This is a genomic window from Parvibaculum indicum, assembly GCF_011762095.1.
Classification (GTDB): domain Bacteria; phylum Pseudomonadota; class Alphaproteobacteria; order Parvibaculales; family Parvibaculaceae; genus Parvibaculum; species Parvibaculum indicum.
In genome coordinates this window covers 114,512-172,182 of the sequence record NZ_JAASQO010000009.1, presented here as the reverse complement: position 1 = coordinate 172,182, position 57,671 = coordinate 114,512, and the positions used below count along the sequence as shown (strand labels likewise).

Sequence of the window (57,671 nt, the reverse complement as noted above, 5' to 3'; positions counted from 1 at the left end):
GACGTCTCAACATCACGCTGCGCCGCGTGACGAAACCCTGACAATGCATCTTTCCGGTCCTTCCGGGCAGGTTTTCATGCGCGTTCGGACCGGCAAAAAAACCGACATTGTGGCTTGATAGTCTAACGGTCATGTCGTGGCGCGTGATCGGCAGTTTCATGTCCGGGGGTTTTCAGTATGAGTTGGGATCGCTTTACCAGAAGACAGACGCTTTTGGGCCTGACCGCCGTCGGCGGGCTCGGTCTCGCCGGGTGCGATGAAAACAAGGAGGCGACGGAAAGTTTTGACGCATCCTTCGGCCATGGCGTGGCAAGCGGCGATCCGAAAGGCGATGCGGTCATCATCTGGACGCGCGTGACCACGAGCGAAACCTCGCCCGTGCCCGTTCAGTGGATGGTGGCGGAAGACGCCGATTTCACGAAACCGGTCGCCGAGGGCGAAGCGCAGGCGAGCGCCGCCCGCGACCATACGGTGAAGGTGGACGTGACGGGCCTCGCGCCCGGCAGCGCCTATTACTACCGCTTCGCGGTAGGCGACACGCTTTCGCCCGTGGGGCTTACCAAGACGCTGCCCGCCGACACCGCGCAGGCGCGCTTCGCGGTGATCTCCTGCTCGCATTATTCTTTCGGCTACTACCACGTCTACCGGGAGGTCGCCGCATTAGACAACCTGGATGCTGTCGTGCATCTGGGCGACTATATCTACGAATATGGTGTGGATGGATATGGCGGCGATGTGGGCAAGCAACTGGGCCGCATGCATGAGCCGCCGCATGAATTGCTGACGCTCGCCGATTATCGCACCCGATTTGCGCAATACCGCGCCGATCCCGATCTGCAGGCCGCCCATGCCGCGGCCCCTTTCATCACCGTCTGGGACGATCACGAGACGGCGAATAACAGCTGGATCGGCGGCGCGGGCAATCACGATCCCGCAACCGAGGGCGATTGGGAAACGCGCCGCGATGCCGCGCTGAAGGCCTATTTCGAGTGGATGCCCATGCGCGACCCCACGCCCGGCAAGGCCTTCTACGCGCTCAACCGCTCCTATGAATATGGCAAGCTGGCGTCGATCCATGTCGTCGAAACGCGGCTCACGGGGCGCGATGACGCGCTGAGCTATGGGACCGACATGGTCTATGAGGAAACCGTCTTCGACGCCTCGGACCCGGACAATCCGGTTGTCGTGATGGAAGAGCCCGCCCCCGGCGCGGACATCCGGCGCGTGAAAACGCCCTATGACGCGGCAGGCCAGCCGGTCCTCGACTATGCGCGGATGGTGGAATGGCAGGAAAAGGGCCTGCCTGAAGGCTACGGCTACAAGCCGGACACCAAACGCTTCCGGGAGGAGAAGCTGAAGGATCCCGCCCGGCACATGATGGGCGAGAAGCAACAGGCCTGGCTCGCCGGCGAGTTGAAGAAGGCTCGCGCGAAGGATGTCAAATGGCAGGTTCTGGCCAACCAGATCGTCATGGCCCGAATGGATGCGCCCGACTTCACCACGGCCTTCCCCGCCGACATCGTGGAAAAGGCGCGCGCCTCGAGCCCCTACACGAAGCGCTGGCTCGACAACACGAAGCTCGGCCTGCCCATCAATCTCGATTCATGGGACGGCTATCCGGTCGCGCGCGAAAAGCTCTATGAAGGCGCGAAGGCGGCGGAAGCGAACCTGCTCGTGCTGGCCGGCGACAGCCATAATTTCTGGGCGAACGACCTGCATGACGACGCAGGCGATCTGGTCGCCGTCGAATTCGGCACGACCAGCGTTACCTCGCAATCGGGCTATCGCTATCTGGGCGACGATCCGCGTATCCCGGAAATCGCGGAAAAGGTCATGGTCTCGCATTGTCCGGAAGTCAAATACGCCAATGTTGCCCATCACGGCTTCGTGCTGCTCGAACTGACGGCGGAAAAGGCCGACGCGACCTATATGGCCGTGACCACCGTTCGCGAGAAAGAGTACGAACCTATCTCCCTCGCCCGCTTCACCGTGACGGCCGACAGGCCCGGCAAGCTCTCCGGCCTCAGGCGCGAGGCCTGACAGCCCTAGTACGGATACCAGCCCGGTACCGGGGTGACGCCGAAGGCCCAGAGATGGCCGTAGAAAACCGCGCCGAAAGCGACCAGCGCGGCGAGGATTCGCCACCAGCCAAGTTCGCCGATGGCCAGTTTGTTGCGCCCGGCGAAGATCGCTCCGAAAGGCAGGTTGGAAGTGGTTGCGGTGAAGCTCTTCCAGCTTTCGCCATAAAGCCGCTTGCGCTTGGCATCGATCGATAGCGTCCCCAGCGCGGCGAGCAGCGTGAAGGTGCCGAAGAAAATGAGCGAGGCCTTGTCGCCGTTCATCGCCATATGGGTGAGCCCCCAGATGATGACGGACCAGAGAAACGGGTGCCGCGTGATGCGCAAAATGCCCTTCACCGTACCCGGGTTTTCCATCAGCCCTTCCGCGCCGACCGAGGTCGGGTTGGGTGTGGTCAGGCCGACAATGCCGATCAGGAAGGCAAGCAGCATCAGAAGCGGGGCGGCATGTTTCAGCCCGTCCGGCGTCACCCAGTGAAGCTCGTTCGGGCCCTCCAGCGCCAGATTATAGGACCAGCAAAGCCAGACGATGCCCGCCAGAGAGGCGAGCGAGAAGAGCCCGCGATAAGGCCCCTCGCCAATTGCACCGACGATACGGTCGCGCAGGCGGGTGCCTGCGATGATGAGATGGATACCCAGAAAAAACGCCGCCGCCGCCCAGAGCATAAGCATGATCGCCTCCCCGATTTTGGTTCCGAAATCGACCTATAACAGTGTTATAAATTAGGCCGAACGCTGAACTCGTCAAGTAGTAGGGACCAAAAAACGGAAGGATACCAGTCCGCGGGCAGGCGGAAGTCAGGCAGAGGTGTCCACATTGGCGCCGGGGCCGCCCGATCCGCCGCCTTCATCCGCCTTGGCGACGCCCACACGGGCCGCGCGCAGCAGCCGGTCGCCGATCATGTAGCCCGCCGACATGACCTGTACCACCGTGCCCGCGGGCTGGCCGGTGCCGGGCACCTCGAACATGGCTTCATGCAGATTGGGGTCGAATTTCTCGCCCTCCGCGGGCGTCACTTCCCGCACCCCGTGGCGTTCGAAGGTGGTGAGGAGCTGACGGTCGGTCATTTCCACACCTTCGATCAGCGCTTTCACGCTGTCGGGCACCTGCGAGCGGTCGTCCTCGTTGAGCGCACCCAGCGCCCGGCGCAGATTGTCGGACACTTCGAGCATGTCGCGGGCGAAGCTGGCGGCGGCGAATTTCACCGCGTCCTGCTTGTCGCGCTCGGTGCGCTTGCGGGTGTTTTCCATTTCCGCCGCGGCGCGCAGCAGCCGGTCCTTGAGGTCGGCGACCTGCGCTTCCAGCTCCGCGACCGGATCGGTTTCAGGCGCGGCCTGTTCCGCCCCCTCGCCTGCCGCCGCCGCTTCTGCTTCCGGCGTGTCGGTTTCGGGGGTTTGGGGTGCTTGCGTCTTTTTTTCTTCGTCGCTCATGGTTTTCCGGTTCGAAAAGAAGATGGCGGCTCGATGGGCTGATGTGCGGCGCGCGGGCGGATATGTCAACCCGCCTCGCCCGAACGGGCTATTTGATGAGACGGCTGACAAGCTTGGCGGTGTAGTCCACCATCGGAATGACCCGCGCATAGTTCAGCCTTGTCGGGCCGATCACGCCCAGTACCCCCACCACATGCTCGTCGGCATCCATATAGGGGCTCACGATCAGCGAAGAGCCCGACATGGAAAAAAGCTTGTTCTCCGAGCCGATGAAGATGCGTACGCCGTCGGCGGATTCGGCAAGGTCCAGAAGCTGGATCAGGTCGCGCTTGTTCTCCAGCGCATCGAAGAGATGGCGGATGCGTTCCAGATCGTCCAGCGCATGCAGATCTTCCAGAAGATGCGAGCGTCCGCGTACGATGAGCGATTTGGCCAGCGGGTCGTCATTGGATGCCCGTCCGCCCGACCAGGTCGCAAGCCCCGCCTCGATCACCTTGGCGGTCAGCGCGTTGAGTTCGGCCCGCTGCTTTTCGACCTCTCGGGCGAGGAAGCTCTTGGATTCCTCAAGCGTCCGCCCCCGCAAATGGGCGTTGAGATAATTCGTCGCTTCCGACAGCGCCGACGGCGTCAGTCCCTTGGGCATTTCGATGACGCGGTTTTCGACGCCCCCGCCCTCCGTCACGATAACGACCAGCGCGCGCTCGGCATCGATCGGCACGAACTCGATATGCTTCAGCGCATCGTCATGGGTCGGCGCAACGACGAAACCCGCCGCATTGGCAAGCCCGGACAGAAGCCGTGTCGCCTCGTCCAGCACGTTTTCGACATCGCGTTCCGTGCCCGCGACCTGCGCCTCAATGGAGATGCGTTCCTCGTCGGAGAGATCGCCCACTTCCAGCAGCCCGTCGACAAAGAGCCTGAGGCCCATATCGGTCGGCACGCGGCCGGCGCTTGTATGCGGCGAGAACAGGAGCCCCAGCGTCTCCAGATCCGACATCACATTGCGGATCGAGGCCGCCGACAGCGACATGGGCATGGTGCGCGACAGGAAGCGCGATCCGACCGGATCGCCGGTCTCCAGATAGGCTTCGACGATATGGCGAAGGATCTCGCGCGAGCGTTCATTGAGATCCTTGACGGCGACCATGAATGGGCAAACTCCGAGGGGCGATGTGAGCGATGACGTTGCGCGGTATAAGATATTGAAATCGCCGCCTGAATCTAGGAACGGCATGTCCGTCCGTCAATCCGCGCCCGCTCCGCTTTACGCTGGCTCCGCCAGCCTGTAGGTAAGCGACACGAAAAAAGCGGACAAGACAACAGAAACGGACCTGACCCATGCGACCTTCCGGCCGATCGCCGAACGAAATGCGCGCTGTGAGCTTCGAGCCCGGCATTGCCAAACATGCCGAGGGCTCCTGCCTGGTGCGCTTCGGCGACACGCATGTGCTGTGCACCGCCTCTCTGGAAGAGCGGATCCCGCCCTGGCTGAAGGGCCGGGGCGAAGGCTGGGTGACGGCGGAATACGGCATGCTGCCCCGCTCCACCCATGAGCGCATGCGCCGCGAGGCAAACGCCGGCAAGCAGTCGGGCCGGACGCTGGAAATCCAGCGCCTGATCGGGCGCTCCCTGCGCGCCGTGGTCGATCTGCGTTCGCTGGGCGAGCGTCAGATCACCGTCGATTGCGATGTGATTCAGGCAGATGGCGGCACCCGTACGGCGTCGATTACGGGCGGATGGGTCGCGCTGCATCAATGCATCCAGTGGATGAAGGCCCGCGACATGATTTCCGCGCCCGTGCTGAAGGATCATGTGGCGGCGATCTCCTGCGGCATCTACAATGGCACCCAGGTTGTCGATCTTGATTATGCCGAGGATTCCACCGCCGATACCGATGCGAATTTTGTCATGACGGGCAAGGGCGGCATCTGCGAAATCCAGGGCACGGCAGAGGGCGAACCCTTCTCGGATGAGGAATTCACCTCCCTGCTCACCCTCGCCCGCACGGCGATTGCCGATCTCGTCGAGGCGCAGAAAAAGGCGGTCGCGGGATGACGCGGACATTCGAGCGGAACGGCAAGCTGGTTGTCGCCAGTCATAATCCGGGCAAGGTCCGCGAAATCGCCGATTTGCTCGCGCCTTTCGGCATCGAGACGGTTTCCGCGGGCGAGCTGGATCTGCCCGAGCCGGAGGAAACCGGCACGACCTTCCGCGAAAATGCGGAGCTGAAGGCGCTGGCGGCTGCGAAAGCCGCGGACCTCCCTGCCCTGGCAGACGATTCCGGCTTATGCGTCGGCGTCCTGAACGGAGCGCCGGGCATCTATTCCGCGCGCTGGGCCGGACCGAAAAAGGATTTCGGCTTCGCCATGGAAAAGCTGCGCGTGTCGATCCTCGAAGCCGGTACGCATGACACCTCCGCCTGGTTCGTCTGCGGTCTGGCGCTGGCCTGGCCGGACGGGCATGTGGAATATTTCGAGGGCCGGGTGGACGGCGAACTGGTTTGGCCGCCACGCGGCGATAAAGGCTTCGGTTACGATCCCATGTTCGTGCCCAAAGGGCACGACATCACCTTCGGCGAGATGGATCCGGCGAAAAAGCACGCCATGTCCCACCGCGCCGATGCTTTCCGGCAGCTCGTGGATGCCTGCTTCAAGAGCTGACAATAAGGTCGTTGAAGCAGGGTCGGCGGGTGAGCCCGGTTTCGGCATCTATGTCCATTGGCCCTTCTGCCAGTCCAAATGCCCCTATTGCGATTTCAACTCGCATGTCGTTGCGCATGTCGATCAGTCCCGCTGGGCGCGCGCGCTTGCAGGCGAGCTCGCCCGATATCGCGCGCTGACGGGCCCGCGCGAGGTCACTTCCATTTTTTTCGGCGGCGGCACGCCCTCCCTCATGACACCGGACACGGTGGGCGCGGTGATGGAGGCCATTGCCCGGCTCTGGCATGTGCCGGACGGCGTGGAGGCGACGCTGGAGGCTAACCCCACCAGCGTGGAGGCCGAACATTTCCTCGGATACCGGGCGGCGGGGATCAACCGCCTGTCGCTGGGCGTTCAGTCTCTGGATGACGAGCAGCTGAAATTCCTGGGGCGGCTGCACAGTGCGAGGGAGGCTATGGCCGCCATCGCGCTTGCCCGCGAAACTTTTCCGCGCCTGTCGTTCGATCTTATTTATGCGCGCCCCTGCCAGACGCCGGAGAGCTGGGCAGCAGAATTACGCGAGGCGCTTTCTCACGCCGCCGACCATCTCTCGCTCTACCAGCTCACCATTGAAGAGGGCACGGCCTTCGAGCGTCTGTATGAAAAGGGCGCCTTCCGTCTGCCCGACGAGGATTCGGCAGCGGCGCTTTATGCCCTGACAGCGGATATCTGCGCGGAGAAGGGACTGAAGGCCTATGAGGTTTCCAACTACGCCATACCCGGTGCGGAATGCGCCCATAATCTCGTCTATTGGCGCTATGGCGACTATGTCGGCGTCGGTCCAGGCGCGCATGGCCGGCTGACCGTCGGCGGCAACCGGATCGCCACAACGGCGCGCCGTATGCCCGGCGACTGGCTCGAGGCCGTGGAGGCAACGGGCGACGGGACGCAGACCGCCGAAGAGGTGAGCCCGGCGGAGCAGGGCGACGAGATGATGCTGATGGGTCTCCGGCTGGAGGAAGGCGTCTCGCTCGCCCGCTACGAGGCACTGACGGGCCGGGCGCTTCCAGAGGAACGGCTCGCCCGGCTGGGAGAACAGGGGCTCATCGCCCGCGCGCAACGCGGCAACGACACCCGCCTCATCGCCACATCGCAGGGCCGCATGGTGCTGAACGCGCTGCTGGGCGAATTGCTGGCCTGACGTTTCTCAGAACGCCGGGGCGGGGGTGAAGCCCGTGGGTGCCGGATCGACCTGTTTGAGGCCCGAGGCCGTGATCTGCATGACGGCGAGGCCGCGTTCGATCCCGCCATCCGGCAGGAAACGGAAAATGCCGTCGACGCCGGAAAAGCCTTCCGGGTCCGTCAGCACGTCCTCGGCATAGGGGTTGCCGCCGCCCCGCGCGGACAATGCGATGGCAAGTCCCGCCGCGTCATAGGCAAGGCTGGCGAGCCGGGGCGGATTGGCGCCATAGGCCCGGCGATAGCGCTCCACGAAGCGTTCATGTCCTTCGGGCGGCGGGGCGGCAAAAAGCCCGCCCTGCAGCGGCGGCTCGCGCGCCAGAGACGGATCGTCCCACTGGCCGGTGCCGATGAACTGCACCTGGCGCGGATCGACATCGTTATAGGGTAGAAGAGGGGCGAGCGATTTGATGACCGAGCCGCCCTCCGGCATGAAAACCGCGTCGAATCCGTTACCGCCGTCATAGGCCTGCGCGATCTGCTTGGCCGGCGCATACATGCCTTGCGCATTTCGCGGATAGACCGCGCTGGCTACCACGGTGGCGGCGCGGGCCGCGACGGCCTGATTGAAGGCCGTGCGGACGCGATCTCCGAAAGCGGATTGCGGATAGAGCGCGGCAAAGCGCGTCTTGCCCTGCAGGACCGTGTAATCGACGATCCGGTCGACCTCCAGCGACGGCGGGAAGGAGAGCAGGTGGACGCCATCCCCGGCGACGTCGAGGTCGGAGGAAAAAGCGAGAACCGGCACCTGCGTATCGGCGGCAAGAGGCTTCACCGCCCGTACCTCGGCGGAGAAAAGCGGCCCCAGAATGATGTCCGCACCTTCTTCCAGGGCTTCGCGCGCGGCACGCTCCGCGCTGCCGGCCGAGCCGTCGGTCGCCTTGGGCATCATCAGCACATTCGGCCTGTCGAACTCGAAAAGCGCGAGCTGCGCGGCATTGTAAAGCGCGTTCGCCAGATCCTGCGTCCGCGAATTGTTGAAGGGCAGGATGACCGCGATGCGCACCGGGTCGAGGTTGGCGGGCAGGAAGGCCGGGCGGTAATAGTTAGCCGGATTGCGCTCGACCAGACGTTCCGGCTCCTGCTGGACCGGCTGTTGCGCGGAGGGCTGCTGCGGCTGGACCGGGGTGTGCACATCCGGCTTGGGCCCGGAGCTGCACCCTGCCAGAAGGAGGGCGCCGAGAACGAACAGGGCCGGACGCAAGGCGTGCCGGGTGGAAGAAAGATAAGCGGAGATCTTGGAATGCACGGGATATGTCCTGCCGGATTTGCAGTGCGGAAAGCCTAGGCTGCACCGCCCCTCAAGTAAACAAACGCAACGTGTTCTAACCGCAACCAATTGCCAAACAAATATGGCGGGCGCATGGTCTGCGCATCATGACCGAAAAAACCACCGTAACGGGCCGTCTCGAGCCCGGTCTCTACGTGACGGCGACCCCCATCGGCAATGCGTCCGATATCACGTTGCGCGCGCTGGACGTCCTGTCCCGCGCCGATCTCGTGTTGTGCGAGGATACGCGGGTGACGGCGAAGCTCTTTGCCATCCACAATATCCAGGCGAAAACCGCGCCCTATCACGACCATAATGCCGAGGAAATGCGCCCGCGCGTCCTGCAAAGGCTGGCCGCGGGAGAGGCGATCGCGCTGGTTTCCGACGCCGGCACGCCCATGGTTTCCGACCCGGGTTTCAAGCTGGTGCGCGATGCGCTGGATGAAGGGTTCAATGTGACGGCGCTGCCCGGCGCTTCGTCGCTTCTGGCCGCGCTGGTCGTGGCGGGGCTGCCTACCGACCGTTTCTTCTTCGGCGGCTTCCTGCCGGCAAAACAGGAGGCAAGGCGCAAGGACCTGACCGAGCTTTCCGCGATTCCCGCCACCATGGTCTTTCTGGAGAGCGCCAACCGGCTCGCCGCCGTGCTGGCCGACATGGCCGCGACGCTGGGCGAGCGGGAGGTGGCCGTCGCCCGCGAACTCACCAAGAAATTCGAGGAGGTGCGCAAGGGACCGCTCGCCGATGTCGCGCAGCATTACGCGGAAGCCGGCGCACCGAAAGGCGAGATCGTGATTGTGGTCGGCCCGCCCGCGCCGCGCGCCGCGCTCTGTGCCCATGAGGTCGATGCGATGATCGAGAATGCCCTGCGCCGGACCAGCCTCAAGGATGCGGTGGCCGAGGTCGTTTCCGTCACCGGCCTGCCCAAGCGCGAGGTCTATCAGCGCGCGCTCGAGCTTTCCAAAGAGGACTGACATGGAGGGGAAGCGCCGCGGTGGCGGCATTCGGGCCCGAAAAACCCTCGAACGGCAGGTGAGGGGGAAAGCCTCGTATGCGCGGGGGCTGCGCGCCGAGGCGCTCGCCGTTTTGTTGCTGCGTCTCAAGGGTTACCGGATTCTGGCGCGCCGCCTCAAGACCCGCGCCGGCGAGATTGATATTCTCGCGCGGCGCGGCAAAATGCTGGCCGTGGTCGAGGTGAAGGCCAGGACGGGGGAGGGCGCGGCCAGCGAAGCCCTGCGGCCGCATCAGCGGGCGCGTCTCTGGCGGGCGGGCGAACAGCTTTTTGCACTCAGGCCGGATCTCGCAGGCTGCGATTTGCGTTTCGACCTGGTGCTCGTCACGCCCTCGTCATGGCCCTTCGGGTTTCCCGGCGGCTGGCCGCGCCATCTGCCCGATGCCTGGCGCGATTGACGCCGTCCGATCGACCCGCGGCTTGCGCAGGCCGTTCCCGTCGCGCCATGATGTCCGGCATGAGACGGCCTTTTCAGCAAACCGATGACGAAATCGAGCGCCGATTGCGCGCGGCGGGCAAGGCCGGGGAGGGCGATATCGATATCGCCGAAACCGCCCTGCTGCTGGCGGCCTGTGACCGGCCGGATCTGTCGCCGGACAATTACCGGGACCATCTGGCGCTGCTGTGTGACGCCGTGCGCGAGGCGACGGACAGGTCGCCCGATGGCGACGCGCATGAGTTGGCTGCGCTTCTGGGAGGCGTCATTTCCGGTCTTCACGGTTATCGCGGCGATGCGGAGACCTATGACGATCCGCGCAATGCAAACCTCATGGAGGTGATCGACCGGCGCAAGGGCCTGCCCGTGGCGCTGGGCATCGTCTGGCTCCATGTGGCGGCGCGGCTGGGCCTCGATCTGGCCGGGCTCAATTTCCCCGGTCATTTCGTGCTGCGGTTGAGAACCGAGGGAAGCGGCCCGCGCGACGCGGCAATTGTCGATCCCTTCAATGGCGGCCGGATTCTGACAAGCGCCGACCTCCTCTCCATGATCCGTCAGGTGGAGGGCCCGCGCGCCACTCTTTCGCCGGAGGCATATGCGGAAGTGTCGTCGCGCGACATTCTGCTGAGGCTTCAGAACAACATTATGATGCGCGCCGTGCGCGGCAATGATTTCGCCCGGGGCTGCGATGTCGTCAGGCGCATGATCTGGATCGCACCGGAGCGTGCGGGCCTTTTCTTCGAGCTGGGCCGCCTCGAAGTGCATGACGGACGGATGGGCGCCGCCGTCGACGCTTTCGCCTCCTGCTATGAAAAGGCCTTGGATCTTGGCGAAGACCGCATCGCGGAGATGGCGCAACAGGCCCTGCGCGAGTTGAAACCCCGCCTCAACTGATCCCGCGACGCTTAGCCGGTCGGGGGTGGCAGGGGGAGGCTTCGGATCGTATCCATATATTTGATAAGGGCCTCGTCCATGCCCGTCATCGCCATTTCGACGCCGATGGTCGCAACGATCAGCCCCATCAGCCGTGTGACCACGGTGAGATTCGTCGTGCCCATGTAGTGAACGATGCGCGGCGCCTGCCGGAAGCAGAAATATGTGATGGCGGCGATGACCGCGAAGGCACAGATGGAAATGATGCTCGACAGGACCCCCGGATGAGCGGAGAAGCCGACCGCCGTGGCGATCGTCCCGGGCCCGGCGATCATCGGTATTGCGAGCGGCGACACGGAGACGGATAGCTGCGCTTCGATGACATCGGTAGGGACGTCTTCGTCTTCCACCTCTTCGGGTACATGGGCGGAAGAGGAATGACCCTGCAGCATCTGGAAGCCGATGATCGCCACCAGAACGCCCCCCGTAATGCGCAGCGCGGCGATGGTGACGCCGAAGAGCTCGAAGATGAGCTTGCCGGCCACGCTGAACAGCACCACGACCGCAAGGGAGATCAATACGCTCTGCCGGGCGATTTGAAACCGCACCTTGCGACTGTCACCGGCCGTCAACGCTATGAAGACCGGCGTGTTCGCAATCGGGTTGGCGATGGCGAAATAGCCGGCAAGGCAGGTGGCGGCAAAGGCGATATTTTCTTCAAGCATGCGTCCATAGTGCCCTCCGGCGCGCAGGGGCGGCAAGTACGGACATTCCCCACCCTCTGGCACCCACCCTCTGGTCTTTTCCCGCCGGAAGCCCCATCTTCACGCGACCGATATGACGACCCGCCGTAAGGAATGCCGATGACCGCCCGCAGACAACTCTCCGTCGCAATCCAGATGGACCCCATCCACGCGATCAATATCAATGCCGACAGCACCTTTGCGCTGGGGCTCGAGGCGCAGGCGCGCGGCCACGAACTCTATTACTACGAACCGCAAGAGCTCTCCATGCGCGACGGTCGCGTCTTCGCCCATATGCGCCCCATGACGCTGCGCCGCGAGGCCGGCAATCATTCGACGCTCGGGAGTAGCGAGAAGCGCTTTCTCGACGAAGTGGATGTGGTGCTCATGCGCCAGGACCCGCCCTTCGACATGAGCTACATCACCATCACCCACATGCTGGAGACGGTGCATCCCCGTACGCTGGTGGTGAACGATCCGGCGGAAGTACGCAACGCACCCGAAAAGCTCTTCGCGGTCCGCTTCAAGGGCCTCCTGCCCCCGACCCTCATTACCCGCGACCCCGGCGAGATCCGCGCCTTCCGTCAGGAGTTCAGGGACATCATCGTGAAACCGCTTTTCGGCAATGGCGGCGCGGGCGTCTTCCGCCTGACCGAAGAGGACCAGAACCTGAACTCGCTGCTCGAAATGTTCGGCCAGATAAACCGTGAGCCGGTGATCGTGCAGAAATATCTCCCGGAGGTGCGCCAGGGCGACAAGCGCATCATTCTGGTCGAAGGCGAGCCGGTCGGGGCCATCAACCGCATTCCGGCACAGGGCGAGGCACGCTCCAACATGCATGTGGGCGGCGTCGCCGAGAAATGGTCGCTCACCCCGCGCGAACGCGAAATCTGCGAGGCCATCGGGCCGGAACTGAAAAAACGCGGCCTCATCTTTGTCGGCATCGACGTGATCGGCGAATATCTCACAGAGATCAACGTCACCTCGCCCACCGGCATTCAGGAAATCGACCGCTTCGATAATGCCAATCTCTCCGCATTGGTCTGGGATGCGATCGAGGCGCGCAAGGGCTGAGATTTCCCATCCCACATTCACGCTCTAGACTGAGCCGCTCGGAAAACGGCGGGAGGTGTGCATCATGCGCGGTAAATCGATAGGCGGACTTGTTCTTGGGGCGATCCTTCTGCTGGGCACGTCGGTGTCCGCACGTGCGGACGAGGATGCGGCTCTGCGTGCCAGGGCGCATGAAATTCACGACCGTGTCATCGCCATCGATACCCATGTCGATATTCCGACAAGCTTCGCGACCCCCGCCTACGATCCCGGCGAGGACAACCCGGCGCCCGTGCTGGTCGATATTCCCAAGATGGAGAAGGGCGGTCTCGACGGCGTTTTCTTCATCGTTTATGTGCCGCAGACGGAGCGCGACCCGGCGGGCGAATCCGCGGCTATCTCGAAGGCCTTCGCGAAATTCGCCGCCATTCACCGCATGGCGGATAATCAGAATGCGGATCGTATCGGCCTTGCCACCAGCGCGGCCGATGTCCGCCGCTTGAACGAGGAAGGCAAGAAGGTCGCGCTGATCGGGATCGAGAACGGTTTCGTGGTGGACCATCATCCGGAACTTCTCGATATCTATTACGAACTCGGTGCGCGCTATTTCGGGCTCGTCCATAACGGCCACAACGATCTCGCCGACAGCGCGCAACCGAAGGAAAGCCTGGGCGACAAGCCCAATGATGCGGGCGGCGAACATCAGGGGCTGAGCCCGATGGGCGAGGCCGTGGTCCGCCGCTGCAACGATCTCGGCATCATGGTGGATATAAGCCATTCGGCGAAATCGACGGCGCTCGATGCCATCCGCTTGTCGCGCGCGCCCGTCATTGCGTCGCACTCTTCCGTGCATGCGCTCCGTGCCCATCCGCGCAATATGGACGACGAGACCATGAAGGCGATGGCGGCAAAGGGCGGCGTCATCCAGATCGTTGCCTTCGACGATTATCTGCACGAAGTGCCGAAAGCAAAACACAAGGCGCGGGGAGAGGCGGCAAAGCGTCTCGGACTGACGAGTCTCGAAGCATTTTTCGACGCCAGCGAAGAGGCCAAGGCCGAGTTCCGGAAAATCTCCGACGAGCTCGACGCGGAATATCCTCGCTCGACACTCTCCGACCTCATCGACCATATCGATTATGCGGTGACGCTTGTCGGCATCGATCATGTCGGTATCGCCTCGGACTTTCAGGGCGGCGGCGGTATTCAGGGCTGGCGCGATGCGGGTGAGACATTCAACGTCACGCTGGAACTCGTGCGACGGGGCTATGGGGAGGAAGAGATTGCAAAGCTCTGGGGCGGCAATATCCTGCGCGTGATGGACGAGGTCGAAGCGGCACGCAAGCAGGGAGCGAAGCAGGTAGAATGAGCGACGCGGCGAAGAAGAAGGAAGACATCCTCCAGCCCACCGACGACGAGGCGCGCGCGCTGGTGCACGAGCTGATGGCCCGGGCGGACTATGCGGCGATTGCCGCACTCGATCCCGCGACCGGCCATCCGCTGGCAAGTCGCGTCGCCCTGGCGCTCGACGAGGACGGGACGCCGGTGATCCTTACCTCGAAACTTGCTGCCCACACGCCCGCCATCGAAGCGGATGGGCGCTGCTCGCTGCTGGTAGGCGAGCCCGGCATGATCAAGGAGGCGAAGGGCGATCCGCTCACCCATCCGCGTCTCACCGTTATCGCCGAGGCGGAGCGGGTGGCGCACGACAGCGATATGCATGCGCGATTGCGCGAGCGCTGGCTTGTCCGTCATCCGAAGTCGAAACTCTATATCGACTTTCCCGACTTTGCCTTTTTTCGTCTGGCGCCGTTGCGCGGCAGTCTCAATGGCGGGTTCGGCAAGGCGTATGAACTGACCCCCTCGGACATGCTGTCGGCCAAGGCGTAGGAGGGGGACGACATGAAATATGCCGCGGCCATGACGGCCGTCCTCACGGGGCTTCTGCTGACGGTCGGATCGGCGCGGGCGGCGAGCTTCGATTGCGACAAGGCGTCCGGCCCGCGCGAAACGGCCATCTGCAAGACCGACGACCTTTCGACCGACGACGAGATCATGGCCGCGCTCTACGCCGGCGCCCGCGCGCGCATGTCCGGGAAAGCCGCGACCGGATTGCGCGACAGCCAGGTGTCGTGGCTGCGTTTTCTGGACAAGGCCTGCCCGCAGAGCGATGTCGAGACGCAGGCAGCATGTCTGAAACCCTGGTATCGCGAGCGGCTGAAATTTCTCAGCCGCGCGGTGACGGAAAAAGCCGGCCGCATATTCCTGACCCTCGACGAGTGGACATTCATCGCGCCCGAGAAAAAGGGCGAGGAAGAAATGCCCGGTGCCAACCGGATGCAGTATCGCGAAACCGTGAGCTTCGAGATCGACGCCCCGGAAAGCGCAGGGGAGCGCGCTTTTAATGCGCTTGTTGCCGAACAGTCCGATCTCTGGAACGGTTTCGATGGCGAGCAGCAGCGCTCCACCTGGTTCAAGCTCAACGAGGCGACGGCAAATTTCGCCAGTCTCGATATCTTCCGCTGGGAGTTTCATGTCGGCGCGGCCCACGGCTTCGGCGCGGCAAAGCATGTGAATTTTCGACTTGATGAGGCGCGGCCGCTGCGGGCGACGGACATCTTCGCAAGGGACGGCTGGCAGAAAGCGCTCGCCGACCATGCGCTGGACGGTCTGCACGAGATTCTCGGCGACGATTACGGCCTGTTCGACGAGGCGCCCGAGACGATCGCGAAGATGGTCGGCGATCCGGACAACTGGGTCGTGACGCGAGAGGGGCTGGGCGTCAATTTCCCCGTCTATTCGGTCGGGCCCTATGCCATTGGCGACCACACGGTGACGATGCCCTGGAAGGACCTTGCGCCGTGGCTCGCAAGGGATGCGGTGATCGGGGCGAAGTGAGCGGGAGGTGCGAATGACAGGCCGACATGTCCTGGACGGGAGCTGCCATTGCGGGCGGCTGTCGCTCCGCTTCGAAACCGCGATCCCGCCTGCCGACTATCGCCCACGCGCCTGCGATTGCTCCTTCTGCGTGAAGCATGACGCCGCCTATGTCTCCGACCCTGAAGGCCGCCTCGTTTTCCATGCGAAGGGAGCGGATGCGCTTTCCCGCTACCGGCAGGGTTCCGGCGCCGTGGAATGCCTCATCTGCCGCGAGTGCGGCGTCTATGTTGGCGCAATCTTCGAGGATGCGGGAAAGACCATCGGCACGGTGAATGTGCGGTGTATCGACGGGGACGTTGCGTTTGGCGATCGCCAGACAGTCTCCCCGCAACAGCTCGGCCGGGATGAAAAGGTCGGGCGCTGGCAGGAAATCTGGACCCCGGCAACGATCGAAATTGCCGGGGCGTGAACCTCTGCGGTGTTCGATATTCGGCGTCGGGCTCGTATGGTCCAGCCGCGTCAGACGGATTTTTCCACCGTCGCGATGGCGTTCCGAATGAGCCGCCGACCGCGTACGAAATACAAAAGCGCAACGACAATTGCAAACAGCGCCGTCCAGAAGACGGTGCTCACCGTGAAGAAACCGGTATTGCCGTCGTGATAGGCCAGACAGGAAAGCACGAGAAAGCTCACACCCATCGCAATATGCGTCAGCAGGGCCCGCACTCTGGGACCGGCGATAAGGTGCCAGACCAGCATCAATCCGTGCCAGCTTGCAGCAAGACCGGCCAGGGCGGAGAGATCGGCCCACACCACATCGAAATCGGACACCGACCCCTCATCCGTTACATAGAGGACGGCGAACATGGCAGCCACGATGCCGACAGCCGTCAGGTCGAGCATGAAGAGCAATATAATTTTCGACGGGCTTCTCGTTCGGACTTCCCAGTGGCCGTTATTTTCGGCCGTCGCGAAATCGGCGATGTAGCCGATCAGGTGGTAGGTCGCAAAAAGGATCGTCAGAAGCAGCAGCACGCAGCGCAACCGGAATTCCGGATCGTTCAAAAGTGTGGAATGGCCGGTACCGACATAGACATAGTTCATCAGCAAAGTGACGAGGCCGAGGCCGACCACGACCTGGATGATGTCGGTGATGACTTTTGCGCAATAGCGTTCGTAGAACATGACTCCCCCCGAAGCCAATTTGGATAGCCGATTCAGGAGCGGTCAGCGTAGCGCGATGCGGTTATGAAAAGAAACATGCTGAGCCCCGCCGCCAGGAAGACCAGCGTGGCGAGCCCCGCATACTGGCCCGGCGAGCTGACCAGCCCGGCCACCACGGGGCCTCCCGCGAGGCCGACACCCTGGAAACCGGGCACAAGCGCCAGATGGTCCGTGCCCTTCAACTCCACCCCGAGAAGCGCCACCTGGCCGGGCACCGACAAATTCCAGGCCACCATCAGCGTGATGCCCGCCAGAGTGAAAATTACGGGATTGCCGGTCGACATGCCGGTGATCGCCGCCGCCGCGTAGACGATGCAGGTGCCTGTGAGGATACCGCGCGGCGCCCCGCGCAGAACGACATACAGCGTACCGGCCAGCCCGCTCAGCATCATCACCGCCAGAATACTGCCACCCGTGGCGGCATCCAGGCCGAGGCTCGTCGCCTTTTGCTGCATGAAGGCCCATGCGCCGGCAAGGCCGATATGAAATATGCCCATACCCGCGAGCGCCATCCACATGCCCGCATTTCCCGGCCCGCCGGCCGATGTCCTGTCGTGCCCGTCAATGACCTGGTGCCAGGGCAGGAAAACGGCCGCGATCACGCCGCCGACGCAGATCGCGGCGGCGAGCTGCATCACGGCGGTGAAGCCGCCGGCGGTATCCGCCATGCCGAAGCCGACAAGCGCCCCGGCGCCGAAAAGCATCTGCAAGGCCATGAACGCGGCATAGACACGGGCTGCGTTCCGGCCCGATCCGAGCAGCGAAACCGCAACGACCAGCAAGGCGCCCTCGCCCAGCAGGCCGGCTGCGAAACGAAGCAGGACGATCGGAAGCAATGTGTCGGCATAGCCGGTCAGAAGGTTGGTTGTGGCCAGCATCAGCGCGCCGAAAAGGGCGGTGGGCCCCGGGGCGAGCCATTTGCCGAGACGGAAGGCGGCAAGCGAGCAAAGCGTCACGCCGGCCAGTTCGGCGCCGGCAAACAGGCCCAGTCCGGCATTGGACAGGCCGAGCCCACGCCCGGCCGAATCCAGAATGACGGGAAGAACAAGCTCGATCGAGCGGCCCAGCACGCCTGCCACGATGGCGGCGCCAAGCACAATGCTGGTTGTTCTCGCCCCTTGTCGCATCCCTTCGGTCCGCGCCTCCCGCTACTCGCCGATCCGTTTCGCCAATGTCGGGGAAACGATGAAGAGTGACAATAGGGTTGTAATAATGGCGGCGCGGCGGATCGGCATATGAAAGAAGACCTTGTTTCGGACGAACCGGCCACAAATGGCATCGTGGCAGCGCATCGGCAAGCCTCAAACACCTGCGCGCTGCGGATCGTCCATAAGGACCCTTTTCGTTCTTGACTGAAACCGATCTTTCACGCCAGCCTTTCTCCATAACAGGATATCGGAGAGGGCAGAGGCAGGCGGGGACTTTCAGGGGCGTCAAAGCACGGTCCGTCAAGGCGCAGGTCCGCGCTGTAGGTTCTCAAACCGCTCATCAGTCATTTCAGGGGCGAGCCTAAAATCGCCACCCGTTGCCTCGTCCTAAGTTCTGAGGATTACGACCGGCCATCATTTTCAAGGTGTGGTATGAGAATAATAGTTCTTTTTTCCGTTTTGTTTTCGTGCCTTTTTATGAACAGCTCAATATCCAGAGCGGACACTTTCTATATTACTTTCAAGAACACCGGTAATGAGGACATTTATTATTCGGTGGCAGTCCGCGGCCTGGCATTGTTCGGCTGGCGCGATTGGGAGGTGAAAGGGTGGTACAAGCTGCGGGTTGGCGAGTTCCGCCAGGTATTTCATGGTGAGGACAAACAGGTTCTCTTCGCGTTCAGGAAACGTGGCGGCTATGCGGTCTACACTATGCCGGGAGGCCGGGGCGGATGGCTGGATGGGTGGCACGTGGCCCCGAAGAAGAATTTTCGGTACTCGTTTCGTACCAAAAGCTCCAGAACCTCGAAACTTACCGAGTATGTAAAATCGTCTTTCGGCTATCGCTATCAGCCTATGAGCTGGACCACCAATCATACGGTGCGAGAGCACGTCAATATTCCGTCCTACAAATCGGACCAGGTAATCCCGTTCAAAAGCACGCAGGAAGCGGCAGTAGAAGCCAAGAAGGAGCCGGTATTTCCTCCGAATGCGCTCCAGCGACTGGACTCCCTGCTGCGGAAACATTTGTCGGGCTCGGTCTGTGACGGAGGCTTCTTCGTCATGAAACATCCGAGGGGCGCTGTCAGGGTTACGAAGAATGGGGAAATACAAGTCAAGGGTCGGCAGTATTATAGTAATAAAAAAAACAAGATAACATCGACGGGTGACATGCATTCGGTTCGTCTGGAAGAAGCTGTTTCCGTGAATTTTGCCCGACAAAACGAATGTTACCGGATCGACATCAAATGTGAAAAGCGTAGTGATTGTGCGAAGTCTTTTACAACAACGGAAAAGAGATCCTATAAATTAAGGCTGAGTTCTTTTAATCTTTATTTCAACTCACCCGAAGCCGCGAATGAAGTGGGCGCAGAGCTGGCGTCTCTTCTTGGCAAGAAGGTGATGGGCTCCAAACCGTTCGCCATCAAGGAAAAGGCGGCTCCCGCCGAAGCCGAGAAACCCGAAAAACCGAAAAAGACATTGGCGACGGATTATGGACCGTACTGGCTGATCCCTCTCGCCGGTGTCGCATTCATCGTTTTTTCCGGCGTGCAGTCGCTCCGGCAAGGCGGCGTTCGCAAGGGCGCGCGGACGGTCTCCTTCTTTGACGGGAGTTCCTGGACGAGTCATGCGGCGTTCCTTCTGGCGACCATTGTCGGGTACGTCGTCTATCTTCTTTCGGCAATTCTTCTGTCCCTCTTCTTCGATGTTGAAGGCGCCGACATTTTCAGCGCCCCGGCTTCGGAAATACTGGAAGCTGTGGCGGTCTTGTCGATCGCTTTTGTCTTGCTTGTCGCTTCCGGATATTTCCTGATCGCGACGGATCTGAGGAACAAGCACAAGTCTAAGAAGAGGATATTCTTTGTTTCCCTTGTTGTTTATGCCGTCCTAGCCTTCATGATCGCAGGACTAATGCCCTATGACCGTTTTTGGGGGCTTGGCCTGTTCTTTGTTGCGGCGCTCACGATCCTATCCGCCGTGCCCTTCGCAGTGACGTGGGTGGGGAGGCGGCGCCACGGATAATGCGGGGCGCGATCTGCCCTGTTGACAGGTTCCCTTTTCGTTCTTGACTGAAACGGCTGATTCACGCGAAGGTTTCTCCATAATCGAAGCGGGCGGCCGATCGGGACGGGTGGGGGCTTTTCATGGTTGCGCATATCGAGACGGTGGCTTTTCAGGGCGTGGATGCGCGCCCCGTCGACGTGCAGGTGCAGATCGCGGGCGGCATGCCGGCTTTCACCATTGTGGGGCTTGCCGACAAGGCGGTGGGCGAAAGCCGCGAGCGCGTCCGCGCCGCGCTGTCGGCCATCGGCCTGGGCCTTCCGCCCAAGCGCATCACCGTCAATCTCGCGCCCGCCGATCTGCCCAAGGAAGGCTCGCATTACGATCTCCCCATCGCGCTGGGCCTGCTCGTCGCCATGGGCGTCCTGCCCCCGCAGGAGATGGAAAAATTCGTCGTCATCGGCGAATTGTCGCTCGACGGCGCGGTGAATGCGGTCGCCGGCGCGCTGCCGGCTGCGATGGCGGCCAATGCGCGCGGGCGCGGTCTCATCTGTCCGGAAGCCTGCGGCCCGGAGGCCGCCTGGGCCGGTATGGATGGCGACAATCCTGGCGGCGTTCTTGCGCCGCGCTCCATCATCCAGCTCGTGAACCACGTCAAAGGCACGCAGATCCTGTCCGAACCGGTGCCGATGAAGGCCGCCGAAGAGCCCAACGCGCCGGACCTGCGCGATATCAAGGGCCAGGTTTCCGCCAAGCGCGCGCTGGAACTGGCGGCCGCGGGAGGCCACAACATGCTCATGGTGGGGCCGCCGGGCTCCGGCAAATCCATGCTGGCCGCGCGCCTGCCCGGCATCCTGCCGCATCTCTCCCCGCGCGAAATGCTGGAGGTGTCCATGATCGCCTCCATCGCGGGCGAGCTCATGATCCATGGCATGGGCCGGCGCCGGCCCTATCGCGCGCCGCATCATTCCGCCTCCATGCCCGCGCTGATCGGCGGCGGTCTGCGCGCAAAACCCGGCGAGGTTTCGCTGGCCCATCGTGGCGTGCTCTTTCTGGACGAACTGCCCGAATTTCCCCGCCAGGTACTCGATTCATTGCGTCAGCCCCTCGAAACCGGCGAGGCCGTCGTCTCCCGCGCCAATGCGCATGTGAGCTATCCCGCCCGCTTCCAGCTCGTCGCGGCGATGAACCCGTGCCGCTGCGGCCATGCGGGCGACGCGGCACGTGCCTGCCCGCGCGTACCCCGCTGCGTGGCGGATTATCAGGCCAAGCTGTCCGGCCCCTTGCTCGACCGTTTCGACATTAATGTGGAAGTGCCGCCCGTCTCCGCCGCCGATCTCTCCCTGCCGCCGCCCGCCGAAGGCTCGGCGGAAGTTGCCGCCCGCATCGCCCGGGCGCGGGCGCTGCAGGCCGACCGATTCGAGTCTCTGGGGGTGAACAATGTAAGCCTCAACGCTCATGCCGAAGGCGAATTGCTCGAGAAAATCGCCGCGCCGGACGATGCGGGCCGTACTCTGCTCACGGAAGCCGCCGAGCGCATGGGCCTGACCGCACGCGGTTATCACCGCGTCATCCGCGTCGCCCGGACGCTCGCCGATCTGGAGGACGCGCAAGGCGTGACGCGCCTCCATATCGCAGAGGCGCTTTCCTATCGCGAGTCCGTGGGGGCCCGTCTCGGTACCGCCGCATAGCGGGCCCCGAGGCGGCTTTTGAGCCAAATCGGCGCATTTAGCCACCGTTAACCATCATTCCTAACCGGATTGAAAGCCTGTTCGGCGCAGGCTTCTGCGACATTTCGAATGATGTCGCTTTTCAACCGGGTGCCGAATGTTCCTCTCTTCTCCCGATAACATGCCGCTTTTGCTGCTCGGTCTGGCCGTCGTGCTGCTGCTGGGGGCCGAAGCTTGGCGCCGTGCTTCGGCGCGCGCACGGGCGCATGCCGGCAAGGTGGATGAACTCGAAGCGCGGATCGAGAAGCTCCGCGACGAGAACTGGGAACTGGCCGAGCGCGAGGCGCGCTACCGCGACCTCGTGCGCACCCAGGGCGATGTCATCATCCGCAAGGACCTCGAAGGCCGCGTCTCCTATGTGAATGACGTTTTCTGCGAAACCTTCGACCTCACACGGGCCGAATCCATCGGCCGCCCCTTCATGCCCGAGCTGCCCGAGGGCGAGAGCGCCCGCATGCTGGGCGCGCTGGCCGGGCTCGGCGCCACCGGGCAACGCGTTCGCTACGACCAGAAAGTCATGACCGCTTTCGGCCCGCGCTGGTTCGTCTGGGAAGAGACGACGATCCGCGACGAAGGCGGCTCGCTCAGCGAGGTGCAGCTGGTCGGCCGCGATATCAGCGATCGCAAGGAAGTGGAGCAGCGCCTTGCCGAGGCGCTTGACGAGGCCAAGGCCGCCAGCCGCGCCAAGAGCCTGTTCCTGGCCACGATGAGCCATGAAATCCGCACACCGATGAACGGCGTTATCGGCATGACGGATCTGCTGCTCTCCACCAAACTCGATCCCGCCCAGCGATCCTATGCGGATGCGGTTCGAAGCTCCGGCGAGGCGCTGCTGGCCATCATCAACGATATTCTCGACTACTCCAAAATCGAGGCAGGCAAGGTGACGCTCCATCCCGCGCCCTTCGACGCGTCCGCTGCGCTGGAAAGCGTGGCCGAACTGCTGGCGCCGCGCGCCTATGAAAAGGGGCTCGAAATCGTCACCGAGGTTTCGCCTGCCGTTTCGCGCACGCTGGATGGCGACGAGCCCCGCATCCGCCAGATCCTGCTGAACCTGGCCGGCAATGCGATCAAATTCACCGAAGAGGGCGGCGTGGCGCTGCGCCTTCGTCGCGCGGAGAATGACGACGGGATCGTTCTGGAAATCGAGGATACCGGAATCGGCATGAGCCCCCAGGCGCTGGACCGCATCTTCGAGGAGTTTGCGCAAGGCGAGGAAGGGCATGCGCGGCGCTTCGAGGGAACGGGGCTCGGCCTCGCCATCACGCGCCGCCTTGTCACCGCGATGGGCGGCCGCATCGAGGTCGAAAGCGAAGAGGGCAAGGGTTCGATCTTCCGTGTCCGCCTGCCGCTCAAACCCTCCACCGACGAAGAGACCCCGCGGGACCTGCCGCGTCTGGACGGTCTTACCGTCGTCATTCATCGGGATCGGCCGCTCGTTGCCGAGACGCTGGCCAATGCGGCCCGCCATTCCGGCGCGCAGGTGCATTGCGTCTCGGATGAACCTGAGTTGATGGAGGCGGCGAAACGGGCGGATATTTTCGTCTGCATGTCCCGCACGGCGGATGGGGAGGACGGCGCGGCGTTTGCGCGCGCCGCGCGCCGCCGCAATCCGGGGCTGAGGACGATGGTGCTTTTGCAGCCGCGCGAGCGCAACAGGCTCGGCGAACTGACCGGCGCCGGTGTCGAAACCACTGCCGAGACGCCGCCTTTCGACGCCTATCTCGTGCGCCCCGTGCGTACCTCGTCGCTGCTGGCGCGCCTCGCCGCGCTGCGCGCCGCCGCCGATGTCGATGGAGCTGGCCGTGGCACGGCCGGTTTCGATCCGGGCCTCGACGAGGAACCCGACACCGAAACCGCCGCCGGCGGACTGCGCGTCCTAGTCGCCGAGGACAATGAAATCAACGCGCTCCTGACCCGGACCCTGCTGGAGCATGCGGGCCATAGCGTGGAAATCGTCGGCAATGGCGAAGAAGCGGTCGACGCCCTCGGACGACAGGGGACGCCTCCTTATGACGTTGTCCTGATGGATCTGCATATGCCGGGCATGGACGGCTTCGCTGCCACCGCCCGGATCCGCGAATTGCACATGGAGGCGGCGCGCCTGCCCATCATCGCCCTGACAGCCAATGCATTGTCGGAAGACCGGCAGGCTTGCCTCGACGCGGGCATGGACGATTATCTCTCCAAGCCCGTGAGCCATGGTGCGCTCGCCGCGACGCTCTCCAACTGGGCGGGCCGCTATTCCCCGAACGCATCGTCCGAGGACGAGGGCAGCAGCTTGGCGAATCTGGGCTGACATGCTTCTCTGAGCCTTCCGGCCCGGCGGGATCGCAGCGGGACGGCGAGGGACGAGAGAGGGGCGGCATGAGCGAACCGGACGAGCGTAAAAGCATGGGCGAAAGGCTTGCCCATGCCTGGACCGTCTATACCGAGCGACGCACATTCATCATGTTGCTGCTCGGTTTTTCTTCCGGGCTTCCTTTCCTGCTCGTCTTTTCAACCCTCTCGCTCTGGCTGAGGGAAGCGGGCGTCTCGCGCACCGAAATCGGCCTGATGAGCTATGTCGGCCTCGCCTACACGATCAAGTTCGTCTGGGCGCCGGTCCTCGACCAGCTTCGCGTGCCGATTCTCGGCAATCTGCTGGGAAAGCGCCGCGCCTGGATGCTGGTGGCTCAGGCGGGGGTCGCGCTGTCGCTTGTCGTCATGTCTTTCTGCGACCCTCATGTCTCGCTGACGCCGATCGCCATTTTCGCGCTCCTGCTCGCCTTTTCCTCCGCGACGCAGGACATCGCCATCGATGCCTGGCGTATCGAGGCTGCCGAGGATGAAAAGCAGGGAGCGCTCGCCGCCGCCTATCAGCTCGGCTATCGCGTCGCCATTATCGCGTCGGGCGCGGGCGCGCTGCTCATCGCGGAAGCCATGTCCTGGCATATGGCCTATCTCGCCATGGCGGCGCTGATGAGCGTCGGGGTCGGCGCCGCGCTCGTGGCTCCCCGCGTCGCGGAATCCGAAGCGCCCGTGGTCGGCGAGGAAACGGTCGAGCGCATTGCGCGCCGCCTGCATCTGAACGGCGAGGCGGGCAGCGCTTTCGAATGGATCTACCGCGCGATCTTCGCCCCCTTCATCGATTTCTTCAGCCGCTTCGGCTGGCAGGCGTTGATCGTGCTGGCGCTGATCGGGCTTTATCGCGTGCCCGATTTCGTCATGGGCGTGATGGCCAACCCGCTTTATGTGGATATCGGGTTCGACAAGACCGAGATCGCGGGCGTGGTGAAGCTGTTCGGTGTCTGGATGACGATTCTGGGCGCCATCGTCGGCGGTCTGGCCATCGCAGGTCTCGGCACGCTGCGCGCGCTTCTTCTCGGGGCGCTGGCGGCCTCGCTTACCAATTTCATGTTTATCTGGCTTGCGATGCGCGGCCATGACCTGTTCGGCCTGACGGTGACCATCAGCGCGGAAAACCTCTCCGGCGGGTTCGCGGGCACCTGTCTCATCGCCTATATGTCGAGCCTGACCAATCACGAATTCACCGCCACGCAATATGCGCTGTTCAGCTCGGTTTATGCGCTGCCGGGCAAGTTGCTGGGCGGTCTTTCCGGCTACATGGTGGATAGCTGGTCCGCGCCGGGCGGGCTGCACGATACGCTTCTGGCCGCGGCGCCCGGCCTCACCGCCAAGACGGTGGGCTATGTGCCCTTCTTTGCCACAACCGGGCTGATGGGCTTGCCGGCGATCCTCCTGATCCTCTATCTGCTCTATGCGCGGCGCCGGTCGGCCCTCGCGGAAGCTGCCGATTGATGACGGAATTATAATTAAATCAACACGTTGCGTTGGGTCTATGCTTGCGCTATGGCCCTGTTGGCCAGCATGCGGGCTTGGCAGGGAGGGCCGTTGATGAAACTATGCGCGAAATGGCCGATACAGCCGGACAGGGGGTCCCTGTGGCGGCCTCTGAAGGTGGTATGGAGTCGGGAAGCATGACATCTGCGAATGCGGGCACCGATGCGGTCTCGACCGAGGACGAGGCGGCAGCGGACCCGCTCAGCTATGGCCGTCGCGGTCAGCTCGAAGTACGGCTTGCTCGAACCGCAACCGAGATCGATGCTGCCCAGTCCGTCCGCTACCACGTCTTCTACGAGGAGATGTCGGCCAAGCCGGACGAGACGACGCTCGCCACCAAACGCGACGCCGACAGCTATGATGAGATCTGCGACCATCTGCTGGTGATCGATCACGACCGCATCACGGGTAAGCTGGATGCGAACGGCGAAATCCCGCGCGACGCGGTGGTGGGGTGTTACCGCCTGCTGCGCCAGGAAGTGGCCGAAAAACATGGCGGCTTCTATACCGCCAACGAATATGACATCGGCCCCATGCTGGAGCGTTTCTCGGACCTGAAGTTCCTGGAGCTCGGACGGTCCTGCGTGCTGCCGCCTTACCGCACCAAGCCCACCGTGGAACTGTTGTGGCACGGCATCATGCAATATGTGACCGAACACGATCTCGATGTGATGTTCGGCTGCGCGAGCTTCGAGGGCACCGACCCGGATGAGCTCGCGATCCCGCTCTCCTTCCTGCACCATAATCATGCCGCGCCGCCGGAATGGCATGTGCGCGCCCTTCCCGAGCTCTATGTCGAGATGAACCGGGTGCCCGAGGAAGAGCTCAATCCCCGCCAGGCCGCGCGCCTGCTCCCGCCCATGATCAAGGGCTATCTCAGGGCCGGCTGCTATATCGGCGAAGGGGCGGTGATCGACTACCAGTTCGGCACCACCGACGTTCTCATCATCTTCCCCGTGGCGCAGATTTCGGATCGCTACATGTCGAAATTCGGCGGCAAGGAAAAGATACCTTCGGGACAGCGCTGAGCGCTTTTCCATTTCGACCATACGGGAGAGCGGGCTCGCGGTGACGAAGGGGCCTGACGACAGCATCGGTTTCTGGAGCGCCGCGGCTATCGGTATCGGCGGTATGGTCGGCGGCGGCATCTTCGCCGTGCTGGGCCTGTCGGTCGAGCTGGCCCAGGGCGGGGCGCCCGTCGCCTTTGCGCTTGCCGGGCTTGTCGCGCTCGTCACTTCCTATGCCTATGTGAAACTCTCCGTGGCCATGCCGGAGCAGGGCGGCACGGTTTCCTTCCTCGACAATGCGTTCGGTCCCGGGCTTTTTACCGGGGCGGCGAATATCCTCCTGTGGCTGAGCTACATCGTCATGCTGTCGCTCTATGCCTATGCCTTCGGCAGCTATGGCGCGCAGCTCTTCCCGCCCATATGGGACGGGGTCGCAAAACACGGGCTCATTTCTTTCGTCATCATCGCCATGACCGGGCTGAACCTGATGAGCGTGAAATCGGTCGGCAATGCCGAGGAGCTGATCGTCGCCGTGAAGATCGCGATCCTGCTCGTCTTTGTCGGCTTCGGAATGATGTCGGTGGACACGGTGCGCATGGCGCCGTCGCAATGGGCGCCGCCATTGTCCCTCATTGCGGGCGGCATGATCATTTTCGTGGCCTATGAGGGCTTCGAACTGATCGCCAACACTGCGCAGGATGTGCGCGATCCCAAGCGCACCCTGCCCCGCGCCTTCTATCTTTCGGTGGGTTTCGTGATCCTGCTCTATGTGGCGGTGGCGGCGGTAACCATCGGCAATCTCGCGCCCGCCGATGTGACGGCGGCGCGCGACTATGCGCTGGCGGCGGCGGCGAAACCTTTTCTGGGGCAGGCGGGTTATGGTGCAATTACGCTGGCTGCGCTTCTCTCCACCATGTCGGCGATCAATGCGACGCTTTACGGCGCCGCGCGGCTTTCCTATGTGATCGCGAAGGATGGCGAGCTGCCGCCTTTCCTTGAGCGCAAGATCTGGAATCGCCCGGCCGAAGGGTTGCTTATCACCGCGGGCGTTACGCTGCTGACGGCGAACTTGTTCGACCTGCAAAGCATCTCGACCATGGGCTCGACGGGCTTCCTGCTCGTCTTCGCCGCGGTCAACGCCGCCGCCTTCCATATGAGTGCCCGGATCGGCGCCGTGAAATGGCTGCCGGGCCTTGGCGTCGTGCTGTGCCTGGGTGCGCTCGCCGCCCTTGTCTGGCAGACGGCTGAAAAACACCCCGCCCGGCTATCGGTGCTGGCGGTGCTGGTCGGCCTCGCCTTCCTGATCGAACTCGCCTATCGGATATTCGGCAGGCGAAAAAGCGGAAAGGCTTGAGGCCGCAGCCTCTTCCGCCTATTCGACCGTAATCGTGATTTTCTTGGAAACCAGCGGCGGGTCGTGCGGCACATGGTTCATGTCGCCCATGATGAGCTGCAGCGTATGCGTGCCCGGCGCGAGATCGATGGTGGTTTCCGTCTGCCCGCCGCCGAAATGAACATGATTCTCGTCCGCCGGGAGCGGCATGGCGAGGTCCTCGCCGGTCGGCATATCCGTATCGATCAGCAGGTGATGATGCCCGGTCTTGGCCTTGTCCACGCCGGCCGGTGCGACGCCCATCCCCTTGAGGCCGAACTGCACCGTGACGGGGCCCGTCACCGTCGCCCCGTCTTCGGGCGAGATGATGTAGAGCGTCGCATCTTCCGGCCAGTAGGCACCGTCCTGCGCCTGCGCGGCAACGGGATGGATCGCATAGGCGGCGGGAAGCGCCAGCGCGGCGGCAAGCGCACAGGATCGGATCGTCTTGGCGATGGAGGCCATCAATAAACTCCGCGGTCAGGTGAGAACGGATCGCATCATGACGCGGGCTCGCCCGTCTTCGCAAGCCGGGATTATTTGTCCAGATTATAGGCCGCCAGCGCCGCCATATTGACGAGGTCCGACACCGTCGCTGTCATCGGGACGATCTGCACGGGTTTTTTGAGCCCCACCAGCAATGGACCGATCAGCGTGGAACCGCCCAGCACCCGCAGGAGCTTCGTGGAAATCGACGCCGCGTGGATCGCCGGCATGATGAGCACATTGGCGGGTTCCGTCAGGCGGCAGAACGGATAGAGCGCCTGGGTCTCGCCACTGAGTGCGACATCGGCGGCCATTTCGCCGTCATATTCGAAATCCACCCGGCGCTCGTCGAGAATGCGTACCGCGTCGCGCACCGTGCGAGGCCGCTCATGAGTGTGCGTGCCGAAGCTCGAATTGGCCAGCAGCGCCACGCGGGGCTCATAGCCCAGGCGGCGCGCCACTTCCGCCGTCTGCTCGGCCACATTGGCAAGGTCCTCGGGCGTCGGCATTTCGTGCACATTGGTGTCGGAAACGATCACCGTGCGGCCGCCCGCCACGACGAGCGTCACCCCGATGGGGCCGCGTCCGTCCTGATCGTCGATCACGCGGCGCACATCTTCCAGCGCCACCGAATAGGTGCGCGTGACGCCGGTCACCATCGCATCGGCATCGCCCTCCTGCACCATCAGCGCGGAGAAGACGTTGCGGTCGTTGGTCGCAAGCCGGTAGCAGTCGCGATAGAGATAGCCTTTGCGCTGCAGCTTCTCGTAGAGGAAGTCGGTATAGGCATCGCTTTTCGGCCAGGTCCGCGCATTGCGGATATCAATCTGCGTGTTCGGGTCGAGCCCGGTCTGCTTCATCGTCTCGCGGATCTGGTCTTCCCGCCCGACGAGAATCGGATGACCGAGACCGGAATCGCGGAAGGCGATGGCGGCCCGGATCACGCGCTCTTCCTCGCCCTCGGCGAAGACGACGCGCTTGGGGTCGCGCTGGACCTTGTCCATGATGACCTGCAACGTACCCGCGGTCGGGTTCAGCCGCGCGGAAAGCCGGTTCTTGTAGCCTTCCATATCCACGATGGGCTGGCGCGCCACGCCGCTATCCATCGCCGCCTTGGCGACGGCGGGCGGAATCTCGCGGATAAGACGCGGATCGAAAGGCACGGGAATGATGTATTGCGGGCCGAAGCGGGGACGCTCGCTCTGATAGGCGGCGGCTACTTCGTCCGGCACATCTTCGCGCGCCAGCGCGGCGAGCGCCTCGGCGCAGGCGATCTTCATGTCCTCGTTGATCGAGGTCGCGCGCACGTCCAGCGCGCCGCGGAAGATATAGGGAAAGCCGAGGACATTGTTCACCTGGTTGGGATAGTCCGACCGGCCCGTCGCCATGATGGCGTCGTCGCGCACCTGTGCGACTTCCTCGGGCGTGATCTCCGGATCGGGATTGGCCATGGCGAAAATGATCGGCTTGTCGGCCATGCTCTCTACCATCTTCGGCGTGAGCGCGCCCTTCACCGATAGGCCGAGAAAGACGTCGGCGCCCGCGACAGCCTCTTCCAGCGTGCGCGCATCCGTCTTGGCGGCGTGCGCCGACTTCCACTGGTTCATGCCTTCTTCGCGGCCGGCATAGATGACGCCCTTGGTGTCGCAGAGCAGCGCATTGTCATGCGGCAGCCCCATCGCCTTGATGAGTTCCAGGCAGGCGATACCGGCCGAGCCCGCGCCGTTCACCACCACCTTGATATCCTCGATCTTGCGGTCGGTGAGATAGAGCGCATTGATGAGGCCCGCGGCCGTGATGATTGCCGTACCGTGCTGGTCGTCATGGAAGACCGGAATGTCCATCAGTTCGCGCAGGCGGCTCTCGATCATGAAGCATTCCGGCGCCTTGATGTCCTCAAGGTTGATGCCGCCGAAAGACGGGCCCAGATAGCGCACCGCGTTGACGACCGCGTCGGCGTCTTCGGAGTCGATTTCCAGATCGATCGAATCCACATCGGCAAAACGCTTGAAGAGCACTGCCTTGCCTTCCATCACCGGCTTGGAGGCGAGTGCGCCGAGATTGCCGAGACCCAGAATGGCCGTGCCGTTGGAAACGACGGCGACCATGTTGCCCTTGGCGGTGAAGTCGTAGGCGCTGTCCGGGTTTTCCGCGATGGCGCGTACCGGCACGGCCACGCCGGGGCTGTAGGCCAGCGACAGGTCGCGCTGTGTGGCCATCGGCTTTGTGGCGTGGATCTCGAGTTTGCCGGGTTTGCCTTCGCTGTGGAACAGCAGGGCCTCTTCGTCGGTAAACTGACGGCGCTTCTTGCTCATGGGTACGGATCGCGATTTTGGCCGGGAATTGTGCGAAATACGGGCGCAAACGCCCCGGATGGTGAAAAACAGCCCGCTTTGTAGGCGGTGAAATGACCGGAAACAAGGTCATTCTGATTATTTTTTTATTATTTTTGCCTTAAGAAGGTAATTTTCTTTCGTTTACGTGGCGGGAACTTGCCGGAAATGGTCGCTTGAGCGCCTGAAAATTTCAGGGCCTGCCTGCCCGGAAGCCTCTATCCGTCGCCGCCTGTTCTGTTAATTTCCTCCTCCATGTCCGAGCCCCTCGAAAAACAGCCCGCGCGGCCATCCGGCAAGCCCGATCCGGGCGTGACGCCGATGATGGCGCAATATCTGGAGATCAAGGCAAGCCATCCCGGTGCGCTCCTGTTCTACCGGATGGGGGATTTCTATGAGCTGTTTTTCGACGATGCGGTAGCCGCGGCGCAAGCGCTGGATATCGCGCTGACCAAGCGCGGCAAGCATCTGGGCGAGGATATCCCCATGTGCGGCGTGCCGGTGCACAGCCATGACACCTATCTGGAGCGTCTCATCCGCAAGGGGTTCAAGGTCGCCGTCTGCGAGCAGACCGAAGACCCGGCGGAGGCAAAGAAGCGCGGGGCCAAATCCGTCGTGCGCCGCGAAGTGGTCCGTCTCGTCACGCCCGGCACGCTGACCGAGGACACGCTGCTTTCGCCGGGTGCGCATAATTACCTCGCCGCCATCGCCCGCATCGGTTCCGAAGCCGATTATGGCCTCGCCTGGGTCGACGTCTCGACGGGCGACCTCGCCGTGACGGCGCTTTCCGGCCCTTCGCTCGGCGCGGAGCTTGCCCGCCTGCGGCCCGGCGAACTCCTCGTGCCGGAAAACCTGCTGGAGGCCGAAGAGCTGGAAGCGCCGCTTCAGGCAGGCGGCGCGGTGACCCCCTTGCCCGTTGCCCGTTTCGATAGCACGCAGGCCGAGCGGCGGCTGAAGACGCATCTGAATGTCGGTGCGCTGGAAGGCTTCGGGCAGTTCGCCCGCGCCGAGATCACAGCCATGGGCGCGCTGATCGACTATGTGGAACTGACCCAGGTGGGCCGCCTGCCCGCGCTGAAGCCGCCCCGGCGTATCGCGGTCACCGAGACCATGGCGATCGACGCGGCGACGCGGGCCAATCTCGAACTGGTGCGCACGCTGTCCGGTGAGACCAAAGGTTCGCTCATGGCGACCATCGACCGGACGGTGACGGCGGCGGGCGCACGTGAGCTTGCCGCGCGTCTCACTGCGCCGCTTACCGACCCTGCCCGCATCAATGCCCGCCTCGATGCGGTGGAGTGGTTTCTCGACGCACGCGACCCGAGGGACATGCTGCGCGATCATCTGAAATCCGCGCCCGATATGGCCCGCGCGCTCTCGCGCCTTTCGCTGGGCCGCGGTGGTCCGCGCGACCTTGCGACCGTGAAGAACGGCCTTTCGGCGGCGCATGCCATTGCGACGCTCCTGAACAGTTCGCATCCGACGCTGCTGCCTTTGCCCGACGACATCGCATCCGCCGCTGCGGCGCTCGATGGCGCGGCACTGCCGCTTTGCGAGGAGCTGGGAAAAGCGCTCGCCGAAGAGCTGCCGCTGATGGCGCGCGATGGCGGCTTCGTGGCCGGCGGCTATTCCGCCGATCTCGACGAGACCCGCACGCTGCGCGACGACGCCCGCCGCCTCATTGCCGGGCTTCAGGCGCAATATGCCGAAAAGACCGGCGTGTCGGCCCTGAAGGTCCGGCACAACAATGTGCTGGGCTACTACATCGAAGTGTCGCCGCGCCATGCCGACAAGCTGACCGCCTCGGACGAATTCATCCATCGCCAGACCATGGCGAATGCGATGCGCTTCACCACGGCCGAACTCGCCGATCTCGCCAGCCGCATCGCGGATGCGGGCGGCCGGTCGCTCGCGCTGGAGCTTGAACTGTTCGACACGCTCACCGCGCAGGTGCTGGCCGAGCATGAAGTGATAGCGACGGCGGCGGAGGCGCTTGCCGCGCTCGACGCCTCATCGGCTCTGGCCGAACTCGCCGCCGAGCAGCGCTACACGCGCCCCCTTATCGACAACTCGCTCGCCTTTCACATCGAAGGCGGCCGCCATCCGGTGGTCGAAACGGCGTTGAGGCGCGAGGCGAGCGGCGGCGATTTCGTGCCCAACGATTGTACGCTCAGCGCGGACAGCGGAGAGGCAAAACATATCTGGCTGCTTACCGGCCCCAACATGGCCGGTAAATCGACCTTCCTCAGGCAGAACGCGCTTATCGCCCTGATGGCGCAGATGGGCGGATTCGTACCGGCGGCGTCCGCGCATATCGGTGTGGTGGACCGGCTCTTCTCGCGTGTGGGCGCGGCGGACGATCTGGCGCGCGGGCGCTCCACCTTCATGGTGGAGATGGTCGAGACGGCGGCGATCCTCAATCAGGCGGGCCCGCGTTCCCTCGTCATCCTCGATGAGATCGGGCGCGGCACCGCGACCTTCGACGGCCTTTCCATCGCCTGGGCGGCGGTGGAGCATCTGCATGAAGTGAACAGGTCGCGCGCGCTCTTCGCGACGCATTACCATGAACTCACCTCGCTGGCGGAACGGCTCCCGGGCCTCGCCAATGCGACCATGCGCGTCAAGGAATGGGAGGGCGACGTGGTCTTCCTGCATGAGGTTGCGCCCGGCGCGGCGGACCGCTCCTACGGTATCCAGGTTGCGAGGCTTGCGGGACTGCCGGCCCCCGTCATCGCGCGTGCGCAGGATGTGCTGACCGCGCTGGAAGAGGGCGAGCTGAGTTCCGGCGGCGGCGCGAGGACGGCGGCGCTGATCGACGAATTGCCGCTCTTCTCTGCGGCGAAAGCGCCTGCGCCTGCTGCCGTCCCGGAAGAGAGCGAAGCGGTGAAAACGCTGAAGGACATCGATCCCGACGAGCTGACGCCCAAACAGGCGCTCGAAGCGCTCTATCGGCTGAAGGCGCTGGGCGGGGAGTAGCTTATTTGCGCGCGACGTAGACGCATTCGTCGCGCAGGAGACCCCACTTCACTTCCTCGTCGGGCGCGCGGCGATAGGGTTCCACCTTGAAGCCCGCTTCGCTCAGCTTCTGCTGGAAGTCGCGTCCGTAGAACCGTTTATGGTCCGTACCGCCGAAATGCACGAAGCGCAGATCGGGATCGGTGATCTGCGGGTTCTCGTAGGTCTTGTCGCGCGACAGGTTGATCGGCACCGAGAAGAAACCGTAGCCGCCGGGCTTCAGGACCCGGTACATCTCCTTCATCGCCTTGCGGTCGTCGTCGATATGCTCGAACACGTGATGTGCGATCACCACGTCGAAATAGTCGTCGGGCCGATCGATATTGGTGATGTCGAGCCGGAATTTGGCGATGGGGGCATAAAGGTCCGCGGGCTCGTAGCCCTCATTGTCCTTCATCAGCTTCATCAGCCATTTTTCGGGGCCGAAATGAAGGATCTTCTTGTCCGCCAGGTCGATCCCGTGATCCTGGATATAGAGCCACATCAGGCGATGGCGCTCGCGCGAGCCGCAATTGGGGCAGCGCGTGTCCCAGCGCGACGGGCGCCCCACGCTCACGAAAGTGCCGTGATAGCCGCAGATCGGGCAGGAGCGGGCGATCTTCTTGCGCGAGAACTGACCGCGATCCTTCCACCAGGCCTGCACCAGACGGCTGAAGATCTTGCGCTTGTCGAGCGGCGGATGGGGAAGCTGGCCTTGCTGTGACACGGGTGCTGAAACCTGAACAATGGAGCGGGCCGCCCCGGAGCCGACTGGGGCGAATTCGCGCCCAGTGTTGGGATCGGCGTCTCCTTGTCAAGCAAACCATGAAAGGCGCGGCAAAAGCGACGAGACCCGGGGAAAACCGCCGGGCCTTGCCGGATTGGTCGCTGGCCGGAAGCCGCTAGCCGTTGTCGTTTTTCCGGTCCGTGTCCGGGATGACATACATGTCGCGGATCGACTGCTTCATGGCGGTGGCGCCCTTAACCGGATTGCCGCCGTCGCAGGCCTTCTTCCCGGTCTGGAATTCCGAGTGGGCCTCGTTCCAGTAGGGCAGCCCCTTTTTCGTGGGTGCCAGATAGTCGAACTGTTTCGTCAGGGTCGCGCAGGCGTCCTGCGCGTCGCCCTTGGACATGTTGGCATTGACGGCCGCGTGCGCGGAAACCGCAAAGCCGGACGCAATGGCCAGGCTCATCGCCGAGGCGGTGAGGACGGCTCTTGTTCGGTCAAGCATCTGATCCTCTTCCATTCGTCCTGCGCGGGTTCCCCCGGAAGACCCGCCTGGGTGAAATATGCTGCGCCGGCGGGCAGTCCCGGGAGCGGGGGGATGAGAGACCGCCTCTATCGCCGGCGCGTTTCGGGTATGAGCCGGCGGCTTGTCGGAAACCCGGCAATTTCATGGCGAAAATGCGGCGGGATGTTAAAGAATAGCAATGATTACAATGGGTTAACGGGCAAGACATCTTCAGTCTCCAGCCTGTTTGGGCCTGCGTCTCCTTCCCTCATACAAAGATTTCGGGCAAGCGGGGTTGGCGGGCGCCGCCCTCTGACGCCATTTCTTGCATGACATGTTATGGTGCCGCTGCGTTCGGACAGGATGCCGAGGCACCTCGGGCCGACACAAATTTCAGGACGATGGGAGTTTTCATGGGCCGTACCATGCCCAGCCTGCTTGAGATCGCCGATCCGGATCAGATCCGGGCCGATCTCGAAGCGGTCTATCGCGAGCACAAGGGAAACGATACGGCGCTTCAGCGCGGTGTCGTGGAGGTGCTGAAGCGCAATCTGCATGAAGGCCGCGCCAAGGCGCGCGAACGGCTGGAGCAGGGCGCCCATCGCGGCCGGGCCTGTGCGGAATCGATCTGCTATCTCGAAGACGTTCTCATCAAGGAGCTTTACGACTTCGCGACCGCCTATGTCTTTCCGGCCAACAATCCGAGCGAGGCCGAACGGCTCTCCGTGGCGGCGGTGGGCGGCTATGGCCGTGGACTGCTGGCGCCGGGCTCCGACATCGATCTTCTTTTCCTGCTTCCCTACAAGCAGACGCCGTGGGGCGAGAGCGTGGTCGAGTACATGCTCTATGTACTCTGGGACCTGGGCCAGAAGGTCGGCCATGCCACGCGCTCGATCGCGGATTGCATCCGGCTCGGCCGCGAGGACTTCACCATCCGCACCGCGCTTCTCGAAGCCCGCTTCATTCATGGCGACAGAGCCCTGTTCGACGAGCTGGAAGACCGCTTCGGCGAGGAGGTGGTGAAGGGCACGGGCAATGAATTCGTGGACGCCAAGCTCGCCGAGCGCGATGAGCGCCACCGGCGTAGCGGCGAAAGCCGCTACCTCGTCGAGCCGAATGTGAAAGAAGGCAAGGGGGGCCTGCGCGACCTCAACACGCTTTTCTGGATCGGCAAATATGTTTATCGGGTGAAGCAGCCCTCCGACCTCGTCAAGGCGGGCGTTTTCACCAAGGACGAATACCAGACCTTTCGCCGCGCCGAGGATTTCCTCTGGGCAGTGCGCTGCGAGCTGCACTTTCTCACCGGCCGTGCCGAAGAGCGCATCACCTTCGATATCCAGACCGCCATGGCCGAGTATCTGGGCTACCAGCCGCATCGGGGCCTGAAGGCGGTCGAGCGCTTCATGAAGCACTACTTCCTTGTCGCAAAGGATGTGGGCGACCTCACCCGTATCTTCTGCGCCGTGCTGGAAGAACAGGAACGCAAGAAGCAGCCCTCCATCGGCCGTTTCATGCAGGCCCTGCGCCGCAAGAAGGCGATCGAGGACTTCACCGTGGAAGCGGGCCGCCTGACGGTTTCGGGCAGCGAGGTCTTCGAGAAGGATCCGGTGAACCTGATCCGCATCTTCAAGCTGGCCGACGAGCACAGCCTCGACATCCATCCCGACGCGCTGAAGCTTATTACGCGCTCGCTGAAGCTCATCGATGCAAAGCTGCGTAAGGACGAAAAGGCCAACAGCCTTTTCCTCAAGATCGTCGCTTCCCGGAAGAATCCGGAGGGCACGCTGCGCCTGATGAACGAGGCCGGCGTGCTGGGGCGCTTCGTCACCGATTTCGGCCGCATCGTCGCGCTGATGCAGTTCAACATGTATCACCACTACACGGCGGATGAGCATTTGCTGCGCGCGATCGGCATTCTGTCGGAGATCGAAAAGGGCGATCATCCCGAAGACACCCCCCTTGCGACGGAACTCATGTCCAAGGTGAAGAGCCGCAATGCGCTCTATGTCGCCATGTTCCTGCATGACATCGCCAAGGGCCGCCCGGAAGATCATTCCGATGCGGGCGCCGCCATTGCGCGCAAGCTCTGCCCGCGTCTGGGCATGGGGCCCGGCGAAACGGAAACGGTCGCCTGGCTCGTGCAGAACCATCTCGTCATGTCGGACGTCGCGCAGAAACGCGATATCGCCGACCCGCGCACGGTGAAGGATTTCGCCGGCGAGGTGCAGAGCCCGGAGCGCCTGCGCATGCTCTATGTCCTCACCGTCGCCGATATCAAGGCCGTGGGCCCCGGCGTCTGGAACGGCTGGAAGGGCCAGCTTCTCCGCCAGCTTTATTTCGAAACCGCCTCCGTGCTTCAGGGCGGCGACAGCGCGGTCAATCGCGAGGGGCGCATCAATACCGCGCGCGAGGATCTGGCCGAGCGCCTGTCGGATTGGAGCGAGGCGGCCCGCAAGCGCTATCTCAAGCGCCACTCCGAGCAGTACTGGCTTGCCATGGATACCGACACGCATGAACGTCATGCGCGGATGATCGAGGCGGGCAAGGACGAGCCCCTCATCATCGCCACCGAAACCGATCCGATGCGCGACGTGACGCTGGTCACGATCTACACGCAGGACCATCCCGGGCTCTTCTCGCGTTTCGCAGGCGCTTGCGCGGTTCTCGGCATGAGCATTGTGGACGCCAAGATCTTCACCACGCGCGACGGCATGGCCCTCGACATGATCTGGGTGCAGGAACAGGACGGCAGCGCCGTGCGCGAGGAGCGCCGCCGCACCCGCCTGAAGGAAACCATTCACCAGGTGCTGGCCGGCGAGATGCTGCCGCCCGACGAGATCGAGCAGCGTTTCCGCCGCCGTCGCCGCGCCGACGCCTTCTCGGTCGCGCCGCAGGTCTTCATCGATAACGATCTGTCGGACGATTACACCGTGATCGAGGTGAACGGGCTCGATCGGCCCGGCCTCGTTCATGCCATCACGCGGGCCCTGTTCCATCTGGGCCTGACCATCGGGTCGGCGCATATCACCACCTTCGGCGAGCGCGCGGTGGACGTGTTCTATGTGAAGGACGTGATCGGCCACAAGGTAACCAACGCCAACAAGAAGAAGGCGGTCGAGCGGCATCTGCTGGAAGCGCTGGCCGATCCGGTCAAGAAGGCGCGCCCGCAAAAACCCCGCAAGCGCGAAGATGCGGCGGCGGCCGAATAGCCGGCCCTCTTTCTGCCGCGAAAACCGGTCTATGCTGCCCGCATGAGCCCCGCCCTGAAGAGATTCGACCGATGAGCCTCGTCCGCTCCGCCGCCACGGTAGGCGGGACCACTATGATGAGCCGCGTCCTCGGCTTCATCCGCGACATGATGGTCGCCGCCGTGCTGGGGACGGGGCCGGTGGCGGATGCGTTTTTCGTCGCCTTCCGCTTTCCCAACATGTTCCGCTCCATCTTCGCGGAAGGCGCTTTCAACTCCGCCTTCGTACCGCTCTTTTCCAAACATCTGGAGGGCGACGGCAAGGCGGCGGCGAGGCGTTTCGCCGAGGATGCGCTGGCGCTGCTTCTCTCCGCGCTCCTCCTCATGACGATCCTCGCCCTGATCTTCATGCCCTGGATCATCTCGGGCTTCGCGCCGGGTTTTTCGGACGAGCCGGGCAAGCAGGACATGGCGGTCAAATTCACCCGTATCGCCTTTCCCTATCTCCTTTTCATTTCGCTGACGGCGCTGCAGGCGGGCATCCTGAATTCGGTGGGCCGTTTCTTCCCCGGGGCCGCCGCGCCCGTGATGCTCAACGTCACGCTCATTCTGGCGATCCTCTTTCTCGTGCCGGTGCTCGACAATCCGGGCCTTGCGCTCAGCTGGGGCGTGATGGCGGCGGGCATCGTGCAGTTCCTCTGGCTGACGGTTTCCTGCTGGCGGGCGGGCTATGTGCTGCGCCTGCGCAGGCCGCGCCTCACGCCCGATATGCGAAAGCTCGTCCGCCTCGGTGTGCCGGGCATCATTTCCGGCGGCATCATGCAGATCAACCTGACCGTCGGCACCATCATCGCCTCGCTGCAGATCGGCGCGGTCTCCTGGCTTTATTATGCCGACCGGATCTATCAGCTCCCGCTTGCCGTGATCGGGATCGCTATCGGCGTGGTTCTGCTGCCCGACCTCTCGCGCCGTCTGCGGGACGATGACGAAGCCGGGGCGCATTGGGCGCAGAACCGCGCGCTGGAAGTCTCCATGTTGTTGACGGTTCCGGCGGCGGTGGCGCTGATGGTGATCCCGCATGCGATCATTCAGGTGCTGTTCCAGCGCGGGGCCTTCGAGGCGCTGGATACGCAAAACACCTCGCTGGCGCTTCTCGTCTATGCGGCGGGGCTTCCGGCCTTCGTGTTGAACAAGGTTTTCTCGCCCGGCTTCTTTGCGCGGGAAGACACGATGACGCCCTTGCGCTATGCGGCGATTTCGGTGGCGGTCAATATCGCCGCCTCCATCACCCTCTTCCAGTTCTACGCCTTCGCGGGCATCGCGGCCGGCACCACCATTGCCGCCTGGGTGAATGCGGGCCTTCTCGGTGCGACATTGGCAAAACGCGGCGGTTTCGTGCCGGACACGCAGGTGCTGACCCGTCTGCCGCTTATCGTCGTTGCCTCCGCGGCGATGGGCGCCGCGCTCTGGTATGGCGCGCTCTACGCCGCCCCCTGGTTCGAGGGAACCTTCCTGGAAAGCGTCGCCGCGCTGGCCGTCCTCATCTTCGGCGGCCTGATCGCCTATGCGGGTCTTGCCCAGGCGACGGGCGCGGTGAGCGTGACGACGCTCCGCCGCTCCTTTTCGCGCAAATGAGGCTGGAACGGCCCTGTAAGCGAATAGCTGCGGTATCGCAGGGGATTGCAAAGCGCCGCGCGCCGCCGCATAACGCCGGTGCAAAAGCGTTCACAAGGCCCAAAATCCATGGAAAAGCCCACCAATCGCGTCTTCTCAGGCGTACAGCCCACCGGCAATCTGCATCTGGGGAACTATCTCGGCGCCATCCGCAATTTCGTCGGCCTGCAGGACACGCATGAATGCCTCTACTGCGTGGTGGACATGCATGCGATCACGGTCTGGCAGGATCCGAAGGAACTGACCGCCAATACGCGCGAGGTCGCGGCGGCCTATATCGCCTCCGGCATCAACCCTGAAACGCATATCATCTTCAACCAGTCCAAGGTGACGGCCCATGCCGAGCTGGCCTGGATCCTGAACTGCGTGGCGCGGATCGGCTGGCTCAACCGCATGACCCAGTTCAAGGACAAGGCGGGCAAGGACCGGGAAAAGGCGAGCGTCGGCCTCTATGCCTATCCGGTATTGATGGCCGCCGACATTCTGGCCTATCGCGCGACCCATGTGCCGGTCGGCGAGGACCAGAAGCAGCATCTGGAGCTTGCCCGCGACACGGCCCAGAAATTCAACAATGATTTCGAGGCGGAGGATTTCTTTCCCCTGCCCGAGCCGCTCATCATGGGCGCGGCGACGCGCGTTATGTCCTTGCGGGACGGCACCAAGAAGATGTCGAAATCCGACCCTTCCGCCTATTCGCGCATCACGCTGTCGGATAATGCCGATGAGATCGCCCAGAAGATCCGCAAGGCCCGCACCGATCCGGAACCGCTACCGGAGGTGAAGGACGGCCTTGCCGAGCGGCCCGAGGCGGCGAACCTCGTCAACATCTATGCCGCGCTTTCCGACACCACGACCGAACAGGTGCTGAAAGAGTTCGGCGGCAAGATGTTCTCCGAGTTCAAGCCGGCGCTGGCCGACCTTGCCGTGGACAAACTCTCGCCCATCACCGGCGAGATGAAGCACCTGCTGGCCGACCCGGCCTATATCGACGGCGAGCTGGAAAAGGGCGCAGAGCGCGCCCGCGCCATCGCCGACCCGGTGCTGAAGCGCGTGAAGGAAATCGTCGGCTTCATTTGAGTCCGGGGAGGCCCGCTCCGCTTGATCCGGCGGGGCAGCACCCCATGTAGAAGCTGTTCCACCGGATAATGCGGTGGAAAGAAGATGCCTGCCTGATCCCTGGGGAAGGAGACAAAACCCATGGCCTTTAGCGACCGCCTCGAGGCGATGCGCGACTGGTTCCGCCACAAATGGATGTACCGGAAAGGCGGCGGGGGCGGCGCGCAGGGCGCAGCCGCCGCGGGACGGGCGCAGGACGGAGATCGCGCGCCCTCTTCCTCGCGCAGCTGGCTGGGCTGGCTCAAACCCGTCATCATCCTGATCCCGCTGGCGATCGTGCTCTATTACGGCGTCGGCATGGCCATCGTGCAGAATGTCGATGACAACCCGGATTTCACTGTTGCGGAGTCCGACATTCCGCAAGGCGGATCGAAGGCAGTGGCGGTGGCCGCCGCGCTTGTCGACCGCGAGGTCAATCAGCATAGCTGGACGGCGAACGATCCCTTCTTCCAGCCCGGCTGGGCGCTCGACAACATGCCCAATTTCCAGCAGGGCATCGTCACGGCGCTTGCGCGTTTCAGCTTCGAGCTGATGGACCAGCTCGGCCGCCTGCGCGGCTCCTCCGAGGCCGATCCCGACCTTGCCGCCGCCAATGGCCGTCTGCAATATCCCGGCGATGTCTGGCTCTGGAACCCGTCGAAGTCGCTGGCGCTCAAATCGAGTTCTGAATCGCAATACCGCGAAGCGCGGGAACATCTCCTCGCCTATAACCGGCGTCTGGCGAAGGGCGACGCGATCTTCGACCGCCGCGCCGACAATCTGATGGCGACGCTCGATCGTTTTGCCGCCGATATGGGGTCGGCCTCCGCGGCCACCGATGAGCATATCGAAAAGCATGCGGGCGTCTGGATCGACGTGCAGGCGGATAATCTCTTCTATTTCAACAAGGGTCGCCTCTACGCCTATTACGTTGTCATGAAGGCGCTTGGCGAGGACTTCAGCGAGGTCATCAAGGAACGCAATCTCGAAAAAGCCTGGGTGCAGATGCTGGCCAGTCTGCGAAAAGGCGTCGAGCTCGAGCCCTGGGTGGTGGTCAACGGCGCGCCGGATGCGCAGTTCCAGCCGAGCCATCTCTCCGCACAGGGCTTCTACCTGCTGCGGGCCCGCGTTCAGCTTCGCGAAATCACGGACATCCTGCTGAAATAGAAGCCGCGGCGCGGGAGAAAGTCCGGCTTGCCGGATTCCCCGCCTGGTGGCAGCATCCGCCTCATGACCAGACCCGAAGGCGCCAAGCGCCGCAAATTCCTTGTTGTTGTGGACGGCACGCCCGAGTCGGAGGTGGCCATCCACTTTGCCAGCCTCCGCGCCAGGCACACCGATGGCGTGGTGACGCTGCTGGCCGTGCTGGAACCCGGCGACGCCTCCCAGCAATGGCTGGGGGTCCAGAACATCATGAAGGAAGAAGCGCGCGAGGAAGCCGAGCAGCTTCTCCACCGCCTTGCTTCGCATGTGAACGAATATGCGGGCATCCGTGCCGAACTCATCATCCGCGAAGGGCGCCGCGCCGAACAGGTCAAGGCACTGATCGAAGAGGACAAGGATGTCGCAATCCTCGTCCTCGCGGCGGGCACCGGCAAGGAAGGCCCCGGACCGCTTGTCACGCTGGTTGCCGGCGGCAGCGACAAGGCCTTCAATATCCCCGTCACCGTCGTCCCCGGCGATCTTTCCGAAGAGGAACTGCGCGCCCTCACCTGAGCGGTTGCCGGACGATTGCCTGTTCGGAGTTGGGGCGCCGCCTATGACCAAGCGCCGCAGTCGGGCTTTTTCCTTGATTCAAATCCCGCGCAACGCCATTTAAGACGCAGGAAAACTTTGCTAAACCGCGACGCGACAAGGGGTTTTGAAAGGCCCTCTCTCTCGACGCGGCCAATCCGGAGCGCAAAACCATGTTCATCCAGACGGAATCGACCCCCAATCCCGCCACACTGAAGTTCCTGCCGGGCCGGGACGTGATGGGCGACGGTCGCGTGGCCGACTTCGCCGATGCGGAGGCCGCCGCCGCCTCGCCGCTGGCGCGCCGCCTGTTCCAGGTCGAGGGCGTGACGGGTGTCTTTCTCGGATCGGATTTCGTCACCGTGACCAAGGCGGAAGGCGAGTGGCAGCATCTGAAACCCGCATTGCTGGGCGCGATCATGGAGCACTTCACCTCCGGCGCGCCGATCCTTCAGGAAGGCGGCAGCGGCACCGATGTCCATGCCGCGCATGAGGGAGACGACGCCGAGATCGTCGATCAGATCAAGGATCTGCTCGACACCCGTGTGCGCCCGGCCGTGGCGCAGGATGGCGGCGACATCACGTTTCAGGGATATGACAATGGCATTGTCTATCTGAACATGCAGGGCGCCTGCGCCGGCTGCCCTTCCTCCACCATCACGTTGAAGCGCGGCGTGGAAAACATGCTGCGCCACTATGTGCCGGAAGTGACCGAAGTCCGGCAGGTTTGATGTTTTGCCCCGGGATTGCGCTCCCGGGGTTTTTCTTTCGGGCGGTCCGACGGCCGCCGATCCACACCAGCTAAAGCAAGGGGAAGCCGATGAACGGCAAGCTGAGCGACGACGCGCTCGATCTGATTTTCCGTGAAGCCCGTACGCATAATGCATGGCAGGACAAGCCCGTCACCGACGAGCAGCTGAAGGAAATCTACGACCTCTTCAAATGGGGTCCCACCAGCGCCAACATGTCGCCCGCGCGCCTCATCTTCGTGAAGTCGGCGGAAGAGAAGGAACGGCTCCTGCCCGCGCTGATGGAAGGCAATCGCGAGAAGACCCGTCAGGCCCCCGTCACCGCCATCATCGGCTATGACGTGAAGTTCTATGAGCGCCTGCCGGAACTCTTCCCCCATGCGCCCGACGCCAAGACCTGGTTCAACTGGTCGGACGAGTGGGCGGAAATGAATGCTTTCCGCAACGGGTCGCTGCAGGGCGCCTATTTCATGATCGCCGCCCGTGCGCTGGGCCTCGATTGCGGTCCGATGTCCGGTTTCGACATGGATGCGGTGAACGAGCTTTATTTCAAGGGCACCAATGTGAAGGTGAACTTCATCTGCAATATCGGCCATGGCGATCCCGCAGGTCTCTTCGAGCGCAGCCCCAGGCTGCCCTTCGACGATGCCTGCAAGATCGTCTAACGGCGGACCGGCCCTTTGATCCTGCTCGCATTCGATACCGCGCAAGGCGCGCTTTCCGCCGCTCTGTTCGATGCGAACGGGAAGGGCGAGCCAACATTGCTCTCGCATCTTTTCGAGGCCCGGTCTCGCGGTCATGCCGAGCGCCTTCTTCCTGTGCTGGAAGAGGTGCTGGCGGAGGCGGGGACGGGGTTTGCCGATCTCGATGCGCTGGCGGTGACGGTCGGGCCCGGCACCTTTACGGGACTCCGGGTCGGCCTTGCCGCCGCGCGGGGCATCGCATTGGCGCGCAAGCTCCCTTGCGTCGGCGTGACCACGCTGGAGGCCGTCGCAGAGCCTGTGGAGCTGCATGGAACCGAGCGCCTGGCGGTTTCCTTCGATGCGCGGCGGGAAGAAGTATACTTCCAGATTTTTGAACAAAATCAGCAACTTGTGACAGAGCCGGCCCTGTTGCCGCTGGAAATTGCTGCAGAAAATGCTGCGCAGCATAGCACTGCAGCAAAACTCCTCCTCGCAGGCAGCGGCGCGCCCCTGCTGGCCGAGCGTCTTCTGCCGCTGGGCGTCGAGGCACTCCCCGTGGAAACGCGGGCCGAGCCCGATGCGCGCGCCGTGGGTCGCATTGCGATCCGGCGTATCCGTACGCAGGGGTTCGACGCCTTTCGCGAACCGCCCGCGCCGCTCTATATCAGGGCGCCCGATGCCAAACTGCCCGGCGGCCTCACGCTGGAAGAGGCACAGGCGCAAGGCCGTTCCCGTGGCTGACATACGTCCGGTGGAGGCTGGAGAAATCCCGGCGCTGGCGGCGCTTCATTCCCGGGCTTTCGACGAAGCCTGGGACGCGGCGTCCTTTGCCCGCCTGCTTGCCATGCCCGGCGCCTTCGCCCTGCTGGCGCATGTGGAAGATGCGCCATCGGGTTTCGTGCTGGTCCGGTTCGGCGGCGGAGAGGCGGAAATCATCACCATTGCCGTCGACCCGGATTACCGCCGCCAGGGGCTTGGCCGGGCATTAATGAACCGCGCGGGCGCGGAGGCGCTGGCAAGGGGTGCGGAGGCCGTGTTTCTGGAAGTGGCCGAGGACAATGTCGCTGCCATTGCGCTCTATGAGCGGCTGGGTTTTGCGGCGGTAGGCCGCCGCCCGGCCTATTACGACAGGCCCGGCGGCAAGATTGCAGCCATCTCCATGAAGCTCGAATTGTCCGGTTGAACGGGCCCGGTCACCGATGCGTCGCGAAATTGTCGCAGGATTGATGTCTATTCGAGCGTGACAATGCGTCCCGGAAGGGCTTGGTTGCCCGGTAGAACCCATCTATACCCCTGTTTTTAACGGGGTTTTTGCGAGAGCGAAAGACGGTCGCCTGTTGGTGACAAGGCGGGTTGCGATCACCTAATATAGCCCCATGAGTGACATGAACACATCGACGGAAACCATCCGTCCGGAAGATCATCCTTCCGATCCGCACAGGATCGAAAATCTGTGCATCAAGGCCGGCATGCGCATGACCGACCAGCGGCGGGTCATTGCGCAGGTGCTGTCCGTCGCGACGGACCATCCCGATGTGGAAGAGGTCTATCGTCGGGCATCCAAGGTCGATGACAAGATTTCGATCGCCACCGTCTACCGGACGGTTCGCCTGTTCGAGGAAGCCGGTATCCTCGAGCGGCACGATTTCCGCGACGGCCGTTCGCGCTACGAACAGGTGACGGAAGATCATCACGATCACCTGATCGATGTTTCGACGGGAAGGGTCGTCGAGTTTCAGAACGATGAGATCGAGCGTCTGCAGCGAATCGTGGCGCGCGAGCTGGGTTACGACCTTGTGGATCACCGCCTCGAGCTTTATGGAACGCCCCTGAAAGACAAGTCTCAGGACAAGAAACAGGATTAGGCGACGGCCGATGACGGCACGTCGCGCTCAACAGGGAAAGGGACGGCGCCCCGCCGCCAGCGGCAGGGTACCGGATAACGCTATGGGCACCTTGCGCGCGACAACGCTTCTGACGGGCTTCATCCTGTCCGCGCTCTTTCTGATGCCGGTTCAGGCGGTGGCGCGCAAGCTCCGCCTTCCCGCGGCGAAGACGATCCCGCTCCATTATCACCGCTTCCTGTGCCGGCTCATCGGCATCCGCGTGATCGTGCGCGGCGAGCCGCATCAGGACGGCGCCTGCCTGTTTACCGCCAACCATACCTCCTGGCTCGACATCCCGATCATGAGTTCGGTCCTGCCGATTTCCTTCGTCGCCAAGAGCGAAGTCGCGGGATGGCCTTTCTTCGGGACGTTGGCCCGCCTTCAGGACACGGTCTTTGTGGAACGCGAGCGCCGGACCCGGACCGCCCAGTCGCGCAACCTCATTCATTCGCGGATCGCGCAGGGCGACAGGCTGGTGCTCTTTCCCGAAGGCACCTCCAGCGACGGCAATCGTGTGCTGACTTTCAAGAGCGCGCTGATGAGCGTAGCCCAGCTTGCCGTCGTCAATGGCGAGGACGATCGCGAAGACGACCTCGTCGTTCAGCCGATTTCCGTCGCCTATACCAGCCTTCACGGTTTGCCCATGGGACGCCACAACCGCCCCTTCTTCGCCTGGTATGGCGATATGGAGCTGGTGCCCCATCTCTGGGAGGCTTTCAAGAAGGGCCCGATCGACGTGGTGATGGAATATCACCGCCCGGTCACCATCCGGGAAATCGGCAACCGCAAGGCGCTGGCCAATTATTGCGAGGCCTGTTGCCGGATCGGGCTTGCGCGCGCGCTGACGGGCCGTCATGTTCCCGGTCCCGAGGAGGTCGCAGCCGACCGGCCCGCGGCCCAGGTCGCCCCCGAGGCGGCAGTCGCCCGATAATGGCGGCGCCCGGAAGGACGGCCTCTTCACAAGATCGCATCCGGCGAACACCCTCTCCCGCCGCTGTCGCGAACGTGATAGCGTTTGGGTCGACAGATCGTATGCGGGCCGGCTGGCCGCGCATGGAAGAGAAGGGCGGTCCCGGAGAGTTGCTCAACGGTTTGAGGAAACGAGCACCCATTGTCTGACACTTCAGCGTCCGAACAGCCAACGCAACCGGAAGGCCCCGGCCTCGAAAGCAGTGACCGCCCCGCCGGTGCGCCCGCCCGCAAGATTTTCATCAAGACCTATGGCTGCCAGATGAACGTCTATGACAGCGCCCGCATGGCCGATGTCATGGCGCCGAACGGCTATGCCGAGGTCGAGACGCCCGAAGAGGCGGATTTTATCCTCCTCAACACCTGCCATATCCGCGAAAAGGCCGCCGAGAAGGTCTATTCGGAACTGGGCCGCCTGCGCCGTCTCAAGGAGGAAAGGGCCGCGAAAGGCGAGCGTCTGATGATCGGCGTGGCCGGTTGCGTGGCACAGGCGGAGGGTGAGGAGATGCGCCGCCGCGCGCCCGCCGTCGATCTCGTGGTTGGGCCCCAGACCTATCACCGCCTGCCGGAATATGTGGCCCGCCTCGATAATGGCTCGCCGGGCATCGTGGAGACGGAGTTTCCCGTGGAGGCGAAATTCGAGAGCCTCCCCATGGCGGAAAAGCGCAAGACGCTCGCACGGGGAGCGACGGCGTTCCTGACCGTGCAGGAAGGCTGCGACAAGTTCTGCGCCTTCTGCGTCGTGCCCTATACGCGTGGCGGCGAATATTCGCGTCCCGTAACGCGGCTTCTCGGCGAGGCGGAAGCGCTCGCGCAGGCGGGCGTACGCGAGGTCACATTGCTTGGCCAGAATGTGAACGCCTATCACGGCGAAGACGATGCCGGCCGCGACACCACGCTGGGCGGTCTGATCCGGCGGCTTGCGGAGATTCCGGGTCTGGAGCGCATTCGCTACACGACGAGCCATCCCCGCGATATGGACGACGAACTGATCGCCGCCCATGCGGAGGTCGACAAGCTGATGCCCTATCTGCATCTGCCGGTTCAGGCGGGCTCCGACCGCATCCTGAAGGCGATGAACCGCAAGCACACGGCGGAAAGCTATCTGCGCCTCATCGAGCGCATCCGCGCCGCCCGCCCCGACATCGCCATGTCGGGAGACTTCATCGTCGGCTTTCCCGGCGAGACGGAAGAGGATTTCCAGGCGACGCTCGACCTCGTAAGCGAGGTGAAATATGCGCAGGCCTATTCCTTCAAATATTCCCCGCGCCCCGGTACGCCCGCGGCGACGGAGGAGGATCAGCTTGCCGAAGAGGTGAAGTCGGAAAGGTTGCAGCGTCTTCAGGCCCTGTTGAACGAACAGCAGCTCGCCTTCAACCGCGCTTGCGCGGGCCGCGTCATGCCGGTGCTCTTCGACAGGCGCGGGCGCGGAGATGCGCAGCTTGTGGGGCGCAGCCCCTATCTGCAATCGGTGCATGTCGACGAGGCGCCGGAAGAACTGTTCGGCCGCCTGGCCGAAGTCGTTATCGATGAAGGTCACGCCAACAGCTTGCGCGGCCGCATCGTGGAGAAGGCAGTGCAGACCGCCTGAGCGGGACCTCCCGCAATATGGCCACCAGGGATGAGCGCATTTGAGTGCAACGGGTGGACGACGGAACGAGACCGGAGGAATGACGAGCGTTTCCAGCGCTTCGGGCGGCGGCGAAAGCCTCGTCCTGGCGTTCGACGACAATTCCCTCCTGACCGAACTTTTCGGTGCCAATGACCGGCATCTGGCCCGCATCGAACAGGGGCTCGACATTGTCGCGACCTCGCGGGGCAACAAGCTGGTCATCACCGGCACGGCGGAAGCGCGCGACCAGGCAGGCCGCGTGTTCAAGGATCTCTATGCCCGTTTGAAATCCGGTCAGGATGTGAATGCGGGCGAAGTGGACGGCGCGATCCGCATGGCGCAATCCAGCAATACGGAGGCTGCGGCCGAGGCGCGCGAACCGGGCGGTCGCCTGCAGATCGTGACCAAGCGGCGGACGATCACCCCGCGCTCCCAGACGCAGGCCGCCTATATCGACGCACTCTTCAACAATGAGCTCGTCTTCGGCGTGGGCCCGGCGGGTACCGGCAAGACCTATCTCGCGGTTGCCGTCGCCGTTTCCATGCTGCTCCAGAAACGTGTCGATCGGATCATTCTGTCGCGCCCCGCGGTGGAGGCGGGCGAGCGTCTGGGTTTCCTGCCCGGCGACCTGAAAGAGAAGATCGATCCCTATCTGAGGCCTCTCTACGACGCGCTTTACGACACGCTGCCGGGCGTGGAGGCGATGAAGGGGATCGAGTCCGGCGAGATCGAGGTGGCGCCGCTGGCCTTTATGCGCGGACGGACGCTCGCCAATTCCTACGTCATTCTGGACGAGGCGCAGAACTGTACGCCGGTGCAGATGAAGATGTTCCTGACCCGGCTGGGCGAAAACAGCCGCATGGCCATTACCGGCGATCCGAGCCAGGTGGATCTGCCTCTGGGCGCCAAGTCCGGCCTCAAGGACGCCCTGGACGTACTCGACGGCGTAAAGGGCACGGCCACGGTACGGTTTTCCGATGTGGACGTGGTGCGTCATCCGCTCGTGACACGGATCGTCAAGGCCTATAACTTTCATGAACGCGGCCTGCTCGACACGTCAAATCACGGCAATGAAAGCCGGAAGCCGGGCGAGCAGGAACACCGAAAGGATGGCAAATGAGCGCGGGTGACCCCCCACGCGGAAATGGACATTCGGGAGGCGGCGCCGGCGATGCCCCGCCATCGGGCGATCATGCCCGTCCGAAACGCTCCACCCCGGCGCGAAGTCCGGTCTCCGGACTGACCATCGATATCGTTCGCGAAGCAGGTGATTGGGACAGCGGGACCGCCGAAATCGTAAGGCGGGCGGCCGAACATGCCTATGTGGTCGCAGGCGACGCCGAGGGCGCGGAGCTTTGCGTGGTGCTGGGCGACGACAAGCTCGTCCAGGCCCTGAACCGGACCTATCGCGGCAAGGATGCGCCCACCAACGTACTCTCCTTTCCCGCCATGGAAATGCCCGGCATGGCCGGCGGCGAGCCGCTTCTGCCGGAAGAGAGCGCATTGCTTGGCGACGTGGTTCTCGCCCGCGAAACCATCGCGCGCGAAGCCGTGGAGCAGCACAAGAGCCTCTCCGATCATCTCACCCATCTCGTCGTGCATGGCGTGCTGCATCTTCTTGGTCATGACCACATGGAAGACGAAGAGGCCGAGGAGATGGAGGCCCTGGAACGCGACATCCTCGAAGATCTGGGCATCGCCGATCCCTATGCCTCCCAGCATTGAACCCCGGAACGGCACTCTTTTTCGCAAATCCAATGGCTGATACGACCGACAGACCCGACCCCTCTCCGCTCGCTCCCGCCAGACACGATGCGCCCGAGCGCAAACCGTCCAGGGCAAAGTTCCGCTCCTGGCTGATGGCGCTTTTCGGCGTGGGCGGCAATGGTGACCATACGCTGCGCGACAGCCTGGAAGAGGTCATCGAGGAGCATGACGACACGCGCCGCAGCCTGACCGAGGAAGAGCGCCATATGCTCATCAACATCCTGAGCTTCGGCGAGCTCCGGGTGGAAGATGTGATGGTGCCGCGCGCCGATGTGGTCGCAGTGGAAGAAGGCGCGACGCTGGAGGAGCTCTTCCAGCTCTATAGCCAGTCCAGTCATTCGCGCATGCCGATCTATCGCGAGACGCTGGACGACCCCATCGGCATGGTCCACATCAAGGATGTAATGGCCTATCTCGCCGTGCCCTCCGCGACCGGCGACGGGAATGGCACGGGAACGGAGGCCGGAAACGATCGGGCCGCTTCGCTTTCCCGCAACAGCTTCTCGCTGCGCGACATCAGGCGCAATGTGATCTTCGTGCCGCCATCCATGCCCGCGCTCGACCTTCTGCTGAAAATGCAGGCGACGCACATCCATATGGCGCTGGTCATCGACGAATATGGCGGTACGGACGGTCTCGTCTCGATCGAGGATCTGGTCGAGGAGATCGTCGGCGACATCGAGGATGAGCACGACATCGAAGCCGGTCCGACGCTGACCAAGCGTCCCGACGGCACCATTGACGCCGATGCGCGCTGCGAGGTCGAAGAACTGGAGGAGATGCTGGGGCTCAAGCTGACCGACGAGGAAGAGGAAAACGACGTCGATACGCTGGGCGGCCTTGTCTTCTCGCTGGTCGGGCGCGTGCCGCTGCGGGGCGAACTGATCAGCCATCCCGCCGGGATCGAATTCGAAGTGAAGGATGCCGATCCGCGCCGTATCAAGAAGCTGCGTATCCACCTCGCCTCGCGCCGTTCGGCGGAAAAGGGCCCGCCGGGGGCCGAGGCCGGCAAGGTGGAAACCGCATCGCCGCCTGCCGTCGACGGCACGCCGCGTCAGGAAGGCTGAGCCGGGTTCATGAAGATCGAGGAACGTCTGGACTGGGCGGCGCGCCATGTCGAACGGATCGCCGACAGGCTGTCGGAAATGCGCCGCTGGCACCGTCTTGGCGCCGCCTTTCTGGCGGGGGCGTTGAGTGTCCTCGCGCTTCAGCCATTCGGGTTCTGGCCGATCCTCTTCCTGACGATCCCCGTGCTTGTCTGGCTGCTCGACGGGGTGGGAGAACCGGTCCGCGGCCACCGCCGCAAGGTGCTGGGCAAGGCCTTCTTCACAGGCTGGTTCTTCGGCTTCGGCTATTTCTTTTTCGGCCTGTACTGGGTTGGCGAGGCCTTTCTGGTTCAGGCCGACAAATTCGCCGTCTTCCTGCCTTTCGCCGTCACGCTTCTGCCGGCGGGCATGGCGATCTATGCCGGGCTCGCCGCGATGGTCGCCCGGCTTTTCTGGTTTGCAGGCTATCGGCGCATCGCGGTTCTGGCGGTGAGCTGGACCGCGTTCGAGTGGCTGCGCGGCATTCTGTTCACCGGCTTTCCCTGGAACCGGATCGGCGAAAGCCTCCTCGCTTCGGATGCCATGATGCAGGCGGCAGCTCTTGTCGGCGCGGCCGGGCTGAGCCTGATCGTCATGCTGACGGCGGGATCGCTTGCCGCCTTCGATACGCGGATGCCGGCAAGGCGGGCGGGCGCAAAGCCGCATAACGGGGCGGAGCACTTTGCGCCTCTCCTTGTTGCAGCCGTGGCGCTGATGCTGGTCTGGGTCGGCGGCGCGGTAAGGCTCGCAGCCGCCGAAACGGCCCATAACGGCAATTATTCGATCCGCATCGTTCAGCCCAATACGCCCTTTGCCACCGCCAATGACGACCGCAATGAACGGATCGTCTCGATCATCGGCAAGCTTTTGCGCATGAGCGCCGAGGCGACGCGCAAACGACCGCTCGGGCCTGACGGCGACACGATCATCGTCTGGCCGGAAGATGCCGTGGAAGTGCTGCTGGCGCGCGAGCCCTATGTCCTGGCGGCCATCGCCCGCATGCTGCCGCCTGGCGCCTTGCTCATCGCCGGCTCCAACCGCGGCGAACCCGCGCCGGACGGGCCACCCGACAGACTTCGCCGGTTCTACAACAGCCTTTATGTCGTGGGGTCCGAAGGTAAGGTTCAGGCGGTCTATGACAAACACCATCTGGTCCCCTTCGGCGAATATGTTCCCTTCCGCCATTTCATGGCAGAGATCGGCTTCGAGAAGCTCTCCCATTTCAGGGGCAGTTTCGATACCGGCACGGGCCCGGCCACGCTTCATGTGAAGGGCATGCCGCCGGTCGGCCCGCTGATTTGCTACGAGGTGATCTTCCCGCGTGAAGCGGTTGCGCCGGGGGATCGGCCCGAATGGCTGGTGAACATCACGATCGACACCTGGTTCGGCACCACCAGCGGTCCTTACCAGCACCTGGCGCAGGCCCGTCTCCGGGCCGTGGAACAGGGCCTGCCATTGGCGCGGTCGGCCAATAACGGGGTGTCGGCCATGATCGACCCTTATGGCCGGTTGCTCGACACCTTGCCGCTGAACACGCAGGGCGTCATCGATGCGCGCTTGCCCGCCGCCCTGCCGCCGACGCTTTATGCGCGGCTCGGCGATGGATTTGTCCTGTTCCTGGGCGTTCTGCTTTTCCTGCTCTCCGCATGGCGGAGTCCGTCCCTGAAGGCGTGACGAAACCTGTCTGTCCCCACCCTTAGTTGCGTAACGCAACTTACCGGTGCTATCGGTTGTAATGTGACCGGGTGGGGCACAAGGATGTAGGCAAGGTATTGGGGGCTGTGTGAGCAGGAAACCGCCGAATCCCGTCGATATTCATGTCGGTGGGAGAATACGAATGCGTCGTATGCTGATTGGCATGAGCCAGGAAAAGCTGGGCGAATCTCTCGAACTTACCTTTCAGCAAGTCCAGAAATACGAAAAAGGCTCCAACCGCGTGGGAGCCAGTCGTCTCTATCAGATCGCGCAGGTTCTGGGCGTTCCGGTATCCTATTTTTATGAAGGGCTGGAGGCCGCATCGGCCGCCGAAGAGGCGTCGGATACCGGGTTCGACTTTGAATTGCTGTCCACGACGGAGGGCATTCAGCTCAATGCCGCTTTCTTCTCGATCAGCGATCCCGGCCTGCGAAAGCGGTTGCTGGACCTGATTAAGCTATTGGCAAATAGGGAAGAAATCGACTTTCCCCTTGAGGGGGCCGGGGCTGCGGCGAGCGACTGACACAAAATCGATATGCACTTATGTGCATATCTTTTTACACAGATGTTGACCCGGCCAGCGATCCTTGCAAGAACCTATGGCGCGTCTGGCGCTGCATAGGGCTGCGCCGGCCGCATCGAAAGAACCAATAACGCCCGTACCCCCGGCGGCCATCCTGGCGGATGGGCGCGGAAGCGGGTCTGAGCGCGCCGGGCGGAGCCATTCCCCTGCGCCGCATGACACTCATCTCGAAACGAGGGAGATAAATTTGGCACGGTCAAATTTCCTGTTCACCAGTGAATCAGTTTCCGAAGGGCATCCCGACAAGGTTTGCGACAGGATTTCCGATTCCGTGCTCGATCTTTACCTTTCGGGTGATCCTTATTCCCGTGTGGCCTGCGAATGCCTGACCACCACCAATAAGGTGGTGCTGGCCGGCGAAGTGCGCGGCCCGGAATCGATCACCAAGGACCAGATCGAGGAAACGGCTCGCCAGGCGATCAAGGACATCGGATACGAGCAGGAGGGCTTCCATTGGAAGACCGCCGACGTCGAGGTCCTGCTGCATGAGCAGTCCGCCCATATCGCGCAGGGCGTGGACGCGGCCGGAAACAAGGACGAAGGCGCCGGCGACCAGGGCATCATGTTCGGGTATGCCTGCACCGAGACGCCGGATCTGATGCCGGCGCCCATCGACTATTCGCACAAGATTCTGAAGAGCATGGCCGAAGCCCGTCACGCGGGCGGCACGCTGCTCGAGCCGGATGCGAAGAGCCAGGTCACCATGACCTACGAGAACAACAAGCCGGTTGGCGTGCGTTCCGTGGTCGTGTCGACCCAGCACAAGGAAGAAGCCTCGCAGGAAGAACTTCGCGAGATCGTGCGTCAGCACGTCCAGAAGGTTCTGCCGGACGGCTGGTTCCCGCCGGAAGAAGAGTTCTACGTGAACCCCACGGGCAAGTTCGTCATTGGCGGCCCCGATGGCGACGCGGGCCTCACCGGCCGCAAGATCATCGTCGACACCTATGGCGGCTGGGCGCCCCATGGCGGCGGTGCCTTTTCCGGCAAGGATCCGACGAAGGTCGACCGTTCGGCGGCCTATGCGGCGCGCTATCTGGCGAAGAATGTCGTGGCGGCCGGTCTTTCCGATCGCTGCACCATCCAGCTCGCCTATGCGATCGGCGTCTCCAAGCCGCTGTCGATCTATTGCGATCTGCACGGCACGGGCAAGGTCGGCGAGGAAGCGGTCGAAAAGGCCGTTGCCGAATGCATGGACCTCAGCCCGCGCGGCATTCGCGAGCATCTTGAGCTCAACAAGCCGATCTATGCACGCAGCGCCGCTTACGGCCATTTCGGCCGCAAGCCCGACAGCGATGGCGGTTTCTCTTGGGAGAAGACCGACATTGCCGACAAGATCGCAGCCGCCATCAAGTAAGCGGTTGATCGCGACTGGCGATTGAGCCATTACGGCGCCATGAACAGCGCCGACCGCGAAAGAGAAGATTTGCCCCGTCCTTCGCCCGAGAGACGCCACGTCTACGGGCGGCGGCGGGGCAAACGTTTGCGCGAGCATCAGAGCGATCTGATGGAGACGCTGCTGCCGCGCATTTCGGTGCCGCTCGAGGGCAAGACGCCGCTCGACCCGGCAGCACTTTTCGAGCCGGGCACGAAAGAAGTCTGGCTCGAAATCGGTTTCGGAGGCGGTGAGCATCTGATTTTTCAGGCCGGCCGGAACAGCGATACCGGGATTATCGGCTGCGAGCCCTTCATCAACGGCGTGGCCAAGCTGCTGGCCGAGATCGAGACGCACGAGCTGTCCAATGTGCGCGTCCTGAGCGACGACGCCCGTTTCCTTCTGGAAAGGCTGGAACCGGAAAGCCTGTCGCGCATCTTCATTCTCTATCCCGACCCCTGGCCGAAAAAGCGCCACAACAAACGCCGTTTCATCAATGCCGAAACGCTGGCGCTCATCGCCCGTGCGCTCAAGCCGGGCGGGCAGCTGCGTTTTGCGAGCGATATTCCCGATTATGTCGGCTGGACGCTCGCCCGCATCCTTCGCCACAATCGCGAAAGGGCGCATGGCGAAGGCGCGCTCGAATGGCTGGCGGAATGTCCGTCGGACTGGCGCGACGCGCCGCAAGACTGGCCCGGCACGCGCTATGAGGAAAAGGCGATCCGCGAGGGCCGAACCCCCGCCTATCTCGATTTCCGCCGCCTGTAACCCTCCTGAACAAGCGAACCCCTTGCCAGGACGAGGGTTTAGGGCGTATAAGAACCCTCAATTGATGGCGCTCTTTCAGAGTGGGTCGTCTCCGGAAACGGGGGCCCGCTTTTTTTGTTTTTAGAGCCCTGTTTTGGCAATCGGAGCCGGGATGAACGCGACAGCCGCCGATCAGGCAGCAGGCGACGCAGAGGGCGAAAACGGGACGGGCGATCCGCGTCTCGACACCCATCTCATTGCCGCGCCGGGCATTCCGCGGCGGATCTTCGACCTGATCCGGCCCACCGCGGCCGATATGGGCTATGAGATCGTGCGCGTGCGTTACGGCCTGCAGGACGGGCACACGCTGCAGATCATGGCCGAGCGTCCCGACGGTACGATGGTGGTGCAGGATTGCGAGGACCTTTCCCGCGCCGTGTCCGCATTGCTCGACGTGGAAGACCCGATTTCGACGGAATACAATCTGGAGCTTTCGTCGCCCGGCATCGACCGTCCGCTGACGCGGCCGAAGGATTTCGAGCGCTGGGAAGGCTTCGAGGTGAAGCTGGAACTGGGCGAGCCGGTGGACGGCCGAAAACGGTTCCGGGGAGAATTGCAGGGCTTCGAGAACGATGAAGTTCTCGTCGCCTGCGAAGTGGAAGGTTTCAGCGAGCCGCAAACTCTGGGCTTTGCCTTCGGGCAGGTCGCAGATGCAAAGCTCGTCATGAACGACGATCTCATCAAGGAAAGTCTGAAAAGGCAGGGCCGCGGCTGATCGCGGACCCCCGACGGAGAAAAAGACATGGCAACGGCAGTGAGCGCCAACCGGCTTGAACTTCTGCAGATCGCGGATGCGGTGGCCCGGGAAAAGTCGATCGACCGCGAAGTGGTGCTGGAAGCGATGGCGGAAGCCATTCAGAAGGCGGCCCGCTCGCGCTACGGCCAGGAAAACGAAATTCGCGCCCGCATCGATCCCAAGACCGGCGACATCCGTCTCGTGCGTCTTCTGGAGATCGTCGAGGCTGTCGAAAACGACGCCGTGCAGATCGACCTGAAATCCGCGCAGCGCCGTAACCCCGCCGCCGAACTCGGCGATCTGATCGAAGACGAACTGCCGCCGGTCGATTTCGGACGTATCGCCGCGCAGACGGCCAAGCAGGTCATCGTGCAGAAGGTGCGCGACGCCGAGCGCGAACGTCAGTATGAGGAATATAAGGACCGCATCGGCGAAGTTGTGAACGGCATCGTCAAGCGTGTCGAATACGGCAATGTGATTGTCGATCTCGGCCGGGGCGAAGCGATCGTGCGCCGCGACGAGCTGTTGCCGCGCGAAACCTTCCGCAATGGCGACCGCATCCGCGCCTATATTTACGATGTCCGCCGCGAACAGCGCGGACCGCAGATCTTCCTGTCGCGCAGCCATCCTCAGTTCATGGCGAAGCTCTTCGCGCAGGAAGTGCCGGAAATCTACGACGGTATCATCGAGATTCGCGAAGTCGCCCGCGACCCGGGCAGCCGCGCCAAGATCGCCGTGCTGTCGAACGACAGCTCCATCGATCCCGTGGGCGCCTGCGTCGGTATGCGCGGCAGCCGTGTTCAGGCCGTGGTGAACGAATTGCAGGGTGAAAAGATCGATATCATCCAGTGGTCGCCCGACAATGCGAGCTTCATCGTCAACGCGCTGGCCCCCGCCGAAGTGGTCAAGGTCGTGATGGACGAAGACGCGCAGCGTATTGAAGTTGTGGTTCCCGATGACCAACTTTCTCTCGCGATCGGTCGTCGCGGCCAGAACGTGCGTCTGGCCTCGCAGCTGAC

At 63.2% G+C, this 57,671-nt stretch carries 52 protein-coding genes (2 of these 52 running past the window's edge); 41 read left to right on the top strand and 11 right to left on the bottom strand.

All coding sequences use genetic code 11. The features are described 5' to 3' along the window. On the top strand, positions 1-41 hold the end of the coding sequence (locus FHS78_RS12525; protein WP_246220477.1) for an alpha-ketoglutarate-dependent dioxygenase AlkB. Its footprint begins 628 nt before the window's first position; the window shows 41 of its 669 coding nt (coding positions 629-669); its start codon lies off the left edge, out of view; the stop codon is at positions 39-41. Between the two features lie 136 nt (positions 42-177). Further along, positions 178-2,040, top strand: a complete 1,863-nt coding sequence (locus FHS78_RS12520; protein WP_167094708.1) for an alkaline phosphatase D family protein — start codon at positions 178-180, stop codon at positions 2,038-2,040. Between the two features lie 5 nt (positions 2,041-2,045). Here FHS78_RS12520 and FHS78_RS12515 read toward each other — a convergent pair whose 3' ends face one another. The 3 genes from FHS78_RS12515 to hrcA all read right to left on the bottom strand — a co-directional run bounded on the left by FHS78_RS12515 (position 2,046) and on the right by hrcA (position 4,656). Beyond that, on the bottom strand, positions 2,046-2,750 hold the full coding sequence (locus tag FHS78_RS12515) for an NnrU family protein (RefSeq protein ID WP_167094707.1): 705 nt from the start codon (positions 2,748-2,750) through the stop codon (positions 2,046-2,048). Between the two features lie 126 nt (positions 2,751-2,876). Then, positions 2,877-3,509, bottom strand: a complete 633-nt coding sequence (gene grpE, locus FHS78_RS12510) for a nucleotide exchange factor GrpE (protein WP_167094706.1) — start codon at positions 3,507-3,509, stop codon at positions 2,877-2,879. An 88-nt stretch (positions 3,510-3,597) separates the two neighbouring features. After that, positions 3,598-4,656, bottom strand: a complete 1,059-nt coding sequence (gene hrcA, locus FHS78_RS12505) for a heat-inducible transcriptional repressor HrcA (protein WP_167094705.1) — start codon at positions 4,654-4,656, stop codon at positions 3,598-3,600. A gap of 191 nt (positions 4,657-4,847) precedes the next feature. On the opposite strand from hrcA, the gene rph reads away from it, so the two are divergent. Genes rph through hemW form a run of 3 tightly spaced genes read left to right on the top strand, consistent with a single transcriptional unit; the run spans position 4,848 to position 7,349 of the window. After that, positions 4,848-5,564, top strand: coding sequence for a ribonuclease PH (rph, locus tag FHS78_RS12500; protein ID WP_167094704.1), 717 nt, complete (start codon positions 4,848-4,850; stop codon positions 5,562-5,564). Continuing rightward, positions 5,561-6,169: an RdgB/HAM1 family non-canonical purine NTP pyrophosphatase gene (rdgB, locus tag FHS78_RS12495; protein WP_167094703.1), complete on the top strand. Its 609-nt coding sequence runs from the start codon at positions 5,561-5,563 to the stop codon at positions 6,167-6,169. Before rph ends, rdgB begins: the two co-directional genes overlap by 4 nt. Further along, positions 6,150-7,349: a radical SAM family heme chaperone HemW gene (gene hemW, locus FHS78_RS12490; RefSeq protein ID WP_167094702.1), complete on the top strand. Its 1,200-nt coding sequence runs from the start codon at positions 6,150-6,152 to the stop codon at positions 7,347-7,349. Before rdgB ends, hemW begins: the two co-directional genes overlap by 20 nt. A gap of 6 nt (positions 7,350-7,355) precedes the next feature. On the opposite strand, the gene FHS78_RS12485 is transcribed toward hemW, so the two are convergent. Beyond that, the gene (locus FHS78_RS12485; protein ID WP_167094701.1) at positions 7,356-8,636 is read right to left on the bottom strand and encodes a penicillin-binding protein activator; all 1,281 of its coding nucleotides are present in this window, start codon (positions 8,634-8,636) and stop codon (positions 7,356-7,358) included. A 128-nt stretch (positions 8,637-8,764) separates the two neighbouring features. On the opposite strand from FHS78_RS12485, the gene rsmI reads away from it, so the two are divergent. Genes rsmI through FHS78_RS12470 form a run of 3 tightly spaced genes read left to right on the top strand, consistent with a single transcriptional unit; the run spans position 8,765 to position 10,996 of the window. Then, positions 8,765-9,628 carry a 16S rRNA (cytidine(1402)-2'-O)-methyltransferase gene (gene rsmI, locus FHS78_RS12480; protein WP_167094700.1) on the top strand — a complete coding sequence of 288 codons (864 nt, stop codon included), beginning with the start codon at positions 8,765-8,767 and terminating at the stop codon, positions 9,626-9,628. A gap of 1 nt (position 9,629) precedes the next feature. Further along, on the top strand, positions 9,630-10,064 hold the full coding sequence (locus FHS78_RS12475; RefSeq protein ID WP_167094699.1) for a YraN family protein: 435 nt from the start codon (positions 9,630-9,632) through the stop codon (positions 10,062-10,064). Between the two features lie 59 nt (positions 10,065-10,123). After that, entirely contained in the window at positions 10,124-10,996 is an 873-nt protein-coding gene (locus FHS78_RS12470) for a SirB1 family protein (RefSeq protein ID WP_167094698.1), read from the top strand. Between the two features lie 11 nt (positions 10,997-11,007). On the opposite strand, the gene FHS78_RS12465 is transcribed toward FHS78_RS12470, so the two are convergent. Continuing rightward, positions 11,008-11,700, bottom strand: coding sequence for a MarC family protein (locus tag FHS78_RS12465; protein ID WP_167094697.1), 693 nt, complete (start codon positions 11,698-11,700; stop codon positions 11,008-11,010). 138 nt (positions 11,701-11,838) lie between these two features. Between FHS78_RS12465 and gshB the strand changes: the two genes are divergently transcribed. The 5 genes from gshB to FHS78_RS12440 all read left to right on the top strand — a co-directional run bounded on the left by gshB (position 11,839) and on the right by FHS78_RS12440 (position 16,117). Continuing rightward, on the top strand, positions 11,839-12,792 hold the full coding sequence (gene gshB / locus FHS78_RS12460; protein ID WP_205305303.1) for a glutathione synthase: 954 nt from the start codon (positions 11,839-11,841) through the stop codon (positions 12,790-12,792). A 64-nt stretch (positions 12,793-12,856) separates the two neighbouring features. Further along, positions 12,857-14,137, top strand: a complete 1,281-nt coding sequence (locus tag FHS78_RS12455) for a dipeptidase (RefSeq protein WP_167094695.1) — start codon at positions 12,857-12,859, stop codon at positions 14,135-14,137. Beyond that, entirely contained in the window at positions 14,134-14,658 is a 525-nt protein-coding gene (locus FHS78_RS12450; protein WP_167094694.1) for a HugZ family pyridoxamine 5'-phosphate oxidase, read from the top strand. Before FHS78_RS12455 ends, FHS78_RS12450 begins: the two co-directional genes overlap by 4 nt. Positions 14,659-14,670: 12 nt before the next feature. Then, entirely contained in the window at positions 14,671-15,666 is a 996-nt protein-coding gene (locus tag FHS78_RS12445; protein ID WP_167094693.1) for a DUF3298 domain-containing protein, read from the top strand. 13 nt (positions 15,667-15,679) lie between these two features. Continuing rightward, a complete protein-coding gene (locus FHS78_RS12440) occupies positions 15,680-16,117 on the top strand; it encodes a GFA family protein (protein ID WP_167094692.1) in 438 nt (145 codons plus the stop codon). A 50-nt stretch (positions 16,118-16,167) separates the two neighbouring features. Here the strand turns inward: FHS78_RS12440 and FHS78_RS12435 are convergent, their stop codons facing one another. Both FHS78_RS12435 and FHS78_RS12430 read right to left on the bottom strand, forming a co-directional pair. Next, a complete protein-coding gene (locus tag FHS78_RS12435) occupies positions 16,168-16,833 on the bottom strand; it encodes a hypothetical protein (protein ID WP_167094691.1) in 666 nt (221 codons plus the stop codon). Between the two features lie 32 nt (positions 16,834-16,865). Beyond that, entirely contained in the window at positions 16,866-17,969 is a 1,104-nt protein-coding gene (locus FHS78_RS12430; RefSeq protein WP_167094690.1) for a hypothetical protein, read from the bottom strand. Between the two features lie 528 nt (positions 17,970-18,497). Here FHS78_RS12430 and FHS78_RS12425 point away from each other — a divergent pair. The 6 genes from FHS78_RS12425 to FHS78_RS12400 all read left to right on the top strand — a co-directional run bounded on the left by FHS78_RS12425 (position 18,498) and on the right by FHS78_RS12400 (position 27,955). Next, positions 18,498-20,042 (top strand): hypothetical protein, encoded by a 1,545-nt coding sequence (locus FHS78_RS12425; RefSeq protein ID WP_167094689.1) that lies wholly within the window; start codon positions 18,498-18,500, stop codon positions 20,040-20,042. 122 nt (positions 20,043-20,164) lie between these two features. Then, positions 20,165-21,712 (top strand): YifB family Mg chelatase-like AAA ATPase, encoded by a 1,548-nt coding sequence (locus FHS78_RS12420; RefSeq protein WP_167094688.1) that lies wholly within the window; start codon positions 20,165-20,167, stop codon positions 21,710-21,712. Between the two features lie 136 nt (positions 21,713-21,848). Next, positions 21,849-24,050 carry a PAS domain-containing hybrid sensor histidine kinase/response regulator gene (locus FHS78_RS12415; RefSeq protein ID WP_167094687.1) on the top strand — a complete coding sequence of 734 codons (2,202 nt, stop codon included), beginning with the start codon at positions 21,849-21,851 and terminating at the stop codon, positions 24,048-24,050. Between the two features lie 68 nt (positions 24,051-24,118). Continuing rightward, positions 24,119-25,552 carry an AmpG family muropeptide MFS transporter gene (locus tag FHS78_RS12410; RefSeq protein ID WP_246220476.1) on the top strand — a complete coding sequence of 478 codons (1,434 nt, stop codon included), beginning with the start codon at positions 24,119-24,121 and terminating at the stop codon, positions 25,550-25,552. A gap of 179 nt (positions 25,553-25,731) precedes the next feature. Beyond that, a complete protein-coding gene (gene olsB, locus FHS78_RS12405) occupies positions 25,732-26,622 on the top strand; it encodes a l-ornithine N(alpha)-acyltransferase (protein ID WP_246220475.1) in 891 nt (296 codons plus the stop codon). Positions 26,623-26,662: 40 nt separating this feature from the next. Next, positions 26,663-27,955, top strand: coding sequence for an amino acid permease (locus tag FHS78_RS12400; protein ID WP_205305302.1), 1,293 nt, complete (start codon positions 26,663-26,665; stop codon positions 27,953-27,955). 18 nt (positions 27,956-27,973) lie between these two features. On the opposite strand, the gene FHS78_RS12395 is transcribed toward FHS78_RS12400, so the two are convergent. Further along, entirely contained in the window at positions 27,974-28,438 is a 465-nt protein-coding gene (locus FHS78_RS12395) for a DUF4399 domain-containing protein (RefSeq protein WP_167094685.1), read from the bottom strand. A 71-nt stretch (positions 28,439-28,509) separates the two neighbouring features. After that, entirely contained in the window at positions 28,510-30,774 is a 2,265-nt protein-coding gene (locus FHS78_RS12390; RefSeq protein WP_167094684.1) for an NADP-dependent malic enzyme, read from the bottom strand. Between the two features lie 273 nt (positions 30,775-31,047). On the opposite strand from FHS78_RS12390, the gene mutS reads away from it, so the two are divergent. Continuing rightward, on the top strand, positions 31,048-33,768 hold the full coding sequence (gene mutS / locus FHS78_RS12385; RefSeq protein WP_167094683.1) for a DNA mismatch repair protein MutS: 2,721 nt from the start codon (positions 31,048-31,050) through the stop codon (positions 33,766-33,768). Position 33,769: 1 nt separating this feature from the next. Here mutS and FHS78_RS12380 read toward each other — a convergent pair whose 3' ends face one another. Both FHS78_RS12380 and FHS78_RS12375 read right to left on the bottom strand, forming a co-directional pair. Further along, positions 33,770-34,513, bottom strand: coding sequence for a methyltransferase domain-containing protein (locus tag FHS78_RS12380; RefSeq protein ID WP_167094682.1), 744 nt, complete (start codon positions 34,511-34,513; stop codon positions 33,770-33,772). Between the two features lie 175 nt (positions 34,514-34,688). Continuing rightward, positions 34,689-35,018 carry a hypothetical protein gene (locus FHS78_RS12375; protein WP_167094681.1) on the bottom strand — a complete coding sequence of 110 codons (330 nt, stop codon included), beginning with the start codon at positions 35,016-35,018 and terminating at the stop codon, positions 34,689-34,691. 413 nt (positions 35,019-35,431) lie between these two features. Between FHS78_RS12375 and FHS78_RS12370 the strand changes: the two genes are divergently transcribed. The 21 genes from FHS78_RS12370 to nusA all read left to right on the top strand — a co-directional run. After that, a complete protein-coding gene (locus tag FHS78_RS12370; protein ID WP_167094680.1) occupies positions 35,432-38,227 on the top strand; it encodes a [protein-PII] uridylyltransferase in 2,796 nt (931 codons plus the stop codon). A 71-nt stretch (positions 38,228-38,298) separates the two neighbouring features. After that, complete coding sequence (gene murJ / locus FHS78_RS12365; RefSeq protein WP_167094679.1) at positions 38,299-39,840, top strand: murein biosynthesis integral membrane protein MurJ; 1,542 nt, start codon at positions 38,299-38,301, stop codon at positions 39,838-39,840. Between the two features lie 108 nt (positions 39,841-39,948). Further along, the gene (gene trpS / locus FHS78_RS12360; protein ID WP_167094678.1) at positions 39,949-40,956 is read left to right on the top strand and encodes a tryptophan--tRNA ligase; all 1,008 of its coding nucleotides are present in this window, start codon (positions 39,949-39,951) and stop codon (positions 40,954-40,956) included. A gap of 120 nt (positions 40,957-41,076) precedes the next feature. Further along, positions 41,077-42,141, top strand: a complete 1,065-nt coding sequence (locus FHS78_RS12355) for a DUF2333 family protein (RefSeq protein WP_167094677.1) — start codon at positions 41,077-41,079, stop codon at positions 42,139-42,141. A gap of 63 nt (positions 42,142-42,204) precedes the next feature. Further along, the gene (locus tag FHS78_RS12350) at positions 42,205-42,690 is read left to right on the top strand and encodes a universal stress protein (RefSeq protein WP_167094676.1); all 486 of its coding nucleotides are present in this window, start codon (positions 42,205-42,207) and stop codon (positions 42,688-42,690) included. Positions 42,691-42,881: 191 nt separating this feature from the next. Continuing rightward, a complete protein-coding gene (locus tag FHS78_RS12345; RefSeq protein WP_167094675.1) occupies positions 42,882-43,439 on the top strand; it encodes a NifU family protein in 558 nt (185 codons plus the stop codon). A gap of 89 nt (positions 43,440-43,528) precedes the next feature. Then, on the top strand, positions 43,529-44,122 hold the full coding sequence (locus tag FHS78_RS12340; RefSeq protein ID WP_167094674.1) for a malonic semialdehyde reductase: 594 nt from the start codon (positions 43,529-43,531) through the stop codon (positions 44,120-44,122). Between the two features lie 15 nt (positions 44,123-44,137). Then, positions 44,138-44,881 (top strand): tRNA (adenosine(37)-N6)-threonylcarbamoyltransferase complex dimerization subunit type 1 TsaB, encoded by a 744-nt coding sequence (gene tsaB / locus FHS78_RS12335; protein WP_167094673.1) that lies wholly within the window; start codon positions 44,138-44,140, stop codon positions 44,879-44,881. After that, complete coding sequence (rimI, locus tag FHS78_RS12330; protein WP_205305301.1) at positions 44,874-45,323, top strand: ribosomal protein S18-alanine N-acetyltransferase; 450 nt, start codon at positions 44,874-44,876, stop codon at positions 45,321-45,323. The genes tsaB and rimI overlap by 8 nt, the downstream gene beginning before the upstream one ends. 202 nt (positions 45,324-45,525) lie before the next feature. Further along, a complete protein-coding gene (locus tag FHS78_RS12325) occupies positions 45,526-46,005 on the top strand; it encodes a Fur family transcriptional regulator (protein WP_167094756.1) in 480 nt (159 codons plus the stop codon). Positions 46,006-46,087: 82 nt separating this feature from the next. Then, positions 46,088-46,957 (top strand): lyso-ornithine lipid O-acyltransferase, encoded by an 870-nt coding sequence (gene olsA, locus FHS78_RS12320; RefSeq protein ID WP_205305300.1) that lies wholly within the window; start codon positions 46,088-46,090, stop codon positions 46,955-46,957. A 180-nt stretch (positions 46,958-47,137) separates the two neighbouring features. Then, positions 47,138-48,586 carry a tRNA (N6-isopentenyl adenosine(37)-C2)-methylthiotransferase MiaB gene (gene miaB, locus FHS78_RS12315; RefSeq protein WP_246220474.1) on the top strand — a complete coding sequence of 483 codons (1,449 nt, stop codon included), beginning with the start codon at positions 47,138-47,140 and terminating at the stop codon, positions 48,584-48,586. 79 nt (positions 48,587-48,665) lie between these two features. Continuing rightward, entirely contained in the window at positions 48,666-49,727 is a 1,062-nt protein-coding gene (locus FHS78_RS12310) for a PhoH family protein (RefSeq protein WP_167094670.1), read from the top strand. Then, positions 49,724-50,332: an rRNA maturation RNase YbeY gene (ybeY, locus tag FHS78_RS12305; RefSeq protein WP_167094669.1), complete on the top strand. Its 609-nt coding sequence runs from the start codon at positions 49,724-49,726 to the stop codon at positions 50,330-50,332. Before FHS78_RS12310 ends, ybeY begins: the two co-directional genes overlap by 4 nt. A gap of 32 nt (positions 50,333-50,364) precedes the next feature. Beyond that, positions 50,365-51,441 (top strand): hemolysin family protein, encoded by a 1,077-nt coding sequence (locus tag FHS78_RS12300; protein WP_167094668.1) that lies wholly within the window; start codon positions 50,365-50,367, stop codon positions 51,439-51,441. A 9-nt stretch (positions 51,442-51,450) separates the two neighbouring features. Next, positions 51,451-53,133, top strand: a complete 1,683-nt coding sequence (gene lnt, locus FHS78_RS12295) for an apolipoprotein N-acyltransferase (protein ID WP_167094667.1) — start codon at positions 51,451-51,453, stop codon at positions 53,131-53,133. Positions 53,134-53,296: 163 nt separating this feature from the next. Beyond that, positions 53,297-53,677: a helix-turn-helix domain-containing protein gene (locus FHS78_RS12290; RefSeq protein WP_167094666.1), complete on the top strand. Its 381-nt coding sequence runs from the start codon at positions 53,297-53,299 to the stop codon at positions 53,675-53,677. 247 nt (positions 53,678-53,924) lie between these two features. Then, positions 53,925-55,091 (top strand): methionine adenosyltransferase, encoded by a 1,167-nt coding sequence (gene metK / locus FHS78_RS12285; protein ID WP_167094665.1) that lies wholly within the window; start codon positions 53,925-53,927, stop codon positions 55,089-55,091. Positions 55,092-55,130: 39 nt separating this feature from the next. Next, a complete protein-coding gene (gene trmB / locus FHS78_RS12280; protein ID WP_167094754.1) occupies positions 55,131-55,877 on the top strand; it encodes a tRNA (guanosine(46)-N7)-methyltransferase TrmB in 747 nt (248 codons plus the stop codon). A gap of 151 nt (positions 55,878-56,028) precedes the next feature. Beyond that, positions 56,029-56,631 carry a ribosome maturation factor RimP gene (rimP, locus tag FHS78_RS12275; protein ID WP_167094664.1) on the top strand — a complete coding sequence of 201 codons (603 nt, stop codon included), beginning with the start codon at positions 56,029-56,031 and terminating at the stop codon, positions 56,629-56,631. A 27-nt stretch (positions 56,632-56,658) separates the two neighbouring features. Beyond that, positions 56,659-57,671, top strand: partial view of a transcription termination factor NusA gene (gene nusA / locus FHS78_RS12270; RefSeq protein ID WP_167094663.1) — the 5' portion only. 643 nt of this gene lie beyond the right edge of the window; the window shows 1,013 of its 1,656 coding nt (coding positions 1-1,013); the start codon lies at positions 56,659-56,661; its stop codon lies off the right edge, out of view.

Coding starts and splice junctions, on each gene's coding strand:
- trmB (WP_167094754.1), top strand. CDS start 55,131: ATGAACAGCGCCGACCGCGAAAGAGAAGATTTGCCCCGTCCTTCGCCC.
- FHS78_RS12345 (WP_167094675.1), top strand. CDS start 42,882: ATGTTCATCCAGACGGAATCGACCCCCAATCCCGCCACACTGAAGTTC.
- rph (WP_167094704.1), top strand. CDS start 4,848: ATGCGACCTTCCGGCCGATCGCCGAACGAAATGCGCGCTGTGAGCTTC.
- murJ (WP_167094679.1), top strand. CDS start 38,299: ATGAGCCTCGTCCGCTCCGCCGCCACGGTAGGCGGGACCACTATGATG.
- FHS78_RS12515 (WP_167094707.1), bottom strand. CDS start 2,750: ATGCTTATGCTCTGGGCGGCGGCGGCGTTTTTTCTGGGTATCCATCTC.
- FHS78_RS12350 (WP_167094676.1), top strand. CDS start 42,205: ATGACCAGACCCGAAGGCGCCAAGCGCCGCAAATTCCTTGTTGTTGTG.
- FHS78_RS12290 (WP_167094666.1), top strand. CDS start 53,297: ATGCGTCGTATGCTGATTGGCATGAGCCAGGAAAAGCTGGGCGAATCT.
- FHS78_RS12420 (WP_167094688.1), top strand. CDS start 20,165: ATGGTTGCGCATATCGAGACGGTGGCTTTTCAGGGCGTGGATGCGCGC.
- FHS78_RS12465 (WP_167094697.1), bottom strand. CDS start 11,700: ATGCTTGAAGAAAATATCGCCTTTGCCGCCACCTGCCTTGCCGGCTAT.
- olsB (WP_246220475.1), top strand. CDS start 25,732: ATGACATCTGCGAATGCGGGCACCGATGCGGTCTCGACCGAGGACGAG.
- FHS78_RS12435 (WP_167094691.1), bottom strand. CDS start 16,833: ATGTTCTACGAACGCTATTGCGCAAAAGTCATCACCGACATCATCCAG.
- olsA (WP_205305300.1), top strand. CDS start 46,088: ATGGGCACCTTGCGCGCGACAACGCTTCTGACGGGCTTCATCCTGTCC.
- rsmI (WP_167094700.1), top strand. CDS start 8,765: ATGACCGAAAAAACCACCGTAACGGGCCGTCTCGAGCCCGGTCTCTAC.
- lnt (WP_167094667.1), top strand. CDS start 51,451: ATGAAGATCGAGGAACGTCTGGACTGGGCGGCGCGCCATGTCGAACGG.
- FHS78_RS12325 (WP_167094756.1), top strand. CDS start 45,526: ATGAACACATCGACGGAAACCATCCGTCCGGAAGATCATCCTTCCGAT.
- gshB (WP_205305303.1), top strand. CDS start 11,839: ATGACCGCCCGCAGACAACTCTCCGTCGCAATCCAGATGGACCCCATC.
- ybeY (WP_167094669.1), top strand. CDS start 49,724: ATGAGCGCGGGTGACCCCCCACGCGGAAATGGACATTCGGGAGGCGGC.
- FHS78_RS12410 (WP_246220476.1), top strand. CDS start 24,119: ATGAGCGAACCGGACGAGCGTAAAAGCATGGGCGAAAGGCTTGCCCAT.
- FHS78_RS12470 (WP_167094698.1), top strand. CDS start 10,124: ATGAGACGGCCTTTTCAGCAAACCGATGACGAAATCGAGCGCCGATTG.
- FHS78_RS12300 (WP_167094668.1), top strand. CDS start 50,365: ATGGCTGATACGACCGACAGACCCGACCCCTCTCCGCTCGCTCCCGCC.
- FHS78_RS12370 (WP_167094680.1), top strand. CDS start 35,432: ATGGGCCGTACCATGCCCAGCCTGCTTGAGATCGCCGATCCGGATCAG.
- FHS78_RS12440 (WP_167094692.1), top strand. CDS start 15,680: ATGACAGGCCGACATGTCCTGGACGGGAGCTGCCATTGCGGGCGGCTG.
- FHS78_RS12415 (WP_167094687.1), top strand. CDS start 21,849: ATGTTCCTCTCTTCTCCCGATAACATGCCGCTTTTGCTGCTCGGTCTG.
- FHS78_RS12455 (WP_167094695.1), top strand. CDS start 12,857: ATGCGCGGTAAATCGATAGGCGGACTTGTTCTTGGGGCGATCCTTCTG.
- hrcA (WP_167094705.1), bottom strand. CDS start 4,656: ATGGTCGCCGTCAAGGATCTCAATGAACGCTCGCGCGAGATCCTTCGC.
- mutS (WP_167094683.1), top strand. CDS start 31,048: ATGTCCGAGCCCCTCGAAAAACAGCCCGCGCGGCCATCCGGCAAGCCC.
- FHS78_RS12425 (WP_167094689.1), top strand. CDS start 18,498: ATGAACAGCTCAATATCCAGAGCGGACACTTTCTATATTACTTTCAAG.
- rimP (WP_167094664.1), top strand. CDS start 56,029: ATGAACGCGACAGCCGCCGATCAGGCAGCAGGCGACGCAGAGGGCGAA.
- FHS78_RS12395 (WP_167094685.1), bottom strand. CDS start 28,438: ATGGCCTCCATCGCCAAGACGATCCGATCCTGTGCGCTTGCCGCCGCG.
- rdgB (WP_167094703.1), top strand. CDS start 5,561: ATGACGCGGACATTCGAGCGGAACGGCAAGCTGGTTGTCGCCAGTCAT.
- FHS78_RS12520 (WP_167094708.1), top strand. CDS start 178: ATGAGTTGGGATCGCTTTACCAGAAGACAGACGCTTTTGGGCCTGACC.
- FHS78_RS12375 (WP_167094681.1), bottom strand. CDS start 35,018: ATGCTTGACCGAACAAGAGCCGTCCTCACCGCCTCGGCGATGAGCCTG.
- FHS78_RS12355 (WP_167094677.1), top strand. CDS start 41,077: ATGGCCTTTAGCGACCGCCTCGAGGCGATGCGCGACTGGTTCCGCCAC.
- FHS78_RS12390 (WP_167094684.1), bottom strand. CDS start 30,774: ATGAGCAAGAAGCGCCGTCAGTTTACCGACGAAGAGGCCCTGCTGTTC.
- trpS (WP_167094678.1), top strand. CDS start 39,949: ATGGAAAAGCCCACCAATCGCGTCTTCTCAGGCGTACAGCCCACCGGC.
- FHS78_RS12310 (WP_167094670.1), top strand. CDS start 48,666: ATGACGAGCGTTTCCAGCGCTTCGGGCGGCGGCGAAAGCCTCGTCCTG.
- FHS78_RS12445 (WP_167094693.1), top strand. CDS start 14,671: ATGAAATATGCCGCGGCCATGACGGCCGTCCTCACGGGGCTTCTGCTG.
- FHS78_RS12475 (WP_167094699.1), top strand. CDS start 9,630: ATGGAGGGGAAGCGCCGCGGTGGCGGCATTCGGGCCCGAAAAACCCTC.
- grpE (WP_167094706.1), bottom strand. CDS start 3,509: ATGAGCGACGAAGAAAAAAAGACGCAAGCACCCCAAACCCCCGAAACC.
- FHS78_RS12450 (WP_167094694.1), top strand. CDS start 14,134: ATGAGCGACGCGGCGAAGAAGAAGGAAGACATCCTCCAGCCCACCGAC.
- FHS78_RS12340 (WP_167094674.1), top strand. CDS start 43,529: ATGAACGGCAAGCTGAGCGACGACGCGCTCGATCTGATTTTCCGTGAA.
- hemW (WP_167094702.1), top strand. CDS start 6,150: ATGCCTGCTTCAAGAGCTGACAATAAGGTCGTTGAAGCAGGGTCGGCG.